This window comes from Curtobacterium sp. Csp1 (assembly GCF_013347185.1).
The window spans coordinates 407017-464687 of record NZ_CP054594.1 but is presented as its reverse complement, the minus strand read 5'-3'; the positions used below and the strand labels follow the sequence as shown (position 1 = coordinate 464687).

General features: G+C 65.3%; 57 protein-coding genes, 1 pseudogene and 1 other annotated feature (2 of these 59 only partly in view). Of the genes and pseudogenes, 29 read left to right on the top strand and 29 right to left on the bottom strand.

Annotated features, from left to right (window positions below):
* The 4 genes from HUN58_RS02265 to HUN58_RS02250 all read right to left on the bottom strand — a co-directional run.
* A protein-coding gene (locus HUN58_RS02265) for a hypothetical protein (protein ID WP_208745378.1) crosses the window boundary here: on the bottom strand, positions 1–290 show its start. The gene continues 670 nt to the left of window position 1, outside the view; only the first 290 of its 960 coding nucleotides appear in the window; its start codon is at positions 288–290; its stop codon lies beyond the left edge, outside the window.
* Positions 291–383: 93 nt separating this feature from the next.
* The gene (locus HUN58_RS02260) at positions 384–974 is read right to left on the bottom strand and encodes a hypothetical protein (protein ID WP_208745377.1); all 591 of its coding nucleotides are present in this window, start codon (positions 972–974) and stop codon (positions 384–386) included.
* A 42-nt stretch (positions 975–1016) separates the two neighbouring features.
* On the bottom strand, positions 1017–1490 hold the full coding sequence (locus HUN58_RS02255) for a hypothetical protein (protein WP_208745376.1): 474 nt from the start codon (positions 1488–1490) through the stop codon (positions 1017–1019).
* A gap of 758 nt (positions 1491–2248) precedes the next feature.
* Positions 2249–2800, bottom strand: a complete 552-nt coding sequence (locus tag HUN58_RS02250) for a LysR substrate-binding domain-containing protein (RefSeq protein WP_208745375.1) — start codon at positions 2798–2800, stop codon at positions 2249–2251.
* 6 nt (positions 2801–2806) lie between these two features.
* Between HUN58_RS02250 and HUN58_RS02245 the strand changes: the two genes are divergently transcribed.
* Positions 2807–3832: a 5-methyltetrahydropteroyltriglutamate--homocysteine S-methyltransferase gene (locus tag HUN58_RS02245; RefSeq protein WP_254631598.1), complete on the top strand. Its 1026-nt coding sequence runs from the start codon at positions 2807–2809 to the stop codon at positions 3830–3832.
* 81 nt (positions 3833–3913) lie between these two features.
* On the opposite strand, the gene HUN58_RS02240 is transcribed toward HUN58_RS02245, so the two are convergent.
* Both HUN58_RS02240 and HUN58_RS02235 read right to left on the bottom strand, forming a co-directional pair.
* Positions 3914–4258 (bottom strand): Lsr2 family protein, encoded by a 345-nt coding sequence (locus tag HUN58_RS02240; protein ID WP_208745374.1) that lies wholly within the window; start codon positions 4256–4258, stop codon positions 3914–3916.
* Positions 4259–4379: 121 nt separating this feature from the next.
* Complete coding sequence (locus tag HUN58_RS02235; protein ID WP_208745373.1) at positions 4380–4568, bottom strand: hypothetical protein; 189 nt, start codon at positions 4566–4568, stop codon at positions 4380–4382.
* Between the two features lie 74 nt (positions 4569–4642).
* Between HUN58_RS02235 and HUN58_RS02230 the strand changes: the two genes are divergently transcribed.
* The gene (locus HUN58_RS02230) at positions 4643–5161 is read left to right on the top strand and encodes a GNAT family N-acetyltransferase (protein WP_208745372.1); all 519 of its coding nucleotides are present in this window, start codon (positions 4643–4645) and stop codon (positions 5159–5161) included.
* Positions 5162–5433: 272 nt separating this feature from the next.
* On the opposite strand, the gene HUN58_RS02225 is transcribed toward HUN58_RS02230, so the two are convergent.
* The 6 genes from HUN58_RS02225 to HUN58_RS02200 form a co-directional block, all read right to left on the bottom strand.
* Positions 5434–7107: a hypothetical protein gene (locus tag HUN58_RS02225; RefSeq protein WP_208745371.1), complete on the bottom strand. Its 1674-nt coding sequence runs from the start codon at positions 7105–7107 to the stop codon at positions 5434–5436.
* Between the two features lie 974 nt (positions 7108–8081).
* Entirely contained in the window at positions 8082–10058 is a 1977-nt protein-coding gene (locus HUN58_RS02220) for a DNA recombination protein RecN (RefSeq protein WP_208745370.1), read from the bottom strand.
* Positions 10058–10645, bottom strand: coding sequence for an ABC-three component system middle component 2 (locus HUN58_RS02215; protein WP_208745369.1), 588 nt, complete (start codon positions 10643–10645; stop codon positions 10058–10060). Before HUN58_RS02215 ends, HUN58_RS02220 begins: the two co-directional genes overlap by 1 nt.
* Positions 10642–11718 (bottom strand): hypothetical protein, encoded by a 1077-nt coding sequence (locus HUN58_RS02210; protein WP_208745368.1) that lies wholly within the window; start codon positions 11716–11718, stop codon positions 10642–10644. Before HUN58_RS02210 ends, HUN58_RS02215 begins: the two co-directional genes overlap by 4 nt.
* Positions 11719–12201: 483 nt before the next feature.
* The gene (locus HUN58_RS02205) at positions 12202–12981 is read right to left on the bottom strand and encodes a hypothetical protein (RefSeq protein WP_208745367.1); all 780 of its coding nucleotides are present in this window, start codon (positions 12979–12981) and stop codon (positions 12202–12204) included.
* A gap of 128 nt (positions 12982–13109) precedes the next feature.
* Positions 13110–13424: a hypothetical protein gene (locus HUN58_RS02200; RefSeq protein ID WP_208745366.1), complete on the bottom strand. Its 315-nt coding sequence runs from the start codon at positions 13422–13424 to the stop codon at positions 13110–13112.
* A gap of 429 nt (positions 13425–13853) precedes the next feature.
* Between HUN58_RS02200 and HUN58_RS02195 the strand changes: the two genes are divergently transcribed.
* The 5 genes from HUN58_RS02195 (at position 13854) to HUN58_RS02175 (ending at position 20837) form a co-directional block, all read left to right on the top strand.
* Positions 13854–14795 (top strand): hypothetical protein, encoded by a 942-nt coding sequence (locus HUN58_RS02195; protein WP_208745365.1) that lies wholly within the window; start codon positions 13854–13856, stop codon positions 14793–14795.
* Complete coding sequence (locus HUN58_RS02190; protein ID WP_208745364.1) at positions 14792–15814, top strand: hypothetical protein; 1023 nt, start codon at positions 14792–14794, stop codon at positions 15812–15814. The genes HUN58_RS02195 and HUN58_RS02190 overlap by 4 nt, the downstream gene beginning before the upstream one ends.
* 229 nt (positions 15815–16043) lie before the next feature.
* Positions 16044–16565: a hypothetical protein gene (locus HUN58_RS02185; protein ID WP_208745363.1), complete on the top strand. Its 522-nt coding sequence runs from the start codon at positions 16044–16046 to the stop codon at positions 16563–16565.
* A gap of 603 nt (positions 16566–17168) precedes the next feature.
* Positions 17169–18893, top strand: coding sequence for an ATP-dependent endonuclease (locus tag HUN58_RS02180; RefSeq protein WP_208745362.1), 1725 nt, complete (start codon positions 17169–17171; stop codon positions 18891–18893).
* A gap of 351 nt (positions 18894–19244) precedes the next feature.
* The gene (locus tag HUN58_RS02175; RefSeq protein ID WP_208745361.1) at positions 19245–20837 is read left to right on the top strand and encodes a hypothetical protein; all 1593 of its coding nucleotides are present in this window, start codon (positions 19245–19247) and stop codon (positions 20835–20837) included.
* A gap of 248 nt (positions 20838–21085) precedes the next feature.
* On the opposite strand, the gene HUN58_RS02170 is transcribed toward HUN58_RS02175, so the two are convergent.
* From HUN58_RS02170 to HUN58_RS02160, 3 genes are all read right to left on the bottom strand, one after another.
* On the bottom strand, positions 21086–21298 hold the full coding sequence (locus HUN58_RS02170; protein ID WP_208745360.1) for a hypothetical protein: 213 nt from the start codon (positions 21296–21298) through the stop codon (positions 21086–21088).
* A gap of 212 nt (positions 21299–21510) precedes the next feature.
* The gene (locus HUN58_RS02165) at positions 21511–21852 is read right to left on the bottom strand and encodes a hypothetical protein (protein ID WP_208745359.1); all 342 of its coding nucleotides are present in this window, start codon (positions 21850–21852) and stop codon (positions 21511–21513) included.
* A 327-nt stretch (positions 21853–22179) separates the two neighbouring features.
* A complete protein-coding gene (locus tag HUN58_RS02160) occupies positions 22180–22776 on the bottom strand; it encodes a hypothetical protein (RefSeq protein WP_208745358.1) in 597 nt (198 codons plus the stop codon).
* A 372-nt stretch (positions 22777–23148) separates the two neighbouring features.
* On the opposite strand from HUN58_RS02160, the gene HUN58_RS02155 reads away from it, so the two are divergent.
* The 4 genes from HUN58_RS02155 to HUN58_RS02140 all read left to right on the top strand — a co-directional run bounded on the left by HUN58_RS02155 (position 23149) and on the right by HUN58_RS02140 (position 25168).
* The gene (locus tag HUN58_RS02155) at positions 23149–23697 is read left to right on the top strand and encodes a hypothetical protein (RefSeq protein ID WP_208745357.1); all 549 of its coding nucleotides are present in this window, start codon (positions 23149–23151) and stop codon (positions 23695–23697) included.
* 73 nt (positions 23698–23770) lie between these two features.
* Positions 23771–24343 (top strand): hypothetical protein, encoded by a 573-nt coding sequence (locus HUN58_RS02150; RefSeq protein WP_208745356.1) that lies wholly within the window; start codon positions 23771–23773, stop codon positions 24341–24343.
* A 25-nt stretch (positions 24344–24368) separates the two neighbouring features.
* Complete coding sequence (locus HUN58_RS02145; protein ID WP_208745355.1) at positions 24369–24989, top strand: hypothetical protein; 621 nt, start codon at positions 24369–24371, stop codon at positions 24987–24989.
* Positions 24986–25168: a hypothetical protein gene (locus HUN58_RS02140; RefSeq protein ID WP_208745294.1), complete on the top strand. Its 183-nt coding sequence runs from the start codon at positions 24986–24988 to the stop codon at positions 25166–25168. Before HUN58_RS02145 ends, HUN58_RS02140 begins: the two co-directional genes overlap by 4 nt.
* An 890-nt stretch (positions 25169–26058) precedes the next feature.
* Here the strand turns inward: HUN58_RS02140 and HUN58_RS02135 are convergent.
* A complete protein-coding gene (locus HUN58_RS02135; RefSeq protein ID WP_208745354.1) occupies positions 26059–26538 on the bottom strand; it encodes a hypothetical protein in 480 nt (159 codons plus the stop codon).
* Between the two features lie 720 nt (positions 26539–27258).
* Entirely contained in the window at positions 27259–27468 is a 210-nt protein-coding gene (locus tag HUN58_RS02130) for a hypothetical protein (protein ID WP_208745353.1), read from the bottom strand.
* Positions 27469–28355: 887 nt separating this feature from the next.
* On the opposite strand from HUN58_RS02130, the gene HUN58_RS02125 reads away from it, so the two are divergent.
* Positions 28356–29447: a site-specific integrase gene (locus HUN58_RS02125; protein ID WP_208745352.1), complete on the top strand. Its 1092-nt coding sequence runs from the start codon at positions 28356–28358 to the stop codon at positions 29445–29447.
* On the opposite strand, the gene HUN58_RS20410 is transcribed toward HUN58_RS02125, so the two are convergent.
* The 5 genes from HUN58_RS20410 to HUN58_RS02100 form a co-directional block, all read right to left on the bottom strand.
* The gene (locus HUN58_RS20410) at positions 29407–30018 is read right to left on the bottom strand and encodes a hypothetical protein (protein ID WP_254631597.1); all 612 of its coding nucleotides are present in this window, start codon (positions 30016–30018) and stop codon (positions 29407–29409) included. The genes HUN58_RS02125 and HUN58_RS20410 overlap by 41 nt on opposite strands.
* 66 nt (positions 30019–30084) lie before the next feature.
* Positions 30085–31599, bottom strand: a complete 1515-nt coding sequence (locus HUN58_RS02115; RefSeq protein WP_208745351.1) for a sigma-70 family RNA polymerase sigma factor — start codon at positions 31597–31599, stop codon at positions 30085–30087.
* On the bottom strand, positions 31596–31901 hold the full coding sequence (locus HUN58_RS02110) for a hypothetical protein (protein ID WP_208745350.1): 306 nt from the start codon (positions 31899–31901) through the stop codon (positions 31596–31598). Before HUN58_RS02110 ends, HUN58_RS02115 begins: the two co-directional genes overlap by 4 nt.
* A 336-nt stretch (positions 31902–32237) precedes the next feature.
* A complete protein-coding gene (locus HUN58_RS20405; protein ID WP_208745349.1) occupies positions 32238–32948 on the bottom strand; it encodes a helix-turn-helix transcriptional regulator in 711 nt (236 codons plus the stop codon).
* 112 nt (positions 32949–33060) lie between these two features.
* Positions 33061–34731 (bottom strand): LuxR C-terminal-related transcriptional regulator, encoded by a 1671-nt coding sequence (locus HUN58_RS02100; RefSeq protein ID WP_208745348.1) that lies wholly within the window; start codon positions 34729–34731, stop codon positions 33061–33063.
* 400 nt (positions 34732–35131) lie between these two features.
* Here HUN58_RS02100 and HUN58_RS02095 point away from each other — a divergent pair, with 400 nt between their 5' ends.
* The 8 genes from HUN58_RS02095 to HUN58_RS02060 all read left to right on the top strand — a co-directional run bounded on the left by HUN58_RS02095 (position 35132) and on the right by HUN58_RS02060 (position 42832).
* Positions 35132–35329, top strand: a complete 198-nt coding sequence (locus HUN58_RS02095) for a hypothetical protein (protein ID WP_208745347.1) — start codon at positions 35132–35134, stop codon at positions 35327–35329.
* Between the two features lie 390 nt (positions 35330–35719).
* Positions 35720–39964, top strand: a complete 4245-nt coding sequence (locus HUN58_RS02090; protein WP_208745346.1) for a DUF11 domain-containing protein — start codon at positions 35720–35722, stop codon at positions 39962–39964.
* Positions 39957–40598: a class F sortase gene (locus tag HUN58_RS02085; RefSeq protein ID WP_208745345.1), complete on the top strand. Its 642-nt coding sequence runs from the start codon at positions 39957–39959 to the stop codon at positions 40596–40598. Before HUN58_RS02090 ends, HUN58_RS02085 begins: the two co-directional genes overlap by 8 nt.
* Positions 40599–41084 carry a hypothetical protein gene (locus tag HUN58_RS02080; RefSeq protein ID WP_208745344.1) on the top strand — a complete coding sequence of 162 codons (486 nt, stop codon included), beginning with the start codon at positions 40599–40601 and terminating at the stop codon, positions 41082–41084. It abuts the gene before it with no gap.
* A gap of 52 nt (positions 41085–41136) precedes the next feature.
* Complete coding sequence (locus HUN58_RS02075) at positions 41137–41499, top strand: hypothetical protein (RefSeq protein ID WP_208745343.1); 363 nt, start codon at positions 41137–41139, stop codon at positions 41497–41499.
* Positions 41500–41585: 86 nt separating this feature from the next.
* Positions 41586–41780 carry a hypothetical protein gene (locus HUN58_RS02070; protein ID WP_208745342.1) on the top strand — a complete coding sequence of 65 codons (195 nt, stop codon included), beginning with the start codon at positions 41586–41588 and terminating at the stop codon, positions 41778–41780.
* A gap of 100 nt (positions 41781–41880) precedes the next feature.
* The gene (locus HUN58_RS02065; protein WP_208745341.1) at positions 41881–42090 is read left to right on the top strand and encodes a hypothetical protein; all 210 of its coding nucleotides are present in this window, start codon (positions 41881–41883) and stop codon (positions 42088–42090) included.
* 40 nt (positions 42091–42130) lie between these two features.
* Positions 42131–42832 (top strand): thioredoxin domain-containing protein, encoded by a 702-nt coding sequence (locus HUN58_RS02060; RefSeq protein WP_208745340.1) that lies wholly within the window; start codon positions 42131–42133, stop codon positions 42830–42832.
* A gap of 61 nt (positions 42833–42893) precedes the next feature.
* Here HUN58_RS02060 and HUN58_RS02055 read toward each other — a convergent pair whose 3' ends face one another.
* The 4 genes from HUN58_RS02055 to HUN58_RS02040 form a co-directional block, all read right to left on the bottom strand.
* Positions 42894–43745 carry a LamG domain-containing protein gene (locus tag HUN58_RS02055; protein ID WP_208745339.1) on the bottom strand — a complete coding sequence of 284 codons (852 nt, stop codon included), beginning with the start codon at positions 43743–43745 and terminating at the stop codon, positions 42894–42896.
* A complete protein-coding gene (locus HUN58_RS02050; protein ID WP_208745338.1) occupies positions 43742–44623 on the bottom strand; it encodes a signal peptidase I in 882 nt (293 codons plus the stop codon). The genes HUN58_RS02055 and HUN58_RS02050 overlap by 4 nt, the downstream gene beginning before the upstream one ends.
* A 92-nt stretch (positions 44624–44715) precedes the next feature.
* Positions 44716–45369, bottom strand: a complete 654-nt coding sequence (locus HUN58_RS02045; protein ID WP_208745337.1) for a hypothetical protein — start codon at positions 45367–45369, stop codon at positions 44716–44718.
* 832 nt (positions 45370–46201) lie between these two features.
* Positions 46202–46960, bottom strand: coding sequence for a YfbU family protein (locus HUN58_RS02040; protein WP_208745336.1), 759 nt, complete (start codon positions 46958–46960; stop codon positions 46202–46204).
* A 317-nt stretch (positions 46961–47277) separates the two neighbouring features.
* Between HUN58_RS02040 and HUN58_RS02035 the strand changes: the two genes are divergently transcribed.
* Positions 47278–47766 carry a recombinase family protein gene (locus tag HUN58_RS02035; protein ID WP_254631596.1) on the top strand — a complete coding sequence of 163 codons (489 nt, stop codon included), beginning with the start codon at positions 47278–47280 and terminating at the stop codon, positions 47764–47766.
* Positions 47767–47995: 229 nt separating this feature from the next.
* A pseudogene (locus tag HUN58_RS02030) lies at positions 47996–49002 on the top strand (IS30 family transposase); the annotation flags it as partial.
* Between the two features lie 320 nt (positions 49003–49322).
* Here HUN58_RS02030 and HUN58_RS02025 read toward each other — a convergent pair.
* Positions 49323–51689 carry a hypothetical protein gene (locus HUN58_RS02025; protein ID WP_208745335.1) on the bottom strand — a complete coding sequence of 789 codons (2367 nt, stop codon included), beginning with the start codon at positions 51687–51689 and terminating at the stop codon, positions 49323–49325.
* A 196-nt stretch (positions 51690–51885) separates the two neighbouring features.
* Here HUN58_RS02025 and HUN58_RS02020 point away from each other — a divergent pair, with 196 nt between their 5' ends.
* The 3 genes from HUN58_RS02020 to HUN58_RS02010 all read left to right on the top strand — a co-directional run bounded on the left by HUN58_RS02020 (position 51886) and on the right by HUN58_RS02010 (position 53440).
* On the top strand, positions 51886–52131 hold the full coding sequence (locus tag HUN58_RS02020; RefSeq protein ID WP_208745334.1) for a DUF4190 domain-containing protein: 246 nt from the start codon (positions 51886–51888) through the stop codon (positions 52129–52131).
* Between the two features lie 69 nt (positions 52132–52200).
* The gene (locus HUN58_RS02015) at positions 52201–52473 is read left to right on the top strand and encodes a hypothetical protein (protein ID WP_208745333.1); all 273 of its coding nucleotides are present in this window, start codon (positions 52201–52203) and stop codon (positions 52471–52473) included.
* 664 nt (positions 52474–53137) lie between these two features.
* Entirely contained in the window at positions 53138–53440 is a 303-nt protein-coding gene (locus HUN58_RS02010) for a hypothetical protein (RefSeq protein WP_208745332.1), read from the top strand.
* A gap of 68 nt (positions 53441–53508) precedes the next feature.
* On the opposite strand, the gene HUN58_RS02005 is transcribed toward HUN58_RS02010, so the two are convergent.
* On the bottom strand, positions 53509–54291 hold the full coding sequence (locus tag HUN58_RS02005; RefSeq protein WP_208745331.1) for a helix-turn-helix transcriptional regulator: 783 nt from the start codon (positions 54289–54291) through the stop codon (positions 53509–53511).
* A 225-nt stretch (positions 54292–54516) separates the two neighbouring features.
* A complete protein-coding gene (locus HUN58_RS02000; RefSeq protein ID WP_208745330.1) occupies positions 54517–55470 on the bottom strand; it encodes an AraC family transcriptional regulator in 954 nt (317 codons plus the stop codon).
* A 277-nt stretch (positions 55471–55747) separates the two neighbouring features.
* On the opposite strand from HUN58_RS02000, the gene HUN58_RS01995 reads away from it, so the two are divergent.
* From HUN58_RS01995 to HUN58_RS01980, 4 genes are all read left to right on the top strand, one after another.
* Positions 55748–55963 (top strand): hypothetical protein, encoded by a 216-nt coding sequence (locus tag HUN58_RS01995; RefSeq protein WP_208745329.1) that lies wholly within the window; start codon positions 55748–55750, stop codon positions 55961–55963.
* Between the two features lie 81 nt (positions 55964–56044).
* Positions 56045–56224 (top strand): hypothetical protein, encoded by a 180-nt coding sequence (locus tag HUN58_RS01990; RefSeq protein WP_208745328.1) that lies wholly within the window; start codon positions 56045–56047, stop codon positions 56222–56224.
* Between the two features lie 71 nt (positions 56225–56295).
* Positions 56296–56892 (top strand): TetR/AcrR family transcriptional regulator, encoded by a 597-nt coding sequence (locus HUN58_RS01985; protein WP_208745327.1) that lies wholly within the window; start codon positions 56296–56298, stop codon positions 56890–56892.
* Between the two features lie 167 nt (positions 56893–57059).
* On the top strand, positions 57060–57473 hold the full coding sequence (locus HUN58_RS01980; protein WP_217488571.1) for an ester cyclase: 414 nt from the start codon (positions 57060–57062) through the stop codon (positions 57471–57473).
* 189 nt (positions 57474–57662) lie between these two features.
* Positions 57663–57671: a sequence feature (23S ribosomal RNA rRNA prediction is too short), on the top strand; it runs 260 nt beyond the window's last position.

Genomic DNA, 57671 nt, shown 5'->3' with positions numbered 1-57671 from the left:
CAGACGCGTTGCCGTTTCCCGTTGACGAACACCAGGTCCGGGTACCGGCGGGCGAGCGAGAGCACGCCGCCTTCCGAGCCGCCGGGGATGACGATGAGGTCCTCGGTCCGTTCGGCCGGTGTGCCGTCGTCGTTGATGGCGGCTGTTGGATTCGGGGTGGACAGGAAACCGGACCGGCCGTCATCGAACCGGAGCCGGTCGAATGCCTCCACATGGGCGGGCATACCCGCTGCCTCGAGCGCGACCAGCGTTTGTGTGATGTCGATCGTCCAACCGAGCCCGAACGGCAACGACAGGATTGTCTGCTGGTCTCGGATGTTCTGCACCCACTGACGGTCACTCATCGGCGTGCCTCGCTGCTGAGGCTGGGACGATGCCGGTGCTTAGTCACGGTTCGCCAGCCTCGGATCGTCCTCCGAGAGCCGCTCGAGCCCGAGTCCGGATGCGTCGAGGATGGCGTTTTCGGACTCCTCAGTAGCGACGAACGACCCGATCTGCGCATTGACCGCGACAAGAGTCCCGATTCGACTCCGCGCATCCAACACGACCGCGGCGACCTCCTCGTCGCTGCAGTCGGAGGTCAGCTCCGGCTTCGATGGGTGCAGGGCGGGGAACTCGAGCTGTTGCACCGGCGGATGCCACTTCACCCCGACGCGGAGGACGCGGTCGTCGGCGTCGTTGCGGTAGAACATTGCCCCGAACGGGTGGCCCATGTCGAGGGTGACATCCGCGCCGTGGAGCGTCCACCCGGAGGCGGCGTAGGCCGGGTTCCACCGCTGTACGACGAGCGCGCCGATACCCATCTTCAGCCCGGGAATCAGGACCTGATCGTCCTGCACCTCGGCGTACAGCGCCTGCACATCAGCTGGCGGCTGTCCTCGGAGATCCGACAAAGAGATCCTCGCCATCCGAGGGGTCGCCTCGTCCTGATGATGCGTGGCGTCGTCCACGTTCTGGTCGCGCTTGTCCTCCATGTGGACAACATACTGTCCACCACGGCAGATGGGAAGTCTTCATCACAGCGCCTGGCTGAGCCGGACTCCGAGCACCTTCTGCAGCCGCGCTTCCGTCCGTGACCCGTGAGCGCATGACGGGCATGCGCTCCCGGTGAGGTGGTTCGTGGGGCGCTGCTGGAACACACCGTGATCGCGGCACACGATGGTCACCTTTGTGCGCTGATCGACGTAGTCCACCTGCGAGTAGTCGTAGCGACGCCCGTGCTTTGTGACAGCGCCCGTGACGAACCTCTCGAGGCGGGCCTGCCTGCTCGCGCCGACGCGCCCGCCGCAGTCAGGGCAACCCTGCCCCTTCTTGTGACTTGCTGGCGTCTGCTGAAACTGGCCGTGCTTCAGGCAGATGATGGTCACCTTCTCGTGGGCGGACCGGTATGTCGAGGGTACGAGTCGGTAGTCGTACTTGCCGTTGTGAACGGTGGCGGCAGCGTCGGCGAACGCTGCGGCGCGGACGTCGGTCGTGGTAGATGCGGGCATCGGAGTGTTCCTTCGGCTGAGCTGAACGATGTCCTGCTCCTATGCGCGGAGTGAGCGCAAAGCCGCCGGGTCGCTCCGACGCCAACTAGCCCGGTCAGGAGCCGCCGCCGGCGAAGGGGCACAAACGGAGTCGTCTGCATGCGGTTGGAGGTGACCCATGACGCTGCCCGAAACGACTTGATCGCCGCATGCTTGGCTCCGCATCGGCGGCCAACGCATGACGTTGGTCGTCGGCGACTCCCCGGAAATCGGGCGACGACATCGGGACGGATGCGCCGCATCACGTGGCGACCGGGTCCTGCCATGGCAGTGGCGGGCACTGTTGAAGCCCCGATTCCGCTCGGGGCTCCCTGAAGAGCCTGCTGTAGGGGCAGTTTCACCGGTTCCGCTTCCCGTTGCTTACCCGTTCCGCGGTCCCGGTAAGTCGTCGCGATCCGCGTCATTCCGGGGGAGGAGGGCCATGGAGACCCTCTTTACTTACTTACTTACATCTGTAGTAGATATAGATAGAGAAGTAAGGATATATCTACCCCTGTATATATACCCTCTCTGTCTCTATAGCTCTCCCCCTCGCAGAACAGGGGAGATGCGCAAGGCGCGGGACTGCCGGGGTGCGTTCCGGCGGCTGTGGCAGCCACCTCCGCATAGTGCGTACATGACCCTCCCCGTCGATCGGCGCATCGCCGCCTTGCACCGAGGTGACCCTCACGTCGCAGTGTCACCGCCCCCAGTGCCGCAGCTCATGCCGCGCCAACCACCTATGTGGCGTCACCGCGAAGTGCGCCGAACTGGCCGCGCGATGTGGTCACCTCGCGAGCGACCTGCTGGTGGAACCAGTCCAGCGCTCCGAGATGCTGCGACGTCTGCCGGCGATACAGCACGAGCTCGATGGGGTCCATCGGAAATGGCAGCGGCGCCTGGTGCAGTCCCCAACCCGACGCCCACTCGTCAGCAATCGTCCCCGGAGCCGCGGCGATGAATGGGCTGTCGCCGGTCAGAAGCTGCGGCAGCGTGGCGAAGTGGCCGACGGCGAGAGTTGGGAGCGCGTGCACGCCGGCGCGCTCCTCCGCTGCCCGCAGCAGCGTCGCCCCGGAGTCCCCGGCAACAACTGCTCGAGGTGCGTCCGCGTACGAGGAGAGCGTCAGCTGCTCGTTCGCCAGCGGATGGCTCTCCGACATCAGCACCATGTACCGCTGGCGCTTCACTAGCGTTCGTTCGAACATTTCCGGCAGATCCGCGACGCTGATAGCCAGGTCGACGCTGCCGCGGCTCAACCAGTCGGGTAGCTGTTCCACGACCAGTGGCACCACTTCCACGTGGATGGGGCCGGGCTGAGGGCCGTCGAAGATGCAGCCGTTCGGCAGCTTGTAAGCGATCAGGTGCGCTCAGGGCTGAACGCCGTTACTGACGGCGAGACCCGGCGTGCGTGGTGGCACCTGGACTTCTGGGACGGGCTGGAGGGGCTCCGCACCGTCGACGTCACTGACGGAATCGCGTTCAACGGTCTGTCAACGCGAGCACGGAGCATGGAAGTCATCGGCCCAATCAGTTTCCCTGCCGACCATGCCTTCGTCGAGGACGCCGCGTTCGTCGTCGCCGAAGCTGCAGCTCATGGCGTGACCGCGAAGTTCACTATCCCGTCGCCGACGGTGCTGGACTTCCGTCTCGACACGGAGCGCATTCGCACAGAGCACTACGCGAACCGGGACGCCATCACCGACGACCTCGTGACCGCGTACCGGGATGCGATCGCTGCTTTATACGCTGCCGGAGTGCGGTACTTGCAGCTTGATGACACCGCATGGGCGTACGCCTGCTCAGATGCGGAGATGATGAAAGCGCGTGCCCGTGGCATCGACACGGACGGCCTCGCCGCACGGTTCTCATCCGTCATCCGAAGCGTCCTCGACGGGCGCCCGGACGACCTCGTTGTGACCACGCACGTGTGTCGCGGAAACTTCCGCTCAACGTGGATCGCGTCAGGAGGATACGAGCCAGTAGCGGAAGAGCTGCTGGGGGGCACTGGCTACGACGGGTTCTTTCTCGAATACGACAGCGACCGCGCTGGCGGATTTGAACCGCTGCGGTTCCTCCCGCGCGGCGACCAGGTTGTCGTTCTCGGGCTGATCACTTCGAAGAGCGGGGAGCTCGAGGACCCGGCAGTCATCGAACAACGCATCCGTGACGCCAGCCAATACGTTCCGCTCGAGCAGCTTGCGCTGAGTCCGCAATGTGGGTTCGCGTCAACGGAGGAGGGGAACATTCTCACCGAAAGCGAGCAGTGGGCGAAGGTCAGGAGTGTGGTAGCTATCGCCGATCGTGTCTGGGGCGACAGGACCTGACCGCACTGATCGGCGGCGCTCGCGCGATGGTGATGGTCGGGCGGCCGCCCACGGCGACTGCCCGACCATGCGAAGGATCAGCTAGTTCGCGGCCTCGTACGCGTCGCGGACTTCCTGACTGATGCGTCCACGCGCCGCCACCTGGTGACCATTCGCCATCGCCCACACTCGGATCTTCGCAAGCTCGTTCGGGTCGTTGCGGGTCTTCGATGCGGTTGCATTACTGCTGCGGCCCCGACCGGAGACCTTCCGCGCCGCAGCGATGTAGTCGGAGAACGTCTCGCGCAGCTTGTCTGCGTTCTCGTTCGTCAGATCGATCTCGTACGAGCTGCCATCGAATGCGAACTGCACGGTCGCACCCTTCCCGGGTTCGATCTCGTCGCCGGTGAGGTCGTCGACGAGGTGCGTCGTCACCTTCTGCGCCATCTGGCACTCCTTCTCGTTGATGTGGTTAGCGGAAGCAGTTTGGCACAGAGGGGCTAAGCATCTGAGACCGGGCGTCCAAACGCTCGGACATTGATGTACCGGTGATCGGTGGTGGCGAGGACTAGTCGACAGAAAGCGGTGCGTTGTCGTTCGGGGTGAGGATCACCAGCTTCAGGCCGATAGCTTCCGCCAACGCTGCTGCGGTGGCTTCGTTATACCCGGTGAAGCCGTTTCGGACAGGTCGGCCAGCTCCTGGCTTCGGACGGTAGTTCCAGATGGTCGCTGCGTCATCGGTGTCTGTTCTGATCATGGGGTCCCCTTCTGAGTACGACTGACGTGTCGTCTATGCGCGGAGCAGATCGGGAGCTGTGAGAGGCTCGTGCGGTGCCCATCGAGATTCGCCTCGCAGACCGTGCAGATGTCCCCGGTGTGGAGGCTCTCGCGCGGAAGTTGCTGCCCGACCCGCGCGACGAACTCGACCTCGGTGGACTTTTCGACCTCCCCACAGCGCTGCTCGAGCTGCACATCCTTCTCATCGCAGCGGACGAGAACGACACGGTGGTCGGTTACGCGTTCTTCGCACCGCACTTCGACGACGTTCTCAACATCCCTGACCTGCGGACGGCGGTGCTGCAACACATCTGCGTCGCCGCGGAACACCGCAATGACCAACTTGCGACTGCGCTCGAACAGGAAGGGATTGCACTGGCCCGGGACGCTGGCTACGAGCAAGCGGTTGCGACAACCACAGCCGACGGAGCAGGCCTACTCCGCGCTCTCGGCTGGGATGTCCGCGATCAAGGCGCCCTCGCCTGGCCCTCCCCGGTCGCAGGCCACAAGTTCACCCTCAGCGACACCAGTCGACCGCTCGCAGCGAAGAACCTGACGCGCAACGTGCAGTGAAACAGCGTGTCGAAGCGTGCTTCGGTCCGCTCCGAGCAGCGCGGTAACGGTGAGACGCCCAAGCCTGAACGAACGGGACGCGCGCCGACACGGCGTAGTGCTGACCCTGATTCCCGGGCGTCTCAACGGCTGCAACAGCCGAACCGACAGAGCGGATGGCAGGCGTGGAAGGGCAGCTGATGAGGGACTGTTGGTGGCTCATCGGGTGTCTGTCGAGGCAGAAGGCACCTTTGGGGCTGCGGTGCTGCTGAGCACGGTGTTGTAGCGGCGCCTTACTTCGGCTGCATGTCGCTGGCGGTCTCGTCGAAGGTTCGTCGGCGCTGCGCTGTGTGCTCTAGCAGCGCGGGGCCGAAGTCGAATGACCGGAACTGCAAGCCGTGATTCAGCCAGGCGTCCAAGTCGTCATCGGCATTGGTGTCGTCGGCATCAAGTATCACGGACCGGAACGCCGCCGCGAGTTGCGGATACGTCTCCTGCAAAGACGCTGCCGTTTCATGAGCGAGCATCGTTGCAACTTCTTCGAGCGCCCGCGCCCGAGCGGTGTGTTCCGCCGACTCGGTGTGACCTCGTTGGATGTCCGTGAGAAGGTCCCGTGCCGCCTCGTGGCGGGAGCGCGCCTGCATGTGACTGAACTCGCCCAAAGCTCTATTGAATGCGGACAGTCGCCCCCAGCCGGCGGCCTCCAGCCACCGGTGCGGGCTCGTCACTGGCCCACGTTCCTCCAACGCCGCGGCGCGACCAGGCTTCCGACGGTGCGTTCGTGCTCGAGCAGTGTTCTCCAACACCGTCCGCATACAGATCAGTGACTCATCAACATCCTGCAACCACAGCACCCACGCGGACTCCAACGCTGCAGCAGCCGCACGCAGCGCATCGGTACGCGGACTGCTCCCTGAGACCACCGCGACCAGTTCGGCTGTTTCCGCGATGCACCGGTAGAACGCGACGATCGCCTCGAGTCTGAGCGGTGAAAACGCCTCCCCGAGCATGCGTTCCTCGTCAGCGAAAGACCGTTTCGCTTCATCGACGGCACGGGCCCACCGCTCCTCAATCGCCATCCACGCGAAGGTGAGTACCCCGACCGGATCCTTCGCTCGATTGGCGACGATCCGACGATACGTTGCTCCCCAGCCGGAGATCGTATCCGCAAGCTCAGAGCTGACGAAGGTGTGATCCAGTGGGGGAGCGATGACGGTCAGGAAGTCGGGCGGCGTTGTCGGTGGGAACTTCTCGACACGGAGTTGCAGCGACCCGTGGCTCATCGGCGTAACCGCTGTAGTCCCAGCGTGAGCCGTGTCGATAGCACCGCGGACCTGTCGAAGCGCCATCTCCGCTGCGTCCACGACGAGTGCATGCAGCTCCACCCGATCAGCCACTTCAAGGTCGAAGCGGACAGCGAGGGTGTGTCCGCCCCGAGTGATACTGCGTCCATGGAGGAGTTCGGACAGGTCCGCCCACTCCTGCCCAAAGTCGCGGCCGCCGACCATCGCCCGGTACACCGACCAAAGCCGGCGAAGGAAGCTGTCATACTCCTCGCCGTCCTCAGGCCAGATGTCCCTCGTGGAACTGAGGTTGTAGGACCAACGCTCGATGAACTGCCGAGTAAGAGCGATGGCACCGAAGGTGTAACCGAACCGGAGATACCAGCAGATTCGGGAAAACGTGTCGAGCCCTCCCCGCAGTTCCCGCAACCACGCTTCCTCCTCCGTCGCTGGCGGCGCCCAATGCCAGGGCGCCCCAAGCGCTTCGAGAACGTCATCAGCTGCAGCGATCGCTCCCGCCGTCTGCCACGCACGCTCCGGCAGCAACTCCTCATGCGGGACGTGATCGGCGGCGCGGAGCTCCGCGACCAGCTGCAGCGGGCCGACGATACTCACCGGCTCAGCAGATGCCATCGCCTCCAACTGCGTCAGCAGCTTCCTTGCAGCCGTCAGTTGATCATCCACATACGTAACGGTAGAGCGAACCGCGGCTCGGGCCCGAACGAATGCGGAGATGTCGACGCTCAGCTCCATGTGACGTCTCCGATGCTCGGGTGTCGGACCTGTCTGCCACGGTGGTGTCATGATCGGGGGAACCACAGCAGCCTTCGCGGAACTCACCGCACAGATCGACAGCAGCCAGCCGGCGATCGAGCTCGACGGAGAAGTGCACGGCATCTCGTCGGTTGAGAACCGCCGACGGTGGTTCGAACTTATCGACCGCGCTGGGCCGCCCGGGCCTGATGCCCCCTCTATCCGTGTGAGCGCGCCGACAACGTTATGCGGGAGTGTTCGAGATGGGGACTGCCTCCGAGTGCGCGGCACGCTGCAGATACGGCTTGATGGAGCCTGCCTGGAACTGGACGCGAAGACGGTGTCTCGGTCGAAGGGGGACGCCTGGTACACGCCGGCCGGTCAACGCACCGCTGCTACACGTAGCCCGATCCTTGCCACTGCGGCTCGGACGAAGCTGCAGGACCCGGCAGGGAAACCCGCACCACGACGCTTCCCGGTCAGGAGCCCTGCAGCACGTCGCCTCCGGGTGCACTGGATTGGACCGAAACGGTCAGCGACGAGAGCCGACATCGAAGCGGTCCTCGACAAGCGGGTGGAAAGCGTTTGGACGGCAGTGTCGTTCCACGACCCGCAACAGGCGGGCCCCGCTCGGTAGGGGCTCACCTGGGCGCAGCCATTGACGGTGCCACTGCGTCGACAACGCTGGGAATCCAGCAAGGACGAGCCCCAGTGCGCCAGTCTGGGCCATAGTTCCATCGCCAGACGTTCTCCGCCCGCCCAGGCGCGTCAGCGACGCTGTGCGGGCATTTGCGGGAAGCATCGGCCTCGCACGGAGGTCCGCTGCGCAAGCCGACGCCGCGATCGCAGGCACGTGCGATGCAGTACGTGACCCCGTGTAGGACGGCCGGATCCTGCCTCCGATGTCAACTGACCGCGTCGTCGATCAGCCCATATGGCGGCATGTCGGCGCGGCGAGTGAACTCGATGACGACATCGTCGGACACCGATTCCGGCGGACTGTTGTCGACAACAATCAGCTGCGCTCCCTGCCCCGCCGTCGCCAACCAATGCTTCGCATGAGCGTAGAAGCGGTCCACGAGTGCTGCGTCAGCGAAGTCGTCGTCCGGGGTTGCGTTGTGGCCAAGGTTCTTCTGCGGACTGTCGATGATGAGCAGGCCCGGCGCGTTCGCGTCCTGTTCGTAGGAAATCTCCCACAGGGCGAGGTTCCACGCCAACGCGATCACGACCATGCCCCCGCTGCTTGCATTGGTATACTCCAAGCCGCGAACGTATGGGATGAAGTCCGAGTTGATGTAGGCGTCGCTGAGTTTCGGATAGCCGACGTCTTCAAGGATCGCGGCGAAGCGGGCCGACAGGAGCCGGACGACTGCGTCACGGTCGGGGCGGATCTTTCGTCGCTGACTCGAGAGTTCGTCGTACTCGCGCTGCAGTTGAAGGACCAACGCGGCGCTCTTGTCGACCCAGTCCCAGGCCTTCACTCCCGTCTCGGCTGCCTGCTGAGCCAGCTTCAGATCGGTGATCTGCGTCGTGATGCGGTCTCTGAGCGCCAACCACGGCGCGGGACTATCGGTGATGGCATCGACCGCCGCAGCTGCGCCTGCAGCTCGGCGGGCTGCGTCCGCCGCGTCCCGGACAAGCAGCTCACGGTCCTTCTCGAGGCGCGTCATGTAGTCGGTGAGGCTGACGATCCTCGCGTTCACCGCTCGCAGTTCGGCACGGACCAGCGGCGCGGAATCGGAGGCCGGATCTTCTGCGTCGCCGGCGCCGTCGGTGTGCTCAGCGTCTTGATGGCACAGCGAACAGGTACCGTCCACGAGAGTTGGAGCGATAGAGAGCGTGTTGAAGCAGGCCGGGCAGACGCTCACGCGAAGCGGGTCGAACAGCGCCTGCGTGTCGAGGAGGAACCCGAGCTTCCGACGGTCATCGGCGTACTGGAGTCGGAGGGCGTCTAACCGGGCCAGCAGCGACTCGCGGTCACGGAGCCGGACACGCGCTGCAGCGTCAACACGCTGAGCGGTATCGAGCGCGATGCGAATCTCGGCAGATGCCGAATCAGTGCTTCGACGACGGGCGTCAAGGGTGCGGAGTTGCACGTTGAGGTCAGCGAGCTCCACGGACAACGCGTCAACACGTTGTTGCAGCACTGCGCGTCCGTCCGGGTGATCACGATCCGCAGTGACCGTCAACGCGTCGAGGCGTCCTTCTTCCTTCGTGCGCTGCAGGGCGACACGCTTCTGCCGCTCGGCGATAACCGCTTCCTCGTTGTCGTAGACGCCGAACATCACCTCGATGGTCTGCCGATACTTCTGACCGACCATGAAGTTCCCGTGCTCGAAGACAAGGTTCTTCGAGTCGAGCCGGTCGTTCGGAATGATCATGACGCGGAAGACGTCGCGGATCGACAGCATCGCCGAGCCGGTGTCCTCTTTGACGACCGAATCGGACAGACGCACGCCGTCGAGCCCCGACGAGGCCAACACGAGCTGCGACAAACCATCCGGGGCGCCCGTGGGTTCAATCGGATACCGGCGCTCGGCGGCCGCTTCCGTCGTCTCGAGCGTCGCCTGCCAGACCGTAGCGAACGAAGACACAGCACCAGCAGCGGACCGTTCGATCACCGTCGACGTTGCATCAAGATCCACCTCCAGCAGTGCGGCGCGGACGTTCGTGCGGATCTCATCGTGCGGTGGGAGGTAACCGCCGCCCAGCGCGTACGCGATGAAATCGATGATTGTGGTCTTCCCCGTCAGAGAGGGGCCAGCGATGATCGACAGAGGACGGTAACCGTCCGTGGCTCCCTCAGGTTGGAACGAAACCTCGTACGGTTTGGCGGTTGCTGATGCCCCTGCAAGGCGCAGCCGCTTCACTCTGATACCCACTACGCGATCCCTTCCTCGGATACCGGCGAGATATCGGCGCCACGGACGTCGTCGAGGAGGTCAACGAGCAACCACGAGTGTCCAAGCCAGGCTTCGACGTCCGCTTCGAGACGCTTGTTCGATAGGCGCGTAAGGCGTCTCAGCACGATCGACGCGGAGCTTCTGTACGCGTCGGCATACGACGACTGCATGTTGGCAACGACCTGCTCGCCGTTCTCTGTCGTCGAAAAGCGGGTACCAGCCAGGCGAACCAGCCTGAAGGCGATGAGCTGCGCCAAGTCCCCTCGAATGCGTTCGCGCCGAGACGCGAACCGGTGGCCAGTGGAGGCGTACGACAGCTGTGTCTGTGAGAACCCGGCGAGACGCAAGGAATCGCGATCCTTCGCGTCTGAGGGTGCGTCGTCCCCGAGAATGACCCACGGGTTGTCCGCGAAGAACTCGTAGTACGCGAGTCGATCGACAGAGTCGATGGTGCGGCCGTCCTGCCGTGCCACGCCGAGCAGCAGCAACAGCCGACCCATGCGGAACGTTGCGCTGTTCTCGGGAACGAACGCGGATTCAGCGTGGGCTGATGGTGCGGTTGTCACCGTATGTCCCCTGTCTCAACTGGGACGTGGTCGGTCTCCGCGCTGGTACCGGCTGGGAGCGCGGTGCTGGGCTCCCTGCCGGCGCTCGCATCGGTGGCGATGCTTTCCCGTGTCGCCGTGTGACCGTCTGCAACGTCGCGCCAGTGCTTCACCCAGCCGGCCTTCTGCTCTTCAACGAGGATGTGTGCGGCACCCTGCTTGTGAGCATGTTGCAGACGCAGGCCCGGCGCGTCCGGGACGGTCGCCGCATCGGCTAACACCGCGCCGTACAGCTTCGGCATCAACCCGCTGGCGTTGGCCGTCGGGGCATGCTCATTGAAACGTGTTTCCCATGCGCCCTGGACGCTCAACTGTACGGTTCGCAGGGCTTGCAACCCTTCCGAAGCGCGTTTGGCTTGGAGGTCACGCCGCAACGCGTCGGTCGCGAAGAACATGCCGCGAGCCGCGCCGGTCTCGGTATAGCCGGCGGCATGCATCTGCCGGACAAACAGCGCGTCCTCGAACATGCTGTAGTCATCAGCCATCGCGACCGGCGCGACCGCATCCGCAGCGCTCGGTGCATCAAGCGTGTGCGGGAAGTACTCTCGTCGCACGTTCATGGCCTCGGCGCTCATCAGACGCTGGCGGAGTTTATCGCCGGTCCACAACGCGATGCGCACCCCGGTCGCTCGTTGTGTACGCGACGCCCAGCCCTGGAACCACTTCATTTGCGCCGGGTGCAGGATGGCTGGCACCACCAACGTCCATTCGATGATTCGGTATTTGTGTTCAAGTGCCTTGCTCTGCGCAGACGCGAATGATTTCCGCACGTTGTTTTGGGGCCCGGTGTCTTGCCATTCACGAAAGTACTTCGACTGCCAGATGCGGACATCCCCGCCGCCAAGGTTGCCGATGAACGTGTCGATTCCCCAGTCGGTGTGATTCGACGCAGCGACCGTCGATGCATCCAAATGTTGGACAGCGACAAGATCGCTAACAAACTGTTCGAATCGTTCCCGAGCGGCGCCATCCGAATTGTTGTCCGAGTCGAACCTGGCGAACAGCTGCGGAGGTTCCGGAAGTTGCACGGTCATCGCGCCGCGCTCACGAGGCGCCGCCGCGTCGGACTCTTCGCGCGGCGCGCTCGGACCTCTTCCCCATGATCAGAAACCTACCGGGAGGGGAGACCCTTGTGGTGAAGACGACACGGCCTTGCGGATTACGGCAGCGCGAGGGAAGCCCTCGGCATCCGACTTCCAGGTGAGGCGAACGCGAACTCCGTCGCGCCCGAAGACGTCACGCGACCAGCTACGTGTTCACGACTGACGCGGAGGCTGAAGCGTTGGTCACCCCTGCCTGAACAGCTCCGACCGCACCGGATTTGTGGCATCTCGGGAAGGGCTCCTGGAGCGTCGTGCTGCGGCTGCGGTGTGGCGCGCCGCGATGACCCGCGGCAGGAGCGGCCAGGGCGGTCAGCCGCGGTCGGACTTTCCTCGGGCTGGGGGCGCAGCGGCCGCAGCCACATGGGAGGTCCAGTCGGCAGGCGGTAGTTCCTTCGCTATCCGAAGGCAGCGTCGCTAGGTGTCGGCGCCCTTCCCATCGGTCTGGTCGGTCTCCATCTGCGGAGGCGCTACTCCTTGCACGGGAGTTGCACGTTCCCAGACCGCATCGAACTCGTCGCGGAGGCGCTTGGTCACTGTTTCGGACAGTTCGACCGCGGCGGTGATCTTTCGACCGCCGAGCGAACCGCCGAGCATCAGACCACGGCCCTCGACCGGAAGCATGTACCGGTCGTGGAGGTCTTTCGACAGTCGAACCTGCACATCGGACAGCGACCCGACTGCCAGGGCGAGTTGATCCTGCCGTGCGTCGGTCGACGACTCCCGACGGTCCAGGCTCGGTTGCTTTCCAGTCAGTACCCGCCGGACGGCAGCGAGCCCGCCAAGCGTGACAACGTCAACCGCGCCGAGGAAACGATCCACGACGAGGACGTCTGTCCGGTCAGTGAGCTCCTGCAGGACTTGGTTGTAGAAAACCGGTTCCCTCGCGACGCCGATGATGGCCGTCGGCTGTGATGCCGCGGGCTCGCTTTCGGCAGCGAGCTTCGCGGCTGTGCGAATACCCGTCGGCGTTGGCACGTACTGTCCGTCGCGGCGACTGGCGAAGCCCAGCAGTTCGAGATCTGATGCGATGTGTCCGAATCCGATGACGTGCGCGAGACCCAGCCCTCTGAACATGCCGCCATGGACAGTTGCGGCGACGGCGCTTGCGACGTTTTGGTCAGATGCCGCTTCAACGAGCACCAGGAAGTGCAAGCCCGCTTGGTGCTCCTCGGAGAGAGCAAAACGATTCACCACGGTGGATCTCCTTCAGACGGTGCGCAGCTGACCCCACGATGTGCGCGACGGCGACCGCTGGCCAGCACGCTGCCTCGGTAAAGCTCGCACCCTCAGATATGGCCGTTCAAGTTGCACAGTGGCCGCGGCTACCAGCTGCTGAGACTGCCGATGACGGCGATGGCTGCAGCAAGAGCGGTGACAGCGCTGAGGAAACCGAGCCATTTGCCCCACTCATCGAGGCCGAGTCCCCGGTGCACGGTTCCCAGCAGTCGCAGCGCGGCACCAGCAAGGGCCAACACCGCTGTTCCGACACCCGCCACAGCGAGCCAAGCATCGACGAAGTCGACCGACGTGGACATCGCGATGGGGAACGGGAGAGCCATCGAGATGAAAACCGCGGCGATTCCGACGATGCCCGGAATCGTTCCGATCTCAGTGTCGCGTAGCACCCGGACCTTCACCCCCGCGACGGTAGGTGCTGGCGTCGAGAGGACATCTTCGTGCCTCCACTCCTGGAACTTCTGCTTCCACGAGAGCGGCCCTGTTCGACGATGAGGAATAGTCACCCCCTCTTCCTACAGGGGCGTCAACGACTTGGGAGATCGGCGCGCCGGACCCGATGCCGCATCAAACACGTGCAGTCCAAAGCCGCGGACAAGGGGACGATGTTCGTCTCGACGCGGAGGTAGTCCGGGGTCGCGCCTCTCGAACGGGCCTGCAGGATGAGCGGACGTCACCTCTAGGCTGAACGTATGGGGTTTTCAGTGCGGATGGCACCCGGCGTGCGGGTGCGAGTGTCGAGCCGAGGCGTGCGGACGAGCATCGGCCCGCGAGCGGCACGTGTACATGTCGGCGGCGGAGCAACCGGGTTCTCCTCCGGCGTTGGGCCCGTGACGTACTCGACGAGCCTCGGCGTCAATCGGCGGAGCTCGTCCGGCTCGGTGACCCGATCGGTCGCCGCTTCGAGCCGCGCGGAAGCCGCTGACCAGCTCGTTGACGTGTACCGACGGATCGCGAGCCTGCACCATGAGAACTTCACTCCCAGCCAGCCGCCCGTCGCTCCGGAACCGCCACTCAGCGACACCGCTGAAGTGGAGCAGCGCCACCGCAAGACGAGTCTCGAAGGCATCAGCATCTTCGCCCGCTCACGCCGGCGTGAAGCACTGGCGCAGGCCGGCGCAGCAGTGCAGTCGGAGGTTCAGGCTCGAGAAGTTGAACGGGACAAGCAGCGGGCCGCTGCCCAGAGGCAACTCGACGCCGAATGGGCGCAGCTCCAGGAGAACGAACCAGACGCGGTCATCGCTGCGCTAGCTGCTGCGTTCGAAGACAACGACGCAGCCGCTGCACCGCTCGGCATCACCGGTGACGAAGCCACCCTCGTCGTCATCGTTCCTACCCTCGCCGGCATGCCGCAGAAGAAACCGGACGTCACCCCAACCGGCAAGCCGACCATCAAAGCGGTGCCAAAAAAGGAAGCAGCATCCTGGCATGCCACCGCAGTCGCAGGATGCATCCTCGTCACCGTCAAAGAAGCGTTCGCTGTCGCTCCCGGGTTGCAGTCGATCCGCATCGTCGCCGCGACGACACCGGAACGCGACGCGTACGGCAACCATCACCCCGATGTGCTCATCGCGGCTCGATTCGAACGAGATCGGCTAAACGGCGTGCAGTGGGGGAGCGTTAAATCCGTCCGGATCCTCAACGACGTCAGCAGCGAACTGCAGCTGAAGCAGATCGGGGTTGCGAAGACGCTCACGCCGCTGCCGCTCGAAGACGAGCCCGAGCTGCAGGCGCTGCTGAGCGCGATCGACTACGAGGAACTCGGAGCGTGAAGCACTGGTTCAGTGTCCGCTGGCGCGCGACCGTGATCACGTGGGCGCGATGGAATTCACTTTCTCGACGATGGAGGTACGGCATCTACGCCTCCCTCGGCGGAGGAGTCGCGCTGTTCGCTCTGTCGGCATTGCTCAGTAGCGCCGCGAGCGCAAGCGCCCAGTGGTGGTCGAACGCGCTGCTCAACATCGGGTCGTCCATCTTCCTCTTCGTGCCGCTCCTCGTTGTCACGGAGTGGCTCTTCAGCAGACGAATCGGAAGAATCGAGAATCAAGCGAGCATTGACCGTGACCGTGTTGAGAACGTTCAGTCGCGCTTGGAGTCACTCGCGCAGCTCGTCGACCCCGAGCTTCGCAACGAAGCTGCGAATGATCTCGACATCGAGGTGCGTGCGAGACTCGCAAGCACTCGGGAGGATGACGAAGAATTGTTCGCGCGGCTAGGCGTGTTACCTACTCGAGAGGGCTTGCGGACTGCGGTCCACCGTGCGGTCGACCTGGGTCTTCTTTCGGCGTCGGGCGGACGCACTGAGTTGCTGCCCACCGCTCAGCACGTACGCTTCGCTGTCGAAGAGCCCGCCGTTTCCCTGGTTCTCGAGCTCGGCGACGGCACATCTCTAGGCCGAGTTGAGTGGGTCGCCGGAGAGCGTGCGGTCGAGGTGTTGGAAAAACTCGCTCTGCTTTCACGATCATCGTCTGGATTCGAGGGAGAACGCTTTTTCTTCCCTGGGCACATCTTTCGACAATTCTCCGATATGCTTCTGTTTGCGCTCAAAAACCAATTCTTAGTGACCGGGGACACCGGGGTTGAGCACCTTGTCGAGATGACGAACGATGGGTGGATTCTCAGCGACACTGCTATCAGGCCACGCTCTTACCTGACTTACGAGATCGCCGTTCGGCGTCTCGACGAAATTGACTGGTCCGAGCACATTTCCAACAAGGGATGGCCTGAGGCGGCCGCCTTCCCGCACACACTTCAATGGGCCCGACCTCTACTTGAGAACCGTCGCAAGTGACCGTCCGGACTGCCCTGACTCACCGCCTCGCTCGCACCCCCGGATTCAATCGCAGCCTCGTGCGCACGCAGCTGCTCACGACGAGGCATGCGCCTATACCGCAGCGCATAGCACGCCTGGCCGAGCCGAGCGGCGTGCCTACCGCGCCAAGCGCTACTTCGCGCGTACTTACCATCAGATAAAGGTCGCCGATAGGCACGGGCGTCGATGGCAACGGAAAGGGAAGACCATGGCTGACTTTTGGAGTGCGCTCATCGGGGTGGTGGTTGGAGCTGCGGTAACCTTTGGGGCCGCAGCGCTGCAAAATCGCTGGGAGCGCGAACGGGCAAAAGCGCAGGCGATCGCGACCGTGACGGAAGGCCGTCGGCTGGCCCTCGCGTCGTTGGTCAATCGAGTGGCGGAAGACCTGGCGTCCTTTCGGCAGCGAATCGCACCAGTAAACGACAGCGGTAGCGACGTCGAACTCATGACGGTGGCGGAAATGATGGCACCCATCATTGGTGTCGCGAAGGACAGGGCTCAGGGCGCAGTCGCGCTAGTCGCAGAAGCATCTGTTCGAGACACGGCACTGGCCGTCTACGACAGCTGGTACGACATGTCGACCCAAGTAAGTGACGACATCGCAAACGCAAGACCTCGCGCAAGCCACGCACAGCTACGGCGTGCTGCATCTACCGAAGCGCCGGAAGCGTTCTTCTCGGCGGTGCGAACCTACTCAACGGCGCTAGACGATGCACAGTCCAACGCCTGAGATGTAGGAGGGGAGCCGCGCACGAGGTGCGCCATGCGTTCACCACATTGAAGTTGACCTTCGGAGGCAAGCAAGTCCTCGGCTGACCTGGGCTTTTGTGGAACCGGAGGAAAATCTGACAGCGGCCGGAGGAAACGTCCGGTCGACCATGGCTGCCAGATCCGCGCAATTCTGGGCCAGAGCGAAGATTCGTGAATTGCCCGCCACAGAAAACCCCCGTTCACGCGGGGGTTTTCTCGTTTCCGGGAGTGCCTGTGGTGCGTCTTTAGTGCAGACCCCGCTCAGGATGCCCCGGGCTGCGCGGCCGAAGTCGTCCGAACTCACACCGGAGTTGGCCCCGCGTGTTGAGCGAACGGGCGGTCTAGTCCAAGGCTTCGGACCTCGACGCCCGTGGCGAGCGAGATTGCGCTGACCACTACTTCGCGCTGCGCAAGCTCTAGATCAGCGTTCAGACGTGGCGACGTATCGCAGACTCCGGGAGTGCAGCCTCGCAGCCATCGGCGCCCGTGGCACTGAGGTATATCCCTGACCAGCAGGCCCCGGGTAGGGTGACGAGTGAATATCGGCTAAGCACGCCGATCGATCGCGCCGAGGAAGCGGTACATGAAGCTGAAGAACGTGACTCTGACGAACGGAATCCAGGTTTCCATTTCAGAGTCTATCACAGCAATAGTCGGCCCTAATAATGCCGGAAAAAGCACCTTCTTGCGTGAGATTCAGCAAATATTCGCAAGACAGCCCTATCAGGGCCCAGTAATCGGCCATCGCCTCATTCAATCGTATGACCTCGAGGGGGACGATGAGCCCAACGCCTTTGAGGCATTCAGGCAACGGCTTGATGCTAACAATGTTCGCCGTGAACCTGGGGCCTATAACGACGGCGCTTGGGATCAGGAGCACTGGAAGCTGTCGAACGGACAAGTCGTATTAGAATCGCACGTTCGTGAACTGTGGAATTCACGCCACGGTTTTGGGCCACTGTCTTCGTACATGAGCATCTTAATGGATGCCAATAACCGTTTGCATCTGGCTAACTCTACTCCCGCTTACGACGCCCTTCGTGATTCGCCATCGAGTGCAGTACAGCGGCTATATTCCGATCGGGAGCTTGAAGCAACTCTGAGCGCGCTCACTGCGAAGGCATTCGGTGTTCCGCTAACCGTGAATAGGTACGCCGGCAGTCAGATTTACCTGCATGTTGGGGCCCCGAGTGCGGTTGAGCGCGAGTCCCCGCAGTCCAAGGAGTACCTCGAGCAACTTGCTGGGCTTCCGCTGATCGACGAGCAAGGCGACGGGTTCAGAGCGTTCATCGGGATGGCGCTTTCGGTCATTGCGGGTTCGTACCCGCTAGTGCTGATCGACGAGCCCGAGGCGTTCCTGCACCCTCCGCAAGCCCGACTACTCGGGCAGTTTCTGGCCGAACAGCACGCTACCGGGACGCAAGTAATTGTGTCCACCCACAGCGAGGATGTTGTTGCGGGCATGACGAGCGGCGAGGATCAGCGGGTTGCGATCGTTCGCTTGACACGCGACGCGGATAAGGCGTCGATTGCTCAGCTCGCCCCGGACGATGTGAAAAAGCTGTACGACGACCCGCTGATCAGGTACTACGATATGCTGAATGGGCTTTTCGTAAGGGGCGTCGTGATCTGTGAGGCGGATTCGGACTGCACCTACTACCGCGCAGTTATCGACAATATTGATGCCAAGGCGGGGATGGATTCCGGATTGCACTTTACGCACGCGGGCGGCAAGTCGCGCGTCCATGTTGCGCTCGAGGCTTTTCGGCGAACGGAGGTCCCGGTAGTGTCCATTCTGGACATCGACCTTCTTCAGGATGATCAGGAATTCACGCGCATCGTCGAAGCGGCGGGCGCCCAGAAATCAGATCTTGAGCGTGATCGCAATGTAATCGTCGCCTATGTCAAAGATAGAGATCAAAAAAAGACAGTAACAGCTGCTGCGGCAGAGATAAAGGAACATCTCGATGCGGCGACGGGCGAAGTCACGTCCAGTTTGGTAGGCCGAATCACTAAGTCGCTCTCCGGCCGCTCGGGATGGAAAGATTTCAAGCTTCAAGGTAGCTCCATGCTTCAGGGTGACGCGCTGAATGCGTTTACGAGTCTCGACTCAAAATTGCGTTCTTACGGAGTATTCCTCGTTCCAGTTGGGGAACTAGAGGGGTTTCATCGTGAATATCCGGCTGCTAACAAGGCCCGATGGCTGCGCTCGGTTCTCGAAGCTAAGGCGTTCGCCATCGAGGGTGAGGCGAAGGAGTTCCTTCGGTCAGTCATCGCATACGCCTCTAGTAAGCAGGTCCAGAGTTGACAGAGGAGGGCATATCAACGTCACTGCAAAGCTGAGGGGGCGGGGAGGTGGTCGTCGAGCAGGACGGTCATGAGGATGCAAGACAAGGCGGCGGCGCTTGAGTGCTTTCACTGCGAAGGGGCGTTACTCAGACGAGGCGGTAGCAACCTTCCGAACCGAGCACTGCTCCACGCCATCGCCTGATAGTCGCGATAAGCGCTAGCACCGTCGGTGTGAGTCGCACCCCTTGGAGAGGCCGGAGACTGCGTCTGTCTGCGGTTGCGGACGATGCAAGCCACTCGGCCGGCAGCGCGTGCGGTTGCCCTCGACGGATGGGCGACGAGCGGCTGCGTCGGTGGAAGAAGTTATTCGGTGACCGGCGACATCGTTGGCACCTCGATCTACGATGCGCGAGTGGGCATGTCGGACGAAAACGCGCAGCACCATGCCAGGTTCGTGCACGAAGGTGAGCGGCGGTTCATCTACGCCGCACGGCGTGACGGCGCACGCGGGCTCGTGCTACTTCCCGAGGGCGCAGCCCAGGCCCGACGGGCGCCGACGAAGAGCGAGCTGATGTGTCCGGTGCCAGGCTGCCCAATGCCGGACCTCACCACGGTCGACCGGAGCAGGGCGGGTCGGCGGGATGGGTACCGGCATCTGGCGAAGGGTGTCGATCACTGCGCCGAGCGGATGCACCACGTGCTCGCGAAGGGGCTCCTGGCCCGGTGGGCGCGATGGGCGATGCCCGGAGCCAGCGCGATCGAGGAACACCCGTCGAACGATGCCCGCGAGCGGATCGCTGACGTCATGGTGAGGTTGCCCGATGGCGCGCAGTTCGCGCTCGAGGTGCAGTACTCCGCGCTCAGCGTCGAGGCGTGGCGGGAACGGCATGAGTCCTATCGGCGGGATGACATCGTCGACGTGTGGCTCTTCGGCCACGCCGGCGAGCAGTCGCGGTGGCGTGGCGGGGTCATGTACCTCAACGCCACCCAGCGGGAGATCGCGGCGTCAGGGGCACCGGTGCTTTGGATCAATCCGCTTACGGAGGAGGTCGCGTACGCGACGAGCACGGCGTGGTCGAGCGGGCGGGCCACGATCCTGGCGCAGGAGGAGGGTGAACTTCGCGTTGTGCCGCTGACGCAGTGGCGGCTCCTCGAGGACGGGATGTTCACGCGGGAGCTCGTCGGACTCAGGGACACCACCGTTGCGCACCTCGCCCTTGAGGCAGCGGCCTCGGCCGTGCGGGCCGCCGACGAGGCCGCTCGACAGGCGTTGCGAGAGCAGATCGTGGTGGCGCGGGAACGCGATCACGAGGCGTGGTTGGCGAGTAGCGAGCGGGCTGCCGCAATGGCCGCGCTGGGGGAGTGGCCGACGTGGCTTGCCGGCGAGGACCCGGTCGGTACGCGGGTCTCGGGCGAGCGCTGGCGCTGGTTCCTCTGGTCAGAGGTGATCCGGCCGCTCGCGAAGGATGAGCGCGTTCGCTCGAGCGACCTGCTCGCGAAGCTGGTCACACGGTTCGGCGACGCCGTCGGGGTCGTCACGCCAGGCGCACCGGGGGGATCCCTACGAGCGGCTGTGATCGCCATGCTGAGCGCTATGCAGCGGCCGAGCCTGGCGTCCCGGCATGAGCAGAAGCGCTTCGGTGTGAAGCGTTTCTGGTTCACGAGGGGCAGCGTTCGCGAGCCGCTGACGCCAGAGCAGCGTGCGGAGGTCATGCGGCGGGCGTCGGAGCGCGAGGCGGGCCGTGCCGGCGGCGGCGGGAGCAGGACGTCGAGCACTGACTACCGGCGCGGACCTGGCTCACTCGCGGGCAGCTCCTGGCGCTGGCTCCCAGCCATGCCGCCGGCCCCCTTGCCTCCCAGGGCGCCGGGACCGGGCGAACGCGCATGCGCGCGCTGTGGCCTCCCAGTCGCGCCGTTCCTAGTCGATCAGGGTCTGCGGACGCATCCTGTGTGCTCGCGCTGAGTCGGGTTGGCGAGACGGGCGGCGGCGGTGTGGGTGGGTGCTCGCGCCCGGATGCTCAATGGGCGGCGTCGTACGCATTGCGCACGGTCTGCGCAATGCGTACGACGGCTGGAAACCTTCCAATGCAGCCGTCCTATCCGCCCCGGGCCAACGAGTCCGATCGCGACGTCCTCCCACGAGACGTAGCGCGGGCGTCGGTCGGGCTCGTCCAGCAAGGTTTGGTCAAGCTCGGCGCGACGACGACCACATCACACCTCGTCGTTCCGAAGCCGTTGTTCTACTCGGCCGTGGACGATGTCTGTGTAGCCAGACCGCTCGATCTCTCGTCGGATGAGGAATCTGATGGACATGCCCGCATCATGCTGCCGCTCCCACCAGTCGAGCACTGAGGTGTCGACCTTCGGGATCGAGATCCGCTTACGCTCGGACGTGCCGTCCGCGGCTTCCATCTTCGCCATCATGTCCTGTTTCGATCGGGGTTCGCCTCTCAGTCTCCCGTTCCGGCTGGCAGACGTCGAACCGACGGGCCGGACTGATCCTGCTTCGGGCTGACATCTCGGGCGGAGAGAGCCACGGCGGAGGGCGTTGCCGCCGAGGTCGATCAGGGTCGTTCTTTGTGCGCAACGGTGTAGGCCGCTTACGCCGGGTACCGGTCAGACCCACCGGCGACCTCCTAGGACAGGACTGTGGGCCAAGCGAGCGTTCCCTCGGCCTCGAGCTGGTTCAACTGCTCGATCAAGCGTTCTCGAGGGATCGAGTAGAGCTTTGGCTCCTGAATTGCCGACCCGATGCGGTGAACTACCTCGTAGCCGCGCTTCTCCACGGGAGCGAGGAACATCGCGACACCAGACGGAAGCTCGAAGTACCACGTGTCGTACACCTGCGCCGGACCGAGGTGGCCGCGTCGCAGCGAAAGCCATCTTCGAGGCACCAGCACTTCGTCGAGCGCGCTGTCTAACCCATTTTCGTAGTCGTCGTCATCGAATTCAGCATCGGTTCCATCTTCAAAGTCCATCGGAGTTCCTTCCCAGAAAGTGCTGTCGTCATCGTGGAAGCCGAGCACAGAGGGGGTGCCGGGTTCGGGGGACCGCCTTCCGGCCTCCCGTTCAATCGCCGACGTCGTCTATGCCCAGACGTCGAAGAGCGGGCCCGTACGCCTCGATCTGTGACATGAAGACGAGTTCAACCCAATCGGTGATGTTGCCTCTCTCCTCGTCGGTCAGTTGCTCCCAAGATCCGAAAGTGGCTCTGCCGGACCGACTTAGATGCCCCGTGACTACTCGAGCGGTTTCTTGGGCGTGAACTCGATGAAAGTCGTTCTCTCCTGAGCTGAGCGATGCGCTCACAAGGTATCCCTGCCGTCGATGAGGTCCAGGACTGCGGAGACCGCTCCGCCCGCCTGTAACCACTGATAAGGGGTCGTAGCGACCACTGCCCGCAACGAGTCTTGAGGGGTCGCCATGAACGCCGCGTCACTCTGCCAACCAGCTCCGTGAGCCTCGAGGGACTCAAAGATATCTGGAAGGTTGCGAATCGTCTTCATCGGCGAATTGCGAGGGTCGAACTGCCAATCGGGGAAGCGCAGCTGACCGTTCAGCTTGACAGGAACCAGGTGTCGACTTGCGACTCGGCGGACAAGCTCCTCGTCATCGATCTGGAGGAAGGCTTTCGTCTCATCAACGGAGAGCGTGGCGCAGACCGAGTTGAGCCACGTCCTCACGATCTTCAGGTGGAGGTCACCCCGGCCGATTGCACTTGCTTCTCGATCGATCGGAATCCCCAAGCTGGACGCCACATCCGCGAGGAGGAGCTTCCGGTCGTCGGCGGACAGAGATGGATCGGTTGACTGCATCGACCGCATGTGCTGCGTCAGCGCTTCGAGCAGCCAGTCGCCGTCGACCTCGAGCCGAGCGACGGCCTGCGCGAAACGATCGATCACCTCGCTGGTCGGTACGTGCGAGGGGGCGGCGGGCGGCTCTGAGTGACCTTGCATGGGCTGTAGCTTGCACGCTCAAGCCGGGTGCTGTCCAGTGCGCCGAGATTGCTTCTGATCTGGGCTTTTCAGTTTTCCACGTATACGAGGGAGAAACGCTCCGAAATCATGGAAAGACGGTCCGGTCATCAGCCGCGAGGCGCACTCACCAGCTCGCGAGGACTGCTGGGCAGACGGTGCGGTCCCTGCAGCGGCAGGCTCTCGGTTGACCAGATAGTTGCGATAACTGTGATTCTCGTCGGTTCGGATCCGACCCCTTGAAGTGACACTGGGCTGAGCTTGTCTGCGGGTGCAGACGACGACCGTCTCGTTGGCGGCTTGTCCGACTACGTTGAATGGATGGGGGAGAGGGACGCGGAGGCGCCGAGCGCGCTGCGGTTGGTGGGGATGCTCTTCGCTCTTGTGCTGGTGCTCGGCGGAGTGGTCGTCGCGGTCGTCTTCAGTGCCGGCGCCGCTGTGAATTGCTCGCTGGAGCCGAAGACGACCTCGGAAGGCAGTGTCTGCAAGCCGCTCAGTGGTGACTGCGTCCGTCTGTCGCGGTCGGCGATCGAGACGAAGTTCAGCGTCAGGCCGCCGACCGGCGCGCGGCTCGAGGCGTCAGGGTCGAAGTCGATGATCAAGGCGTCCGAAGCGTGGGCGGTGGCATGCGTTCCGGACGTGACCGCGCTGCTGCAGGACGCGGAGGGTGCCGGCTTCGTCGAGTCGCCTGTGTCCGATTACCCGGAACGGCACGACTGGTCGGGCAAGGGGCCGGTGTCGCGGGAGGTTCGGCTGACCGCTCCGGCGCAGGGCGTCCGACGACTTGACGTCGGCGGCAGCTGCGACCGGGGCACCTGGGTGTATCTCGGATTCTTCCTCGACAAGTGAGCGGGAGCCCCGGACGCTGGTCATCGGCGCGAGAACGCAGCACGATGGGGACGACGAGCCGGGGAGGAATCAGGTGAACGAAGCAGAGGACATGCCCGCTGCCGCGGACGGTCATCCGCAGCTCGGCTCCGTGCACAAGAACGGCGACCGCCGCTTCGGTGTGAGGGGTCTCCTGGCGAGCGTCTACGCCAGCCGCGGGACGCCGATGGCGTCGAACCACTACCGCTCGACGGTGACCGAGCACATGCGCGATGTGCGCGTGGGCGACGAGCTCCGCGTCCGGTGGCACGCTACTCACTGGTGGGCATCGTCGACCTCTGGCACCGTGGGGCGGCTCACCTGGTCGAAGAACCTCCGGGAGACGACCGCGTACGTCCCTTACGGCCGGAGGCCGTTCGACTTCAACGACGAGACGTTGCACGTGCAGAGCGTCACGATCAGCGCCGCCGCCAAGGTCGTCAACTGCGGCGGGTACGTGGTGCCCGACAACTACGTGCCGGCGGACTGGCCGATGACGCCGATGCTGGACCCGGCGGAGCGAGAGCGGACCATGACGATCGGCGTTCCCGTGCCGGCTGGAGCCTCGGAGGCGCGCGTCGTACCACCGCGACGCCGCGGGCGGTTCGGTCGGCTAACGGGACGATGACGATGACCTCGAGGGAGTGGTGACCATGAGCGATCAGGCAAAGGTGCCGGCGTCAGCAGTCGGATACGTGTTCAGGACCGAACCGGCCGACAAGGCGTGGGCCTACATCGGTCAGAGCACGCGCCTCGACCCGAAGCATGTCGATGGCTACCTCGGCAGCGGGGCCTTCATGACCGAGGTGCTCGCGGAGCATGGCACCAGTGGCCTCACCAAGACGATCGTCGCGACGGCGGAGTCGCCTCTCGAACTGCACTACCTCGAGATGCTGCACATCGCCGAAGCCCGACGAGACGGTGTCCGCGTCGGCAACGGCGACTTCGGTGGTCCGCGACCGTTTCCGAACCTGCAGCGGGCGCTGTGGGAGGTCGCCCCGGCCGTGATGCGTGTGGCCGACGACCCAAAGCGGTTCTACGACGCGCTCGTGAAGCACCGCGATCTGGTCGAACAGGCGATCCTCGACTCGTCGAGTGTTCCGGTGGACGCGTTCTACGCAGGTATGGAGCGCGATCTTCGCGCCACCGAGGACTTGTCCCACCCGTGCCCGTCGTGCGGCTCCGGAATCGGCGAGCTTTGCCGGACGAACTCGAAGTCACTCACCAAGCCTCGGAACCCCGCGCGGAACCACTCGAAGCGGCCGCGCTCGTGACGACGTACACACCGCGGGAGCTGGCGGTCGAGCTCGGCTACACGAACGAGTCGCGGCCTGGGAAGGTCGTGCGGGAGTACCTGCGCGAGAAGTACCCGGAGCACACGAAGTACGAGCGCTGGGAGCTCGACGAGACACAGGCCGATGACGTGCGCGCGAACGTGCCTCGAGCGTCCTGACTCGGCGACAAGCGGCTCTGATCAGCGCGATCCGGGGGAAATCAATAGTCGACATGACTGTTGCGAGGCGGCCGATCGAATGGTTTCGGCGAACCATGAAGTCCACGCAGCAAGGTTCTCGGGCGGCGACCGGCGCGGTGTGACTGAATCGCTGCGGCGGAAACCCATCGTCGGGCACGGATGCTCAGGCTCGCCAGCCACTTCGACCCACTCGAGGGCGCGATCGGACCACATGTACCACTTTCGCGTTCGGAAACCGGTACAGGTGCGCGTGGCAGGTTTTCCCAGGTCAAACCCGCATTTGAGGGCTCGTGCGGGTGTGAGTCGTGTACCACTTTTGAGCCGTGATTTTCGAGAACCGGTACGCCCCATGAGCCCTACTTCCCTGACCTTTCAAGGAAGTAGGAGGGTAGAGAGGCAGTTTGTACCGGTTGTACCGGTTTCTGCGAACCTCTACGCACGCACGCACGCACGCACGCACGCATGCATGCGCGCATACGCACGCACAGGGGTTCCTCGGAAGAAGCGGTACAACCGGTACACGGCTCGCTTTCCCCCGATCAGGACCGCCTTCATGCGGGTCTGCTCCCGGTACACGAAGTGGAACACCGCGTGCCTACAATCGGTGAGGCGGCGAGAATCAGCCCTCTGAACTGGGGTTTTCGCGGCGTCGTTGCACGCGTGCCTGTACCGAGAAATCCGGTACAAACCGGTACGACGAAAAATCCCCGGGGAGCAGAGGCCCCTCGGGGGATCATTCATGTGGTCGACGCCGGCACGGCGTGTTCGCACAGGCTGGGCGCGTCACCCGATTGTGACGTGGCGCGCTGCTCTGCCCGCTGTTGGCGGGTGAGCGCATCGGAGTGGACTTGCCACCCCCGGTCTGTCAGTCACACCGGTTGCTCCCCCTGCGCTGACGCTCCGGGAGGTGCCATCAGCTGCAGTTGCTGCGCCGCCTCGACGCGCGCGTGCGCTTCGTCGTCGATCGCGACCCGGACGACCTCGACGCCGCTGTCACGGAGGGCCGCGGTCAGCCACGCCTTCGGCCGCATCAGGTACTGCTCGACCTCAACGTCGATGATCGCGATGATGAGCCGCGTCGCCTCGAGCTTCCGGCCGGCCCAGAGGAGCTTGAAGGCGTCCGTCGCGAGCTTCTTCGGCTGCCCGCCTCGAAGCGCGCCGATGTGCGAGTACGCCTCGACGAGGACCTTCCGGTCCTCGGATGCTCCGTCGAGCTCAACGCGGACGCCGTCCGCGAACACGACCCGCGCCGGCGCCAGCGGCACTCCGACGTGCGCCGCGATCGCGGCAATGATCAACGGCTCGGCGTCGCGCTGAGCGAGGGAGTCGGACGCGTGCGCTGTGCTCACGGCCGCAGCGTACCGACTGGGGCTCGCCGGCGCCGTTCGGTCACTGCGCGGCCCACTGTGGGTCGTGCGTGGCCAGAGAGGGACCGCTGCGCTCCCTCTCGCTGTCGCTTGATGATCGCTGCAGACCGATCCGCCCACCTTCTGACCCAGACATGACCGCGGTGCGGTCACAGCATGGCCATCCGACGCTGAACGCGTCCGGGTGGCCCCCTTTCTCCTTCGATGCGCCGTTGAAGGGGCTTCGGCGGTCGCCTCGCGGCCCAGAGAAGGCCGCCCGTGGTCAGAATTTGCCCACGAATGATCAGCCGTGGCCAGGAAGGGGGCACAGAAGCACGGTGCTGAACGCACCGGATGGGTCTCGATCAGGGGCTGATATGGGCGTGAGCGAGGAGCGATCAGAGCCCGAACAGTCGCGAAGTCCATCGTTGCCGTGCACTCCACAGTCGTGCCCGATGAGGCGAAAGCAGAACCCAAGGGAGCCGCTGAAGCGGCGGCAGCGGGACCCGCCACGGCGTCGTTCCTCCCCCGTGACGATGAGGCGACAGCGCTACGCGAGAGGTCTCCGCGATGCTCCGACCTGCACTGCTCTGAAGGCCAAGGCAGCCGCGTGCCCGCGTCTGCGTCGGGGTTGATCAGGTGCTGATCCGCAGGCTCCTCAGCCCCTGGCGTCGCTGCGCTCCATGGGTTGATCCCCGGCGTCACGACGCCCAGAACCGTGGATCAACCCAAACCCCGACTTTCCGGGGCAAACGGATGCCACTTGATCACCACCACCAGGCTTGATCCTTCGGAACTGGTGGTGATCAAGATGAGGCTGATCCATCCGTTTCCCCCGATCACAGCAGCAATCGTGACCTCGATCCGTCGCTGAAGCTCCGGATCTTCGCGGCAGGGAAAAAGGGCATAAGGGGAGATGACGCCGAGCTGCATTTCCAGTCCGCTTCGCGACCTGGAAACTTGCTCGTCGGTCGGCGCAGCCGACACCTCTTCGGGAGCCCCCGAGACTCTCGCTCCGCTGGGTCTCCGGTTCCCCTCACCACTCGTCGCTGCGCGCTCCTCGTGGCCCTTACTGCGTCGCTGCGCTCCTTGCCCTCCGACGCCCCATCGGGGGCGTCCTTGGGTGCCTTCCGTCGGTGCCGCTCCTTCGCTTCGCTCCCCTACGGACACCGTCGGCTGACCACGCTCTTGCGAGGCGTGGACCCCAGACGGGCGATGGTGCGTCGGTGCTCCTGGCGCTGGCCGACACGTTCCGCAGAATAATTTCGGAAATGATTGCAGTGCAGTCGGAGCTAAACCGGGAGCGGACGCCTCGCGCGTGCTCAACGACCTCCGGCGGAGCGCTTGCCTCGCGAGATGGCCGATCATGGTTGCGCTATGCGCAGCCGTAGACGCGTCCGAGCGACATCGTCAGCTGCTTCGTCGCGTACGTTTGTCACGAACTGGCTGGACGTGTATGGTCTGCTGCAGGTCTGAATGATTGAAAAGGGCCAGAGCCATTGACGGCTCGACGAGCAGGTACGCCAAGCAACCGTTAACAGGTTCGGCTAAACGGCCTCCTCGAAAGCATCGACTTTCGAGGAGTACCCATGTCTCAGACCGCCCTTAGCCCTTCAGTTCAGACCGGCGACTTGCTCACTCCAGACGCCCTTGCTGCTCGGCTCCATGTGACGACCCGCAACTTGCGCCAGTGGCGTGTCACTGGCGCAGGCCCGCGATTCGTCCGAGTCGGACGATTCCCGCTCTACCGTCCCGAAGCCGTCGAGGCATGGCTTCTCGAGCAGGAGTACGCCAGCACCGCCGACGAACTGCGCTGATCGATGGGAACAGTCAAGTCCTACGAGACGAAGACGCGGGGCAAGCTTTACGAGGTCTGGTACACCAAACCTGATGGGACTCGCGGTCATGACCGCGGCTTCCGCCGCAAGACCGATGCCTTCAACTACCTCAACACTGTCGAGGTGTCGAAGTTGCGAGGTTCCTACGTCGATCCAACGGATGCGCGAGTGACCATCGGCGAGCTCGGGAGAGCCTGGCTCGAGATGCACCGGTTCAAGCTCACCCAAAGTAGCTTCCACTCCGTTGAAAGCTGCTGGCGCGTGCATGTCGAACCAAGGTGGGGCGGGTACGCCGTAGGCCGAGTCACCAAGCGAGACGTCCAAACGTGGCTGAACGAACTCGGGCATTCGCTCTCGCACACCTCGGTGGCGAGGGCACGAGACCTGCTCGCTGGCATCCTCGATGAAGCCGTCGAGGAGAACCGGGTGGTGAAGAATCCTGCGCGCGGCCTCTCAGTCAAGAAGAAGCCGATCCCCGACGAGGTGTTCCTGACGCATCGGCAGGTCGAGGCGCTGGCTTCGGAGGCCAGGTATGGCGAGCTTGTCCGGCTACTTGCGTACACCGGGCTCCGCTGGGGCGAGGCGACGGCCTTGCGGGTTCGTAGCGTTGACCCCGGTCGACGTCGCCTCAACATTCGAGAGGGAGTGACGGAGGTGAACGGTCAACACGTCCTGGGCAGTGTGAAGTCGCATGAGCGGCGCTCCGTCGCATTTCCTGACTTCCTCGACTCGGCTGTTGCAGCGGCCTGTCGGGACAAGCACCCCGACGATCGTCTCTGGTCGTCACCCGCCGGAGGTTTCCTCCGGCCAGGGCACTCCAGCCAGGGGTGGTTCGCGAAGGCCGTCGAGCGGACAATGGCGGCCGACGCAAGCTTCCGCCGAGTCACACCACATGACCTTCGTCACACCGCTGCGTCACTCGCGATCAGCGCTGGTGCCAACGTCAAAGTGGTGCAGCGGATGCTGGGTCACAAGTCGGCGAAGGTGACTCTTGACACCTACGCGGCGCTGTTCCCCGACGATCTGAACAACGTCACCTCCGCGTTGAGCCGGCAACGAGCGGAACAGCTGTAGCTGTAACGGTGGTCGTGGTCGTGGTCGTGGTCGTGGTCGTGGTCGTGGTCGTGGTGGCGGCCACGTCCGCGGGCGCGACCACATCCGTCGTGATGCCCGAGCCCCGTTGCACGACGCCGACTCGCATAGGGCACCTTGCCGGACTCAGTTTCGGACCAGCTATCTGAGACAGTCGGAGCCCCGGAAGTACGTGAACGGAGACAGACGACGCTCCGTCTCGGTGAACGACCGTCTGTTGGGACGTCTCGGTCGCGAGCTGGGCAACCTCGACGACAGCGTCGGAGGGCATGGCTGGGTAGTAGTTCTCGCGCAGCTGCTGGGCGAAGGGCTGCATGTCGGTCTTCGGAGGTTGGGGGGCTTGTTCGGCGGTGAGGGTGTCGAGCCGGTACTGGTGCACGACGATCATGGTGCCGGGGACCGGGCTTGCCGTCGGGTGTTCGTCGAAGACGAACCCGGCTGCTCCTACCGGTACGTCCTCGTTCCACCGAACGGTGGTGACCTTCTCGCCAGACATGACCGCTTCGTGGTGCTTGCGGTGGAAGCGGATCGTGTTGGGTGTCGCGCTGACCATGCATCCACTCTGCCGCAGCGGGACAGGGCGACGATCGTGATGCCGATTGTGCTCAGGCGACAAACTTCAGCCGGCGGGTTTTGTGACGGTCGCTCCCGTGAGGACCGGCGCGGACGTTCGCTGCACACCTTGCGACGCAATGGTCTGGACTGCACGGACGGTGTAAGTGCCTGGTCGGGGGAGTGGTGGCGGCTCCTGTTCCCAGGTGCCGTCGGCGTCGACGGCTGAGGTGACGACGAGCTCGGTGCCGATCGCGTCGGTCCAGGTGAGTGTCACCTCGGCCCCGGGAACGCCGGTTCCGGACGCTGACGGAGGCTGTGACGGGTCGTCCTGGTAAAGGGTCAGCGTTGGTGGCTTCGGCAATGCGACCGGGGCTGGGTCCGGCGCCGACGGGGACGGGGAAGGGGCCGGCGTCGCTGATTGCGGTGGGGTCTGCTGTTGTCGAGCGGCTACTGGGGCAGCCCGCGGTGATTCCGTCTCGCTGGCTGGCGACGCGGGAGCGTCTCCCTCCGCGGGGGTCCGGTGAACAGGGGTGAGAGGCTGTGGCGCCTCCATTGCTGTCGGTACCGATCGCGCGGCTGGGGGAGTCGCGGCGGGCTGCTCTGCCGTCGAGCTCTTAGGAGGCGTCGTCTGGGAAGTCGGTGCGGCTGCTTCAGTTCGCCGTGGCGTCGTGGGGTGAGAGAACGTGTCGGAGAGCGCCGGCATGCTGATCGCGAGGGCAGCGACGAGGGCGGCTCCTGTGACGACGGCAGCGTGCCGGGTGTGCCGTCGGGGGAGTGGTGCGGCTGACGCTGACACATTCTGGTCGGCCGCCCAGGCGACATAGCCTGCAGCTGCCGGCCCCAGGGTGAGGGGGAGGATGATCGCTGCAACGCGGGAACCGGCGTGGTCAACCTCGTCGTACGCGAGGCGGCAGTTCGGGCAGGCGTCGAGGTGCGCGTCGATGGATCTGCGCATCGCGGGGGTGAGCTTGTTGCGGGCGTACTTCCCGGCCTTCTCGATCACCCACTTGTGCTCGTCCGGCACGTGGTCGGACTGCAGGTGCGCTTGGATCCACTCCTGCCGGAGGCCCTCACGGGCCCGGACGGCGAGAGCGGCGACGGCGTTGGGTTTCATGCCGAGTAGCGGCGCGATCTGCGCCGGCTGCATCCGCTCGACCTCGCTGTACCAGAGGATTTCCTGCCACCGGTCGGGGAGGGCTTGGAACGCTCGGACGGCGAGGGAGCGGTCCTCGGTGCTGTCGTCGGTGAACGCGGACAGGGAGGGGTCTTCTTTGTCGCCGACGTGCTCGAGTGCGACTTCGCGGTGGCTGCGACCCCATTCGGCGGCGATGTTCTTCGCGGTCACGAGGGCGTAGCTACGGAACGCGGTGGTGGGTCCGTGGCCGCGGTCGATGCTGCGGAGGATCCGGGTGAAGGTCTCCGCGGTGATGTCGTCGGCGTCGTAGGTGGTGAAGAACGTGGCGGCCTTCCGGATCGCGGCAGCGTGCCGTTCCCAGAGCTGCGTGTACGCGTCCCGGTCGCCGTTTCGGATGGCGGTGAGGAGGTCCTGGTCGGACCGGTGCGCGGCGCGCAGCTTCACCGGGTTCCCGTGGTTTGCAGGGCGTGGGTGCGGCGCTTGAGCTCGTCGAGCATCCGGGCGCCTTCAGCATCGTCCGTGAAGTCCACCTCGGGGGCGGTGTCCGGGGCTTCACGCAGCAGGATCGGCAGGTTCGGGGTGAGCAGGAGCACGACAGTCGTTGGGGCGCCGTCGTCATCGGACGCCGGCAGCTCGACGTGGTCGGTGAGCTGCGCTTGTGCAAGAGCTGCGGCGTACTCGAGGAGGCCGTAGGCGACGTCGTCGGTGAGCAGCGTGCTGGTCAGGCCGTAGATGAGGTGCTTCATCGGCGGGTAGCCGGAACGGGGGTGAGACGCGGCATGGGTGGTCCTTCGGGTCGGGGAAGAACTGTGCGGCCAGCGCTAGGGGACGCTGGCCGCACACGGTTGTGCACACCCGATGCCGGTGGGGACCGACCCGTGAGGGATCAGGTCTCACGGTGGGACACGGTCCGTCACCACGGGTGCGACCCAACTCGGGGAACGGGTCGGGTTCACTACCTCGAACGGCTCCTACGCACCCGTGGGAGCCGTTCGTGGCTCTCATTCGAACCCAAGCCGACCCGATCGCTCAGCTTCCGGGGGTGAAGATCACACCAAAACTCACCCTCCCCCGTGTGGGGGTCAGAACAGCCCGACGGTCGCTGCGATCCGGACTGCTTGCACCCGGTTCGAGGCGCGCAGCTTGGTCAGGATGTGTTCGACGTGCGTGTTCACGGTGTGGCGGGAGATGACGAGCATGTCGCTGATGCGGGCGTTGGTGAGCCCGTCGGCCATGAGTCGGAGGATCTCGCGTTCCCGGCGGGTGAGGCCGACATCGCCGGCGAGCACGTATGCGGCGATCTCGGCCTGCAGGTTCCGGCGGGTGTGGTCAAGGACCCGGTACTGGGCGTCGGTGAACTGGTGGACGCCCATGTACTGGAAGTGGCCGCTGCCGACGACGCGGTCGCCGTGCTTGAACGCGAACGACATGCCCTGGGTGAAGCCGGCGCCGACCATGTGGTCTTGCGCCATCGCGCTCTGCGCGAACCGGGGTGCGCGGGTCCAGTCGAGGATGTCCTCGTGGGCGTCGATGACGGACTGGAAGTACTCGCTCTTCGGGATGAACTCGACGATGCCGTCCTGCAGCTGCTCGACCGGGACGTTGTGGTGGAACAGGTGCTCGTCGTATGCCTTCTGAGTTGGCCGGGTCGTGAGACTGAGACGGGCGGCCGGTGCGATGCTCTGCAGCTCGAGCAGCGCCGAGAGGACCCGGTCGCGAGCGAGGGGGACGAGGACCGGGGTGGCGGGGGCAGCGCCGGTGAGGGTGTTCCATGCCAATGCTTCGGGGGGCATGACGGTATTGAACCCGCCGCAGAAGGTGATCAGTGCTCTGTTGCGGTGAGCGTCTGGTCAGATTCGGGTTGACCGCCGACGCCCCCTGGCAGGGGGACGTCGGCGGTTGGTGTCAGCGAACCCGAAATACCACACTGACACCGGACAGCTCCCTTCCCGAAAAGGGAGCTGCGTCTGGAGCCGGCGCTGCGTGCACCCGCACACCGGCTACGCCTGTTGAGATGTGGTCGGCCGCGGATCGTGACGCGGACCGACAAGGAAAGTTCCGGTCAGGGCTGCCCGAGCCAGAGGGCTTCGTCGCGGGTGTGCGCGCCGAGCTTCCGGTAAAGAGCAGCACGTGGGTTTTCGCCGTGTTCGGGGAGACATGCAGGGCGGCTGCGACCTGGTTGATGGTGGGGTGCGCGTTCAACGCCGCGAGCACTTCCCGCTCCCGCGGAGTCAGCTTCACCCGCTCCCGGTACGTCCACGGTTCCGGGATGGTGTCGAACGTGTGGTCGATCAGCGGCAGCAGTCGCTGACGGAGCTCGGGGGAGGCGTGGCTGAGGGCGCTGTACGCATGGTGGTGGTTCACCGTGGTCGCGGCGAGCTCAAGGGTGGTTTGCGCGACGTCGCCGGAAATGGCGAGTTCCGCGGTGGCGTAGAGGACAGCTCCGGTCGGCAGGTGCCGGGCGGGAGTGGTGTCGGGTCGGATGTGTTCGTTCTGCCGCAGCAACGCCAGCGCCTGCTCCGGCCGGCCGCGGAGGAGCGCTTGCCGGGCGAGCGGGATGATCAGACTCCCCGGCCGGTGCAGCAGCCCCGGCGTGGTCAGGATGCTCTCCGCCGCCCGAAGATCCCCGACGGACTGGTACAGCCCGGCAAGGTCGGAGCGCAGCACACTGCCGGCGATGGTTCCCGCGGAGGTGCGCTTCGACCCGGTGACCAGGAGCGTGTTGATGCGGTGGATCAGGTCCCACTGGCGGGAGCAGGTCAGTGCGACGCGGGCGCGGGCATGCATCGCCACCCAGCCGAGATCCCCAGCGACGATCGGCTCGTCCACCTCGGACAGCGCAGTCTCCGCCGCGGGTAGATCCAGCGACGCTGTCTGCAGCAGCACCCGGGCGAGGAGCCCTGCGGGCTCGTAGTGGTACGCCAGCGTCCCAGGAGCGCTTCGTTCGATAGGTGCGTCTCCGAGGAGGGCTGCGGCGTCGGCGAAGCGCTCCTCGAGGGCGTGCACGAGCGCGAGGTGTTCCCGCACGTACCGGGCGAACGGGTGCTCCACCGTGTGGGTCGCCCACCGGAGGGCGTCGGCGAAGCACTCCGCGGCGCCCGTGAGATCCGCCGCGAGCAGCTTCGCGGTCCCGCACCGCAGCAGCACGGACGGCATCACGTCCGAGAACCCCTCCGGCCGGTGCGGGGCAGTCTGCACGTTCGCGAGGACCTCGTCAACGAGGATCACCGCGTCCTGGTACCAGCCGTGCGCGAGCAACTCACGAAGATCCGCCTGCTGCGTGCCGAGCACGTCCCGCATAGCGGGGGACTGCTGCCCCTGCACCCACCGGCGGAACGCCGTCGCCGCAGCCGGGTCGATGATCATGCCCGGCCGCTGCACGGCGTCCGCGATCGCCCGCGACATCGCATGCCGCGGGTGCGCTTCGAACCACGCCCCAGGCGCACTCTCAAATACCCGGCGCAGCAGGTCGGGTGCGGTCGCAAGGTAGCGGTAGAAGCAGGCGTCCAACAGCGTGTTGATCCGCTCCCAGTCAGCGTGGTCCAACGCCTCCTCGAGCGCGCGCGTGACGTCCAATGGGGCTCCTCGGGTCGAGTCCCGTTCCGCTCCAGGGTGAGCGGCACGGGCAGGTGGTCGGCAGGTATTCGATGTCCGATCTTCGACGAGGCGGAAGCGCCACGCGTGGAATCACCCGAAACATCACCAGGGGTCTGCCACTGCAAGTGAATGGCCAGAACGCGCGAGCAACCATCGGGAAGATTCCCTATTTCAGCCCCCCCGCTTCGAGATCCGGCTCGGCGCACAGCCCAGACGTCCCTCAGATGCGTGGCGGAAGCGATCGTGATGCGCCGCCCGCCGGAATCATCCAGGCCGATGACCGGTGGCCCACCGCCGGCCACCGCGATCCGCCCGAGAGGGGACGAGGGACGGCGCATCGCTGTGGGACGGTGGCCGCCCCACAGTGAAAGGAACCTCTATGAGCAACACCACCGAACGCCACCGCCGTGCGCTCACCTACTCGAGCGCGGCGATCTGGCTCGCTATCGCCGGCGTCCTCGGCATGATCTCGATCGTCGCGTGGTTCGCGGTCGGCTGGTTCTTCCCCTTCGTCATCTTCTGCGGCGCTCTGCTCTGCTACCTCATCGGCATCGTCCAGCTCTTCCGCCGCCGGTAGCCGCCGTCCCGGGCCTGCACGGGCGGTGCACTGATGGTGTCTGCTCGTGCAGGCCGGGCGTCCGTGCCTCATTCGAGGGAGGTGCGGGTGAGCTTCCGGGTGATATCAGCGAATCGAGGACGGGTAGACGCGAACCTGCGTTTTGACTGAGTGCGCACCAGTCTCTCGGCGGGCCTTTTCGGGCTGCCGCTGACCCGACAGAAGGAAGCCCTCGTGCGCACATTCCTCCCGCACCGTGAAGACGGTGCTCCACCTCGACGGCGGGCGGCGCTCTCGGCGCTGTTAGCTCTTGGCATCGTTGCGACCTCTCTGACCGCTGCCGGTCTCGTGGTTGCTCCGCAAGCCGCTTCGGCGGCTCCAGGGAACCCTGGGACGCCTTCTGACCCGACTGTGCTCTACAGCGAGGGGTTCCAGAACAACGGCCCCACTCCGGAGCTGCTGACCAGGTATTCCAGCCCGTCCGGACAGCAGTACACCGCCGACAACGACTGGCTGATCAACTGCAACGGCATCGTGCTGCAGTACAACAGCCCCGATTCCGCCGCCAACAGCCAGCCCGTCAGTGGGTGTGCGAACCGGAACAGCAACGCCCTGACCCCGTACTCGTACCTCCGGCAGGAGGCCTGGGCGATCGGGAAGTTCCGCGGCGTCGACCCGACAACGAACAACGTGGTCAGTGCGTACACGCAGAACCTCGACAACTCACAGCTTCAGCCCAACGAGATCGAGTTCAAGACCGTGCAGCCGATCGCGCTGCCGCAGGCGAGCGGCCGGTTCGTCTCGTTCAGTGTCGATGGCGCTGCGCTCAACTGTTATGCGAGCGGGCCGCAGTACAACTTCTACCTCGTGCAGTCCGATGGCACGGAGGTGAAGGCTGGTAACACGATCAACATGTGCAACAGCGGAACCACGATCACCGCTCCTGCGGTTGGTACGGTTGGCCCTCAGGACGTTCACGTCGGCACCTACACGTCCAACGCTGCAATCAAGGTCACCGGAAACACTGTCGGCGTCATCCTGCGAAACGCCAACGGCAGTGGCTACGGTAACGATGCGTCGTTCGACAACATCCAGATCCTCGACGCAACCCCGCAGATGGACAAGTCCTTCAGCCCGGCGGTGCAGCGCCTCGGCGACACCTCGACGCTGACGTTCACGGTCACCAACACCAGCGAGCTCGGCGCCAAGCAGGGGTGGGGCTTCACCGACAACCTGCCCAACGGCCTCGTGCTCGCAAACGGCAACGTGGGCGGCACCTGTAACGCCGCAACCAGCGTGCAAGCTGGCGGGACCACCATCACCACCACGAACGGCAACCTGGCCGTCGGGGAAAAGTCCTGCACGATCACCGTGCAGGTCACGTCCACCCAGGCCGGCACGTACCAGAACTGCCCCAACACGAACGTCACGACGACGTCGCTGAATCAGCCGGCGTGCGCGGCGATCGAGTTCACCGGTCCGACCTACACCGTCTCGAAGACCGCGGACAAGACCACGGCGAAGCAGGGCGACACCGTCACCTACACCGTGACGGTGAAGAACACCGGCCAGGTGCCCTACTCGGCTGCACGCCCGGCGACGTTCACGGACGACCTGTCCAAGGTCCTCGACGACGCCACCTACAACGGCGACGCGACCAACGGCGCGACCGTGTCCGGGACCACGCTGTCCTGGTCCGGCCCGCTCGCGGTCGGTGAGACGAAGACGATCACGTACTCGGTCAAGGTCAACAACCCCGACCAGGGTGATCACGAGCTCACGAACGCCGTCACCCCGGACTCCTCGAACGGCGGTTCCTGCGACCCGACCCTGACCTGCACCACCACCACGCCGGTGCAGTCGTACACAATCGAGAAGAGCGTCGACCGCTCGAAGGTCGTTCCCGGTCAGAAGGTCACCTACACGGTGACCGTGAAGAACACCGGCAAGGTCAACTACACCGCATCCAACCCGGCCGCCTTCACCGATGACCTGTCGAAGGTCACTGACGACGCCACCTACAACGGCGACGCCACCAACGGCGCGACCGTGTCCGGCAACACGCTGTCCTGGTCCGGGCCCCTCGCGGTCGGTGCGACGCAGACGATCACGTACTCGTTCACCGTCAACGACCCCGACACCGGGGACCAGCAGCTGACGAACTCGGTTGTGCCGAACGACCCGACCGCCTGCGTCGGAAAGTGCACGACCACGGTCCCGAACGCCGGCTACACGGTGCAGAAGACCGTGGACAAGCAGAAGGCGCTGCCCGGCGACAAGGTCACCTACACGGTGACCGTGAAGAACACCGGCAAGGCTGCCTACACGGCGCAGGACCCGGCGTCCTTCACCGATGATCTGTCGAAGGTCACTGACGACGCCACCTACAATAAGGACGCCACGAACGGCGCGACCGTGTCCGGCAACACGCTGTCCTGGTCCGGGGCTCTCGCGGTCGGTGCGACGCAGACGATCACGTACTCGTTCACCGTCAACGACCCTGACACCGGCGACCACCAGCTCGACAACGCCGTCACGCCCACCGCACCCGGTGGTGAGTGCGCGCAGTCGGACGGTTGCGCCACCAGCACGCCGGTGCAGTCCTACACCACCCAGAAGACCGTCAATAAGACCACGGTCAACCAGGGTGACAAGGTCGTGTACACCGTGACCGTCACCAACACCGGCAAGGTCGCCTACACGGCGCAGGACCCGGCGACCTTCACCGACGACCTGTCGAAGGTCACCGATGACGCCACCTACAACGGTGACGCCTCGAACGGTGCCACCGTGTCCGGCAGCACCCTCTCCTGGTCCGGTCCGCTCTCTGTCGGAGCGAAGGAGACGATCACGTACTCCTTCACTGTGAACACCCCCGACACCGGCGACAAGGTCCTCACCAACGCGGTGACCCCGACGGGTCCGGGCGGTGACTGCGCTCAGGCCGACGGCTGCACCACGCAGAGCAAGGTCGCCTCATTCATCACGTCGAAGGCCGCTGACAAGGCGACGGCCAACCAGGGCGACACTGTCACCTATACCGTGACGGTGAAGAACACCGGGCAGGTCGCATACACCGACCAGAACCCGGCCTCCTTCACCGACGACCTGTCCAAGGTCCTCGACGACGCCACCTACAACGGCGACGCGTCGAACGGTGCCACCGTGTCCGGGACCACGCTGTCCTGGAAGGGCGCTCTCGGGGTTGGCGACACCACGACCATCACCTACTCCGTGAAGGTCAACACCCCCGACACCGGCGACCACAAGCTCAACAACGTGGTTACCCCCGGAACCGGTGGTGACTGCGCTCAGGCGGACGGCTGCACCACGGAAACACCAGTCGCCGCGTACACGGTCACCAAGACCGTCGACGCCACTGAGGTGGTCCCGGGGAACAAGGTGACGTACACGGTCACGGTGGAGAACACCGGCGCGGTCGCGTACACCGCCGCGAACCCGGCAGCGTTCACCGATGATCTCTCCAAGGTCACCGATGACGCCACCTACAACGGCGACGCCACGAACGGTGCCACGGTGACCGGGAACACTCTGAACTGGGACGGTCCGCTCGCGGTCGGGGCGAAGGAGACGATCACGTACTCCTTCACCGTCAACAACCCGGACACCGGCGACCACAAGCTGATCAACCAGGTCGTGCCGAAGGACCCGACCGCGTGCGTCGGAAAGTGCTCCACGCAGGTTCCGGCTGGCTCGTACACCACGTCGAAGACCGCCAGCGAGGCAACGGCGAAGGAAGGTGACACCGTCACCTACACGATCACGGTGAAGAACACCGGCCAGGTCAACTACACGACCCAGACGCCGGCATCCTTCACCGACGACCTGTCGAAGGTCACCGACGACGCCACCTACAACGGTGACGCGAAGGTGTCGTACTCGGAAGGGTCGACGGGCAACAACCCGACCGTGTCCGGGAACACGATGTCCTGGTCCGGGCCACTGAAGATCGGCGAGACCGCAACGATCACGTACTCGGTGAAGGTCAACACCCCCGACACCGGTGACAAGGTCCTCACCAACGCGGTCGTTCCCTCCGGCCCCGGTGGCGACTGTGTCACCCCCGGTGGCTGCACCGTGAACACACCAGTGGGATCGTTCACCGTCGCGAAGCAGACCGACAAGACCACCGCGAAGCCGGGCGAGGTTGTTCACTACACGGTGACGGTCACCAACACGGGTGCGTTCTCATACACCGAGGCGAAGCCGGCGTCGTTCACCGATGACCTTTCCAAGGTCACCGATGACGCCACCTACAACGGCGACGCCTCGAGCGGGGCAACCGTGGAGGGCAACACGCTGTCCTGGTCGGGTCCGCTCGGCAAGGGGCAGACGATCACGGTGACGTACTCCTTCACCGTCAACAACCCCGACACCGGCGACCAGAAGCTGGTCAACGTCGTCGACCCCGGCGCCGGCGGCGGCTGCGCCACCCAGGGCGGCTGCACGACCAGCACCACGGTCACCCCGACCCCGCCGACCCCGCAGGGGCCGACGGTCGCCACGGGTGGCACCGCGATCACCGGCCTGGGTGTGTGGCCGATGGTCGGAGCGGCAGGTTCCGCGATCGCGGTCCTGCTGGCACTGCTGACCATGACGGTCATCAACCGCCGACGGAACGGTGACAGTGCGTAACCAGCAACACACGGGGCGGCGTCGGCAGTGGGTGTACCTCACTGTCGGCGCCGCCGCCGTTGCCACCCTCATCATCAGCGGCATCGGAATCGGCCAGTACTTCTCTGGGCCTGTTGACCTGCACGGCAACCGCGTCACCTACGACGACGCCGCACCGCCCGCCGCGCAGAGCTCCGCGGTCCCGCAAATCGGCACCGACCGGTTCGAGGTGCCCTCCGTCGGTCTCAACGTGCCCTTCGGAGCGCTGACGTCGGTCGACAATGTCATCGAGCCGCCCGGATTCACCTCCGCCTACTGGGTCCGCGACCACGGCGTCAGCCCGAAGAACGCCAGCAAAGGCACCGTGTTCGTGGTCATGCACTCCCTCCGCAACGGCGCCGTCGGGCCGGGCAACTACCTCATCGACGTCGATCGGCGCACCGCCAAGGTCGGCCTCGGCGCCACGATCGACGTCGACGACGTCGAGTACACGGTCACGAACACGCTCGCGATCGACAAGCCCGCCATCGCCGACGCGAACGCCGTGTGGGCGAACACACCCAACCGGCTAGTCGTCATCACTTGCCTCCAACGGCCCGGGGGAGGACCGTCGAAGCAGAACATCGTCATCGAAGCCACCCGAAAGACCACATAGATGACCGCCGCACCAGTACAGGGGCGTCGCGCCAGCCACACGGCAGGCGCGACGCCTCCGTCCTGCTCCACCGGGCCCCAGGACACACGGCTCCACCAGATCACCCGGGTGCTGCAATCAGCCACTGCCGCGGAGAACACGGCAACCGGTGCGGCGCTCCGCGAAGCATTCCGCACCACCCGGTACCTGCTCGGCGGAGCCCGAGCGATCGGCTTCACCGTGCCGGAGCTTTCGGCCTTGCTCGGGGTGAGCTCTGGAGCGCTGCGGGCACGAAGCGACCAGGACGGTTCGATTCCGACCACGACCTTCATCGCCCTCGCCGGCATCGCAGTGACAGCCATCGAGATGTGGCAGCACGCCGGCACACTCGGCACGCCGTCGTTAGACGAGTCCGGGCGCGAGAGCTACCCCGCGTCGGCGCTGCTTCGCGCGCTCCTGACGATGCCGCCAACCGAAGGACGGAACAGCATCTCCGTCGCGTCATGACCGCGTGAATTGGTCATCTGACAGGGCAGCAGACCCGACCAGAAGGACCCCCATGCTGCAGATCCCGCTGCGACGAACCCGACCTACCGGTCAGCCTGACCTTGACGCCACGACGCATATCAGCCTCGTCCCCGAGCTATGGAAAGAGGCCCACTACATCGCCCAGCGCAGCACACCACAGCCCCCGTCAGGTGCCGGTGGTGGCAACGAGGACCACGTGCCGGTGCTCACTAGCCCCGCAGCCCAGCTGTTGATGCTTGGTGCGGCGCTTCTGCTGTGCGCGTTCATCAGCGGCTGCTTCCTGCCCAGGCTGGTTCCTGCCCTCTTCGTGCTGCTCGCCGTTCCCGCCCTCATCGGTGCGGGCTTGCTTGCAATCTCCGCTACGTCCTCCCGACACCGGGAGCTGGCCCCGTGAGTCGCGGGAACCGGTCTCTTGTGCGGCAGATCACGCGGCTGGCATGGCGGACGAGCGCACCAGACGAGCGAGCGACCCTGCTCGTGGTGTTCATCAAAGCTGTCATCGCCGCTGCCGCCGTCTCCACGCACCGGTCCCACATCACGACGCAGGAGGATCTCGTCGACCTCGAGCGGATCCTCGCCGCGGCGCAGAACCACCTCGACGCCGTCACCCGCCGGCAGACAGCAGCTCAAGTCGACGACGCAGCTGCGGCGATCGCGTCACGATCTGCCGGGTAGTGCATCTGCTCAACGGAGCCGGGCGGGGGCCCTGGGTGCAATGGGGGGACTCAGGGCCCACGCGCTTCAACACCACCCTGACTGACGAGGAGAGCTGCTCTTGCCTGCCCGCGACCACCGCCACCGCACCCTCCGGCACTGGGAAACCATCACCGGCCCGGAACACGCCACCCGCCTGCCCTGCACCTGTCGGATCAGCCGCAACCACACCTACCTGGCCTGGCTCGAGCTGCCCGAGAACCAGCTGGCCCTTGCCCGCGCCCGCAAGGTCTGGGCCGCCACAGAGACAGCGCAGCGCGCCAGCGCATAACACCACAGCACGGCGCACCCGCCACGAACAAAGGATCAGCTTGCCCCTCACCTCACGCCACATCGTCGGTATCGCATCGACCCTGACCGCCGCGGCCCTCCTCGCCGGCTGCAGCAGCGACAAGCCGCAGCCCACCACCCCGCCTTCAGCCGCCGCCACGATCCCCGCCGGCGTCGAAGGGGCAGCACACTTCGACGACGGGTACCTGCAGATTGGGTCCGGACCGAAGACCGTCGACCTCTACATCGACCCCATGTGCCCCTACTGCAAGCTCTTCGAAGAGACCTCCGGACCCATGCTCTTCGCCGCAGCATCGAACCAGGACGCCACGATCCGGATCCACCCGGTCGCGATCCTCGACCGGCTCTCGAAGGGCACCGCGTACTCCACGCGTGCGGCGTCGTTCCTGACCGCGGTCGCCGCGAAGCACCCCGACAAGACCCAAGCGTTCCTGCAAGCCTTGTACGCGCACCAGCCGGCGGAAGAGACCGCTGGGCTCACCGACAAGCAGCTGCGGGACCTCGCGCACGGAGCAGGCGTGCCGTCTGCAGACCAGCTCGACTCGGAGCAGTACCGGAGGTGGGTGCAGCGTCTCACCGCGCGAGCCATGTTCGGGCCGCTGCCGACAACCACTCAGATCCCTGCGATCCACGGTGTGCCCACCGTCGTGGTGGACGGTGACGTCTTCCATGGCAACAGCGACGAGACCGACGCGTTCAAGCAGTTCTACGCGAGCCACTGAAGCTGCCAGCAGAGCAGGGGGTCCGGACACGATTTCGTGTCCGTACCCCCTGCTCGTTCGGTCAGCGGCCTGCCGTGTAGTGGTTGTTGATCTGCTCTTGGGTGAGGGCGGTGCTGTAGACGGCGGCGTAGCGCATCGAGCCGGTGAAGTAGGGGTTCGCGTTGGTCCAGTCGCGGAGCTTGTCGTAGCCGATACGCCAGTACCCGGTGTATGCCTGCGGCGTGGTGGCTGACGAGCTTGAGTCGACAAGGACACCGTCGAGGTAGAGCCGGGTTCCGGCGGTGGGGGACAGGGTGGCGTCGACGAGGTGCCATTGGCCGTCGGCGTATGACTTCGGAGACGTCAGAATCTGTTTCGCCGCGCCGGGTTGGTAGATCGCGAAGTGCACCTGACCGTTGGTGTCCATGTAGATCTTGCGGTCGTTGGACGGGGACTCGCCCGTGCGTTGACTGCCGAAACCCATGATCGTCCCGCCGGCACTCGTGGTCTTGAACCAGACCTCCTCGGTGAACGTGGTCGGGTTGTTGTATGCGGTCGGGGCGTACACGTAGCTCGAGGAGCCGTTCAACACGTAGGCGCCACCAGGATCGCGTGGGCAGGCAATGGGCGGTATCTGCTGTGACGACATGCCCCCTTGGTAGGCTCCGTTCGCCCTGTTGCCGGAGATGTCGGTTGCGCTGCTAGAGCCATCAGCATCATTCAGCGGGTACGCGAAGAGGGCAGTCTTGTCGGCCGTCGCGGCGGCCGCGCAGGTGAAGTACGTCGCCGTCCCGGCGGTGTTGCTGCTGTTCGACACGGTCGCGGTGAACGCCGATAGCGTCGGGTTCAACCCGATCAGTACCAGGAGCATCGCCAGCGCCAGGCCGAGCGCTGCAGCAACACTCCTGCCGTTCCGGAGGCTCATGGGCGTCATGGATGCACCGTCTTCAGGTGGCCGATCTTGAGGCACCACAGCAGCGGCAAGGCGCAGACCAGGCCGACGATCAGCCAGCCGACCCAGCTGAGGTCGGTGGTCGCGACGAGCTGGTAGAGACCGTTGTGGGTGAGCTTGGTGATGGTGAGCTCCCCGACCTGGCCGTCCAGCAGGCGGACGCTGTCGCCGCCGTGCGCTTGCACGCGGGTGGGCAGGATCCCGGTGGACACGACGGTGGCGTGCACGGCGCCGGCGGTGACGGTGTTGGTGATCATCACCACGTTCACCAGCGCCTTGAGGACGAACGCGGCGTAGGAGACGGTGAGGCAAGCGCCGGCGATGCGAAGGCTGCGGCGCGTGATCGGGTTGGTGAATGTGCTCGTCAGCGCCCACACCAGCAGGCCGCCGATCGCGAGAATCGGTGCTGCCTTGCACACCCACCCCAGATACGGCACGAGAAGGACTGGCGCTCCGACGACGTCGCGCTGCGTCAGGGCCCATGGGTCGGTCGCGCCGTTGATGTCGCCGCGGGTGTGGAACGACCCATCCCGGTTCATCTGGGTGATCCGGTGCGTGTAGGTGACCGTCGGGTTCGTCGGCTCCCGGTATGTGATGACGTCGCCGACGTGGAGTGTGGTGACGTCGACGGGGCGGTCGATGACGAGCGACCCGACCGGGGCGGCGGTGCCCATCGATGGGGTCTCGACTACGAAGAAGCGGCCTCCCGTGATTAGGAAGCCGATCGCAACGACGAGGATGACGGCGCTGACGCCGGCCAGGACCCAGGCGGCGGTGGATTCGAGCAGTGTGCGGGTGCGGCGTTCGGGCTGCGAGGCGGGGATGATGCCGCTGAGGGGAGCGGCTGCGATGTGGGTCATGTGATCCCGTTCGGGTAACAGGAACGGCCGAGCAGTCGGCCGAGAGAAGGGGAGGGGTCCCGCCGTCCGGAGGAGGCGGGACCCCTGGGCGACTAGGCCGTGAAGGTCCAGGTCATCGGGACCGACGCGGCGAGGCCCTGGTACGTGTTGCCCGCGGAGGAATCCAGGGTCACGGCGAAGTTGAACGGCACGCTGGCACCGGCTGCGGGCGCCGGCGGCATCGTGAACGCGGACGAGGCTGCGCCCGCGAAGCTGGCGAGGGTGCCGCTGAACACGGTGGTCGACCCGGACGTGATGACCAGGTTCATCTTCGAGCAGAGGTCGGTCGCGGTGCCGTTCTGGCTGCCGTTGTTCGACTGCGTGCACGTCGAACCGGGGGTGAGGGTGAACGTCGACGCGTTCGCGGAACCGGTGTTCTTGATCGTGATCGCCGTGTTGACGGTCTTGCCCGGCGTCATCGTCGTGCTGCCACCGAACTTGTTGATCGTGGAGCAGGTCGCCGAGTTCGTCGACACGGAGCCACCGTCGGTGCTCGAGCAGGTGACGGTACCGCCGGCGTTCTGCTCCTGCATCGTCAGCGTGCCGGTCGCGGCGGTGTTGCTGCTGTTCGTGATGCTCGCGGCGAACCCAGACAGGGTGCCGGTGAGCGAGAGCGCGAGGAGCACGGACGCAAAGACGCCGGCGATGATCGCGACCGGGGCGAAGCGGAGCCGCTTCAGCGGGGAACGGTGGGACTGGACAGACATGGTGACCTCAATCGGGTGTTGACGGACACGCAGCAGGTCGGCCTGCGGGCCCGGAAGCACCCGCCTGTCGTGCATGCGTTCACCCTTGAGATGCGATCCGACGTCGTCCATGACGCGCGGGATCCAAAGAATTCGAGCGGCTGTCGACGGGAGTGAGTGCGGAGAGGGAGAGTGGTAGCTCCGTGGACGTTTCGTATAGCTGGCTGTACGCTTGGGAGTGCGCGCTGCAGTAGCGGCGTGAAGTGAGCTCGGCAGCCTTCCGGACGGTCGGTGAGCCGAGCTTCGCGTTTTCTACGGCAAGATCATCGACTGGACACGACGGCGCCAGTCCCCACCTCGGGTGTAACTCCACGCGATCGCGTCTGCGATCCAGAGCAACGGCTCCTGGTGCGCGGTCTCGTGCGCATACGAGATTCGGCCGCCGACACCAAGCTGACGTATGGCCTCGTAGAGGACCCGCTTGTCGGCGCGCTCGATTGATTCGTCACGTTCTAGCACGAGCCGGTCATGGCCCTCTCGAGCAGCGAGCGCGACTAGGTCACGCAGACACTCTCCACGTCCAGCAGCCTGCTGCTTGTGCTCAGAGTGGACAACATGTGCCCGAACGCCGAGGCGTTCGAGGGTCGCCAAGATCTGGCGACGTCGGGAGTCGCTCTCGCTCGTGAAGTGCAACCGACGCTGCCCCGGCAGCACAAGCGCGCGAACATCCCGACGGAGTGCAACCTGGTCGCCCGTAACGACTACCGCGGCAACCATCGTGTAGCCCTTGCTCTTGGATTCATCGACGACCAACGCGCTCACCACGAGAGTCCGCCCATCGACGCGATGGAGATCATCGTCGGTGATCCGGGTGAACCCACTCGTCCGCGATCGCCTTGAGTTCGTCGAGCGTCAGAGCGTAGCTGCCGCTGCCCCAGCCCGGCCGGCGGCGTTCGCGGATGCGGCGATACTCAGCCAGCATTCGCAGGTACGTGTCCAGCATCGGCGAGTGCGAGTTGCCGCCATCGTGGCTGTCGATGAACTCACGCTGCTCCTGCCAGCGTCCGCCGCCAACGAGATACTCGACGTAAGAGCCCATCTTGCCCTCGAGATCATCATTGAAGTCGAAGCCCTGGTACCGCAGCGTTGACGTCACCTCCGATGGAACCTCGGTGCCCTGCTGCTGCAGGCCAGCGATGCTGTACTGAGCGACCCGGAACATATCGAGGATGTCCATGACACGTTGCGAGTCCCGCTTGCTGAGCTCCTGAGCTATGCCGGCGAACTCCGCCCAGTACTCCTGAGTGAAGCCAGCCTCAAGCACACGGGCCCGCTCGAGCTGGTCTCCTCTGTCGCCATCGCCATCGACATCGCCCTCGCCGTCGGGGAGAACGCGGCCGAGGATTCGATGGAGCAGCGACAGAACGTGGCGATCCTTCGGGCTCAAAGAATCCGGAGCGTACCCATCCTGTCGAGGGCTGTCCCGGACGCTCACTACGGCCTCTCGAATCAGGTCGCGCACGAAGTCACTGAGGGTCACTCCGTCTTCTGCGGCCTGTCGTGCAGCGGCATCCCGAATTTCGTCGTCCAGCCGAATGGTGAGCGTCGCCATTCGCGTCCTCTCGTATTGCGTTTAGCGTAACACGTAAGACAGTAAAACGGCGCTCGGCGAGGAGCGTCCGAAATCGACCGTTTGTGGCACAAGGACCGGCATCGCGCCGGAAGGGCTACCTGAAGGGGCGAGTTGTGTAGCGATACTCAGTGCCGGAATCTATGCGTCGTTAACGGCCGACGGCAACGAGTTCCGCTACGTTCTCGACCATGGGCGAGCTCCTCGGGTACGCGCGAGTGTCGACAACCGATCAAGATGCATCGCTGCAGCTCGACGCGTTGAACGCAGCGGGCTGCTAGCGGGTGTGGGTCGACACAATGTCCGGCTCGCTCGAGCACCGCCCCGAGTTGAACAAGCTTCTCGATCAGCTCCGCCCGGGCGACACGCTGGTCGTGTGGCGCCTCGATCGCCTGGGGCGCTCAATCCGGCACCTCATCGACCAGCTTCGGGCGCTGGGGGAGCGGGGCGTCGGCTTCCGGTCGTTGCAGGAGACGATCGATACCACCTCGCCCGGTGGCCGGCTCGTGTTCCACGTCTTCGCCGCGCTGGCCGAGTTCGAGCGGGACCTCATCCGTGAGCGAACACACGCCGGCCTCGCGGCCGCGCGAGCACGCGGGCGTACCGGTGGTCGTCCCCCGCGGCTCTCGCCGGATCAGGTACGGACTGCGCGTCGGCTCTACGAGCAGCAAGACACGACCGTCGCCCAGATCGGTGACGTCCTCGGCGTGAGCCGCACGACCGTCTACCGGGCTCTCCGACGCGAGAGTGAACCTGTTGCCGGGCGGCGCCGCAAGACGTCCGGTTGACCACCCTTGGGTTCAGCTGGTCGTTGCTACACCACCGTGATTTGGAGTGTTGCGGATGGGATCGAGGCTGGAGCAGCGTGCCCGTGAGGCGCGATTCTGGGGGCTACTCGGACAGAGTATGAGCAGGCCGGCTGCTTGCGATGCTGTCGGCGTGCATCCGCGTCAGGGATACCGATGGTTCAAAGCCGCTCGAGGGAAGAACCCGTTCGAGCGCGCCGCTCGTTCGGGCCGTTACTTGCGTGAGGAGGAACGACTCAGGATCGCTGACCTCCGCCTCGGCGGCGCAGGCGTGCGCCGGATCGCGGCTGAGCTCGGTCGGGCGCCCTCGACCATTAGCAGGGAGCTCAGCCGGAATAGCTCACGGGGCGGCGCTTACCGGCCCTACGCGGCTCAGAAGCGATGCCGGGAGCGAGCGCGACGGCCGAAACCGCGGAAGCTGGACCGGCTGGAGCTCGCTCTGCAGGTCGAGCTCCGGTTGGTGCGGAAGTGGTCCCCGGAGCAGATCCGTGATGACCTGGCCCGGACGTTCTTTGACCGGCCGGAGATGCGCGTGTCGCACGAGACGATCTATCAGTCCCTGTTCGTCCAGGGCCGCGGGCACCTGCGCGCTGACCTGTACAAACACCTCCGCACCGGCCGCGCCATCCGCCAGCATCGCGGCGAGCCCAGACGGGCGTCGTGGTCGAAGATCCGCGACATGATCCTGATCAGCGAACGCCCCGCGGAAGCCGACGACCGGGCCGTCCCCGGCCACTGGGAAGGGGACCTGATCGTCGGGATCAACGCCAGGAGCGCGATCGGCACCCTCGTCGAACGCACCACCCGCTACGTGATGCTGCTCCACCTCCCGAACGGACACAGCGCCGACGCGGTCCGTGACGCGATGATCCGACCATCCAGACCCTCCCCGCACATCCGCGTCGGTCATTGACCTGGGACCAAGGCACCGAGCTTGCCTGGCACAAAGACATAACCCTCGCCACGGACCTCGCGATCTACTTCTGCGACCCCCACAAGCCCTGGCAGCGCGGCTCGAACGAGAACACCAACGGCCTGCTCCGGCAGTACTTCCCCAAGTCCACCGACCTCACCATCCATAGCCCAGAACGGCTCCGCGAAGTCGCTGCCAAACTCAATGGCCGACCTCGCAAAACCCTCGACCACCGCACCCCGGCAGAAGCGTTCGAACAGCTACTCTCGGACCCGAAACAACCACCCGTTGCAACGACCCCTTGAAACCGCCACCGGCTATCGGACACCTGGTCGTGCCAAGGCAGCGTAGCTTCGGCTCATGTTCGCAGCAGGAGCAGAGGGTTGGTGGTGGGCCCTGCTCATCCTGCCGGTCGTCGTGGCAATCGGCTTCTACCGGGATCGCCGCAACCGGCGGAAGTGACCGCTGAGCGATCGGCTACCGGACTGCTTCGAGTGACGATTTCAGTCGTATCCGTTTTCGTGCGTTGTCACTGACTCGCGGCCGCGGAGTTGAATTGGGAGTTGAAGACCGCCACACAGTGAAGGGCCCCGAGCAACGCTCGGGGCCCTTCACTGTGTGGTGTCTACTTCACGACGGTGTAGACGTTCCTGCTGCACGATCCGCAGACCTTGCTGCGGTAGAAGTCGTGCCGGATGCGCTTCTTCTGGTAGTGGGCGCTGGTGATCGCGTCCTGGAGGTTGCGGTTGGCGTGGCTGCATGCCCAGCCGACCGTCCAGGCCACGCCCGGAGCGCCGCAGATCTCGCCGTAGATCTGCAGAGCCTTGTAAGCGGCTTCGACCTGCGAGCGGGAGAAGTAGAACGAGATCTTCGGGTAGTACTGCGAGGCTGCGCGGCTTTGGGCGCCGGCGATGGTGGCGGGGGCCTTCGAGACATCCGTGACGAACCCGTTGGCGTACACCACGTGGTACAGGTCTGCAGTCTCGGTCAGCACGGCGTCGTCGGGCAGCGTCAGCGCGGTGCCGTCTCCCAGTGGCACTCGGGCGTTGTCCGCATCCGCCGCCACGACTTCGGAGCCGGGGCCGTACTGCGGGGCGGCGTTGTCCTCTTCTTCCGAGAACGCGGGGTCGTTAGCCACTGAGGAGCTGGCCGTAAAGGTGTAAGGACCGGCAATCACGGTGCTGTCGGTGCTGCGTCCGCCGGATTTGCCGGTGATGCTCGCCTGCCAGGAGTAGGTGGCACCATCAACCAGGATGCCGTCCGGAATCTGCCAGGAGTCGTTCACAGCGTCCGAAGTTGCGACGGTGTCACCACTGTTGTTGCGGAGCGTGTAGGTGATCGCGGCGTCGGCGGGGATGTCGTCGTCGGGCACGTAGACCGACAGCTCGGAGTCGAGTGCGATGGTCGCACCGTTGGACGGGTCAGACGCGATCTGCTTCGTGGCCCAGTCGCCGAGCCCGAAGGTGTAGCTGCCGCTTGAGACCTGGCTGTCGCCGTCGACGGTGGTCGCGGTGACAGTGTGTGCGCCGGGAAGGTTGTCGACGAGCACTGTTGACGTGGTGGTGGCCGTGTCGGAACGCTTGAACGTCACCGGAGCGGAGTCGACCGTGACGACCAGGGTGCCGTCGCTGCTCGAGCGAGCGGGAGCGGTGACAGTGCAGCTCACGGGGCTGGACGGTACGGTTGCAACCCACTTGCCCGAGGCGATCGACGGGCAGCTGACGGTCGGAACCTTCGGGCTCGAGTACCACCCCTGCACGTCGATGACGTAGTTGGTCGCTTCGGCCGCGTTCCGGAGGGCGATCTTGCCGTTGGCGCCGAGCGGAACAGTGATGGTGTTGGTTTGGATCTCGTTCGTCTGGAAGTTGACCGCGGTGATGCCGGGGTTGGTCTTGCCGTCGGCGTAGACGTCGGCATAGCCGTTGCTGCCACCGTGCGCGACGATGAGCGTCAACACGACTGCGGAGACGCCCGATCCCATGACCGGGAGGCCAGCGGCGCCGGCGACCTGGATCGATCGGGTTTCGTTCTTCGCGAGGATCTTGTTCCCGGTGGCCCGCGAGTCATACACGCGGCCAGAGGCCGGGGTGAACACCGCGCCGCTCTTTCCCGCAGCGGTGAAGTACCCCTGGAGGTCAACGACCAGGTTGGCGGTCGTGGACGCGTTGGCAATCGTCATCTTGCCAGCTGAGGACAGCGGCACCTGCGCCTGGATCGAGGTGGTCTCAGACGGGGCGTAGTGCAGCGAGTTCGCCGGCTTCGATCCTCCGGTGGCGTACGGCGTGAGGTAGCCGTCCGCGTCGGTGGAGTTCAGTGCGATGAGGTTCACCACAGCACTGGACGCACCCGCGGGAACACCGTTGGTACCGGTGACCTGCACGTCGATGCTCTTGCCGGGCGCGATGGTCGCCTTCGCTGCTCCGAGACCGGAACGCGTGTCGACGATGCGCTTCGCGACCGGGACGAAGCCGCCCGCAGCCGTGCCATCCGTGTTCGAGGTGTAGTAGCCCTGCACGTCGAGGATGAGACGGGCGGAGGTCTCGGTCATGACTTGGATGGTGCCGTCGGAGCCAACGGCGACGGTGGCACTGTTGGAGGTGTACTCGCCGGAAACGCCGTTGTAGATCAGCATCGTGGTGCGCGAGGTGTTCGCGTCGGGGCGGGCGAACAGCGTGCCGTACCCGGTCGATGCGCCAACTGTCGCGTTGAGCGAAACAGCTCCGACCGAACCGTCCTTCGGCAGACCAGCAAGGCCTGCGACCTTGATCGTGCGGTACTTACCTGCTTCCATCGGCGTGCTGAAGCCGCCGGTCCCCTTCGCTGTGTCGAGGATGCGACCGGTTGAGGGCGTGAAGACGCCTCCGGTTCCGGTGTCACTCAGCGCCTGTGCTGGCGTTGCCACCAGCAGCGATCCGATCAATGCAAGCGTGCCCAGGGCCGCGGCAGCGATGCTGCGCTTCCCGGCTCGCGGAGCGTGCAGCGGTGTGCGCACGAAACCCCCTTGGTCATCTGACAGCACCCGCTGCTGTCAGCCTCCGGAGCATAAGAGACAGCGGATTCATAGGGTAAGAGCCCCCTTCGGGGGTGGTGATCTGGTAGGCGAATGGCTATTGACGCTGCATAATCAGACTGCGTCGGCAAGGATCACAGGCTTCGTTGCCGCATCATCACTGCCTTCGAGGGGAACCATGACCAGCACCGTCACGCCGGCTGACACACGATCGACGCAGCCCGAGTTCAACAAGCTGTCCATCGTGGGCTTCGTTCTCGCGTTCTTCATCAGCATTGCGGGACTCATCGTCGGCATCGTCGCCCTCGCACAGATCCGACAGCGTGGAGAGCGCGGCAAGGGGCTCGCGGTCGCAGCCATCGTGCTGTCTGTGCTGCAGATCATCGGGAGCAGCATCTGGCTCGTCGTTCGGCTGCAGAGCTGATCCATCCCGGCGGGACCGTCACCATCTCGATCCGACGTCCAATCCGCTGACCAGAAAGTCGGCTTTCTGATGGAACTCGACCACACCAGCGAGACTGATCAAGCCGAGGGGAAGCGTGTGCTTCGCCTCGGGGCTGTGCTGCTCACACAGCTTGTGAGCAACCTCGTCTTTCCAGGAATCGGCGTCGCGTTCCTCGGTCTGTTGCTCCCGCCCGGCTGGTTCGGTACTCGTGCTGAACGCATCGTCATTGCACTCGGCGCTTTCGTCAGCGTCGCGGACCTCGCGGTCGCACTTCTTGACGGCGTGACAGGGGCCACCGTCAGCTACCAGTTCGTCAACTGACGAGACGCGCCGTGGGCGGTTCCAGGCATCTGGAGCCGCTCACTTTGCGCTGTCGGTATGTCGCCACACCCCCGGCCGTAGTCGAACAGCGGGAGGTATTTGTGCTGCAGTGCCGCTTCCACCCGCGCCGAGACGTTCCGAGAAAGACTACTTATCGGAACTGATACGGTAGCCGTGCGTAGGCTCGAACCACACGATGTCGTCCGCCAGCTAGCTTGTCCAACTGCCACACAACGTGTCCTGAAATACGGGGTTGGACAGGTTGTTTGGCAGCGGCGATCCGCATCGTCACTCGGGCGAGCTCCGCTTTCGTGCGTCGCGAAGCGTCCGTTTGACGTGCGTGCGCTGGGATAGTTCGCGGACCGCCTATGTGAGACGGGGCTGGCGGCCCTGACCGTATCCCGGATGACGATCGGCTATCGAGACGGCGAGACACAACCCCGGCGTCTCAGGGGTGGGGGCAGGGGTGGACGGCGCTGTCAGATCCCCGGCGGGCCGCGATGGCTGGTCGTGGGCCGTTTACGGTGCAATGTTCGGGTCGTCGCACCGCACCCAAAGAGCTGTTTCGGAGTGGAAGGGTCTGCTGGGTTGGTGCTGCCGCCGCGGGCGGTGCTGTGCCGCTGTGTCTGCGGACAATCTGCTGCGCGCCTCCTACGGTGAAGCGATGCGTGAGGAGCTGGAGGCCGCGGTGAGAGCGCATCAGGCGGCGTCCATCCCACCGGGCGTCGACCAGGGAAGCATCACCGATGCGGACATGCCGGCCGCGTCGACGATTGGTTGGGCAACGTTGGTCCTTGCCGGTGTCCCGCTGACGGACTCGGAGCGGGCGGAGGTGCTGGAGTTGGCGACGTCGTCGTTCTCGATGGTCGGGTTGATGCCGATCGAGACTCGCCCGTACTTTGCGCGCCTCGGGCTGATCACCGCGCTGACGGCCGCGCTTGTGGTCACCACCCCGACGGAGTTGTAGCGCGAGAGCCTTCGACCCCCACCGGGGCAGCAGAGCACGACCCGGGCCGAAGCCTCCTGTGGGTGGGGTCAGGAGTTGGTGTCGTTGGCGGCGCGCAGTGTTTCGCCGGGGAGTTCTCCGAAGGCTTCGCGGTAGGCGGCGGCGAATCGGCCGAGGTGGACGATGCCGACGGCCCGGGCGACGTCGGAGACCGAGGTCGCGGCGCCGGATTCGAGCTGTTGCCGGGCCATCAGGAGCCGGACAGCGCGCAGGTAGCCCAGCGGGGTGGTCTGGTGCACGCGTTGGAATGCGCTCTGCAGACCGCGGGCGCTCATCCCGGCAGCGGCGGCGACGTCGTTCACCGTGATTGGGGTGGCGATGTTGTCGAGCATGAACGCTTCCGCTCTGCCGACGTTCGACTCGGGTGGCTGTTCGGACCGACGTCCGACAGGCCAGTGCGGGATCGCGGTGAGCAGTCCCTCGGCGGCCATCGCCGCGAGTTCCCGTTCCCGATCGAGGGAAACCTCCCCGGTAGTGCTGAGGATCTCGGAAGCGATCGTGCGAACCATCAGCCACCACGCGGCGAGGGGTGCTCCGTCCGGGACGTGGTTCGGTTTGAACTCGAGCGGTCCGGGCTCCCATCCGCCTCGCTCGGCGGCGACATGCTCGACGATCGCCTGGTCGATGCGCATGACGTCTTTCTGGAACCGGTCCCACTGCACCTGCTGCCGGCCGGTGTACAGCACGGGGCGGCCGATGGGGAGCTGCTGGCCGCCAACGACCGCGTGCCCGGCTTTCAGCCAGACGATCATCACCGCGGCGGTGGCGTCGACTTCGCCGCGGATCGTGCCGGTGGAGCTGGTGGACTCCAACGCCAGCAGCGGAGTGCCGGTGAGGGTCTCCTCGAAGGAGAAGTCGGCGCTGCCGGTGACGTCGAGGCCGCGGACGCGGAAGGTGTGCAGGAGCGCATTCCGCGCGACCGCGGTGTCGCGAGTGCGGGTGACGAGTCGGGAACGGACGATCGTGTCAGTGTCCGCGGCAGTAGCAGTGTCGGCGTTCGTGGTGTGGTCGTTCATCGTTCATCGTGCGTCGTTCTGTCAGGCGCGGCGGAGGGTGTCGCGCGGGTACTCACCGTGCTGTTCGGCGTAGGCGGCGGAGAACCGGCCGGCGTGCGCGAACCCCCAGTACTTCGCGACGTCACCGATGTTGGTCGTGGCCGGGTCGCCCGCGACCAGGGCATCGCGGACCCGATCGAGCCGCACCTGCCGGATGTAGGCGTTCGGGCTGACCTCGAAGAGTCGTCGGAACGCGTGCTGCAGCGCCCGGAGGCTGAGGTTCGCGACCTGGGCGACGTCGTCGGTCGTGATCGGGAGGTGCGCGTGTTCGTGGATGTACTCGACCGCGAGTCGGATGTGGCTGTTCTTCGGCAATAGCAGCTCGTCCGGCAGCGTTGCGGACGCGACCGGGTACAGCTCCAGCAGCGCGAGGGCGCCGAGCCTGCCCATCTCGGCCTGGAGCAGCGGGGAGGCGTGTCGGTCCATGACGGTGTGGGAGATCAGCTGCACGCTGCTGCGCCACACCTGCAGGGCTCGGTCGTCGGGCCGGACCGTGTGGTCCAGCTGCAGGTTCCCGGCCTCGATGCCGCGTTCACTGGCGACGGTCTCGAGCGCGGTCCGGTTGATCTGCACGATGCGCTGGTCGTAGTCGTCGTACGAGAACGCGGCACCCTGCTGGGGCCAGAGCTGCGGCCGGCCGTGCTCCATCTCGATCGTGGCGCTGTCGGTGGTGATGGTGCCGCGGCCCTTGTTCGTCCACTGGACCACGAAGTCCTCGGACGGCGTCATGACCCCGTCGAGGTGCCCGTCGAACCGGATCGTCCGGAGCGTCATCGCCCGGTCGCCGACGGCCGTGTACCGGAACGAGAACGGCTGCCGGGTCTGGTCGGCGCTCCACTGCTGTCCCGCGTACGCCTCAGCGAGGAACTCGCGAGCGACATCGAGGTCGGTGCTCTGCGTCTCTTCCTGTACACGGGTCGGCTGCGAGTCAGTCATGGGATCGGCAGCAGCATGCCGGACCACCTCCCCGTAACCAGCCCAGTATCCACAGAACGTCACAACCAGTGCACGGCGTCGCTTCTCTGCCGGCGCCGCTCCGCATCGCTTCCAGCGGCGCTCGGAGCCCGCTTATCCGCCCGATGACACGCAGCCGACCCTCCCACATCCGGGAATCGACACAACTGCCGGACCGGTTCGCGGCCCGGTGCGGGCGCCTTCTACGGTCGGATCATCGCCCGGCGCCGCTCCGGTGACAGCAGATGAGGACGACACCATGACCACGATCACCGCCACCGACTTCCAGGTCGCACCCCGCACCGCACACGACGCCGTGTCCCTGCGTCGCACCCGGTCCACGCACCGCAGCCCGTTCAGTGAGGTCCGCGAAGCCCGCCGCCAGCACGTACTCCAGGTTGCCGCGGTCAGCACCGGGATCCTCTCCGTCACCGTCGCCGCGTCCGCCGCGATCGTCCTCACCCTCGCTGCATGAGCGCCGCGACGCTCACGTACGACGACGTGATGACCCAGCCGATCGACATGACCACGCTCCTCGCAGAACAGGACCGCACCCATGAGTAACCACGCCCGCCTCGAGCAGCTGCGCCGCATCCCGACCGAGTGGCACCGCCGCGGCATGACCTCCCCGACCGAGATCGACCAGCTCGTCACCGAACGCCTCGGCCACCGCTACAGCAACAACACCCTGAACACCTCGGAGCCGTCCTACGCGGACTTCTTCGTCGCTGCCTGACCCCTGGCGCGACCTCCCGGCACCCGGACACCACCCCGACCGGTAGCCTCAACACCGACACCACCAGGTCTATGACGCTTCTTTCCCTCACCCCCAGCACCCGCGAGACGGCCGCGCAACGCGCCGCGTCGGGCGCCGCCGACGCGCTCTTCACCGAGCACGGCGTCATTCCGGTCACCCTCGAGCAGGTCGCGGACCGTGCTGGGCTGACCCTGGCCGAACTGCAAGGTGCGTACCCGACGAAGCAGGCGCTGGTCGTCGCGGTACTGCAGCGGTGGCACGGATCCTGGCGGCGGGCACTCGAGCACATCACCACCGTGTCGGACGACCCACGCGACGAGGTCCTCGGCATCTTCGGGTACCTCGAGGAGTGCTTCGAGGACGAAGGCTGGCGCGGCTGCGCCTTCATCAACGGCCACGCCGAACTCGGCCGGCAAGACCCCGACGTCGCGGCCCTGGCCCGTGAGCACTTCCAGGACGTCGAACGCCACCTCACGCTCGTCTGCGAGCGAGGTGGCATGCCCGCGCACGTCGCACAGGGCCTGTCGCTGCTGATCGAGGGGGCCCGTGTCGAGTCCGCCGTGCAGCGCTCCGCGCAACCGGCCCGCTCAGCTCGCCTCACCGCGGCCATGCTCATGTCGGTGTACGAGTCCCGACCCGCCTTCTGACGATCGAAGCACCGAAGCTGTCCGGCAAGTCTTCGTTGACTGAGACTCGGCTCGTATCAGGACAAGCAGTCTGGCAGTAACTCCGGACACCGATCTCGTGGCGAGGGCCTCGCCCCGCCGGTCCAGGACAGGGTGGTCGGCGGCCGACACACGACGAGGAGGCTCCGATGGCGGTTGAGGTAACAGTGGGTGGCGGTCCGACGCTGGAGGCGCGGGACCGGATGCGGCAGCAGGACCTGCCTCTTCAGGAGCGGTTCACGGACGACTTCACCGACCACGATGCCGCCGACGGGCAACCCCAGGACGGGTCCGGGATTGCGTGGTTCTGGGAGCAGTTCGGGAAGGCGTTCACCGACATCGAGCGGGAGGACGTCGAGACGATCGCGACACCGACGAAGGTGATCACGATCTCCACCCTCGCCGGCACGCACACGGGGGAGTGGTTGGGGCACGCCCCGACCGGGCGCCGGTTCACCGGGGTCCGGAACGTGCAGGTCATCGGGTTCCGCGACGGCCGCGCCGCGGAACGGTGGGGCAGCACCGATCAGCTCGGCATCCTGCAGCAGCTGGGACTCGACTGACGTGTCCGATCAGCAGGCGACAACCCCTGCCGTGACCGTCGGTAGGCGGGCGCTGACGGCGGAGCAGCGTGCTGCGGCGGAACGCTCCCGCACGGCGTTCGCCCGACTTCGAACCGCCGCCGGTGACGGCGCCCCTGCTGGGTCAGCTGCGGTCGTGGTGCCGGTGGGTGCGTCGCCGCAGGTGTTTGCCGAAGCGTC

Coding starts and splice junctions, on each gene's coding strand:
- HUN58_RS02260 (WP_208745377.1), bottom strand. CDS start 974: ATGGAGGACAAGCGCGACCAGAACGTGGACGACGCCACGCATCATCAG.
- HUN58_RS02255 (WP_208745376.1), bottom strand. CDS start 1,490: ATGCCCGCATCTACCACGACCGACGTCCGCGCCGCAGCGTTCGCCGAC.
- HUN58_RS02240 (WP_208745374.1), bottom strand. CDS start 4,258: ATGGCGCAGAAGGTGACGACGCACCTCGTCGACGACCTCACCGGCGAC.
- HUN58_RS02235 (WP_208745373.1), bottom strand. CDS start 4,568: ATGATCAGAACAGACACCGATGACGCAGCGACCATCTGGAACTACCGT.
- HUN58_RS02210 (WP_208745368.1), bottom strand. CDS start 11,718: ATGACCGTGCAACTTCCGGAACCTCCGCAGCTGTTCGCCAGGTTCGAC.
- HUN58_RS02185 (WP_208745363.1), top strand. CDS start 16,044: ATGGCTGACTTTTGGAGTGCGCTCATCGGGGTGGTGGTTGGAGCTGCG.
- HUN58_RS02180 (WP_208745362.1), top strand. CDS start 17,169: ATGAAGCTGAAGAACGTGACTCTGACGAACGGAATCCAGGTTTCCATT.
- HUN58_RS02170 (WP_208745360.1), bottom strand. CDS start 21,298: ATGATGGCGAAGATGGAAGCCGCGGACGGCACGTCCGAGCGTAAGCGG.
- HUN58_RS02165 (WP_208745359.1), bottom strand. CDS start 21,852: ATGGACTTTGAAGATGGAACCGATGCTGAATTCGATGACGACGACTAC.
- HUN58_RS02145 (WP_208745355.1), top strand. CDS start 24,369: ATGAGCGATCAGGCAAAGGTGCCGGCGTCAGCAGTCGGATACGTGTTC.
- HUN58_RS02130 (WP_208745353.1), bottom strand. CDS start 27,468: ATGCAGCTCGGCGTCATCTCCCCTTATGCCCTTTTTCCCTGCCGCGAA.
- HUN58_RS02125 (WP_208745352.1), top strand. CDS start 28,356: ATGGGAACAGTCAAGTCCTACGAGACGAAGACGCGGGGCAAGCTTTAC.
- HUN58_RS20410 (WP_254631597.1), bottom strand. CDS start 30,018: ATGGTCAGCGCGACACCCAACACGATCCGCTTCCACCGCAAGCACCAC.
- HUN58_RS02110 (WP_208745350.1), bottom strand. CDS start 31,901: ATGAAGCACCTCATCTACGGCCTGACCAGCACGCTGCTCACCGACGAC.
- HUN58_RS20405 (WP_208745349.1), bottom strand. CDS start 32,948: ATGCCCCCCGAAGCATTGGCATGGAACACCCTCACCGGCGCTGCCCCC.
- HUN58_RS02095 (WP_208745347.1), top strand. CDS start 35,132: ATGAGCAACACCACCGAACGCCACCGCCGTGCGCTCACCTACTCGAGC.
- HUN58_RS02080 (WP_208745344.1), top strand. CDS start 40,599: ATGACCGCCGCACCAGTACAGGGGCGTCGCGCCAGCCACACGGCAGGC.
- HUN58_RS02075 (WP_208745343.1), top strand. CDS start 41,137: ATGCTGCAGATCCCGCTGCGACGAACCCGACCTACCGGTCAGCCTGAC.
- HUN58_RS02055 (WP_208745339.1), bottom strand. CDS start 43,745: ATGACGCCCATGAGCCTCCGGAACGGCAGGAGTGTTGCTGCAGCGCTC.
- HUN58_RS02050 (WP_208745338.1), bottom strand. CDS start 44,623: ATGACCCACATCGCAGCCGCTCCCCTCAGCGGCATCATCCCCGCCTCG.
- HUN58_RS02045 (WP_208745337.1), bottom strand. CDS start 45,369: ATGTCTGTCCAGTCCCACCGTTCCCCGCTGAAGCGGCTCCGCTTCGCC.
- HUN58_RS02040 (WP_208745336.1), bottom strand. CDS start 46,960: ATGGCGACGCTCACCATTCGGCTGGACGACGAAATTCGGGATGCCGCT.
- HUN58_RS02035 (WP_254631596.1), top strand. CDS start 47,278: ATGTCCGGCTCGCTCGAGCACCGCCCCGAGTTGAACAAGCTTCTCGAT.
- HUN58_RS02020 (WP_208745334.1), top strand. CDS start 51,886: ATGACCAGCACCGTCACGCCGGCTGACACACGATCGACGCAGCCCGAG.
- HUN58_RS02015 (WP_208745333.1), top strand. CDS start 52,201: ATGGAACTCGACCACACCAGCGAGACTGATCAAGCCGAGGGGAAGCGT.
- HUN58_RS02010 (WP_208745332.1), top strand. CDS start 53,138: ATGCGTGAGGAGCTGGAGGCCGCGGTGAGAGCGCATCAGGCGGCGTCC.
- HUN58_RS02000 (WP_208745330.1), bottom strand. CDS start 55,470: ATGACTGACTCGCAGCCGACCCGTGTACAGGAAGAGACGCAGAGCACC.
- HUN58_RS01995 (WP_208745329.1), top strand. CDS start 55,748: ATGACCACGATCACCGCCACCGACTTCCAGGTCGCACCCCGCACCGCA.
- HUN58_RS01990 (WP_208745328.1), top strand. CDS start 56,045: ATGAGTAACCACGCCCGCCTCGAGCAGCTGCGCCGCATCCCGACCGAG.
- HUN58_RS01985 (WP_208745327.1), top strand. CDS start 56,296: ATGACGCTTCTTTCCCTCACCCCCAGCACCCGCGAGACGGCCGCGCAA.
- HUN58_RS01980 (WP_217488571.1), top strand. CDS start 57,060: ATGGCGGTTGAGGTAACAGTGGGTGGCGGTCCGACGCTGGAGGCGCGG.